The following is a 56,522-nucleotide window of genomic DNA, read 5'->3' as shown; positions in this document are numbered from 1 at the left end:
GACGCCATGGAGGCGCAGGGGCCGGCGGCCGAGCTGGTCGGCGCGTTCGCGCTGCCGGTTCCTTCCATGGTGATCTGCGCCCTGCTCGGCGTGCCCTACGCCGACCACGAGTTCTTCGAGGAGCAGTCGCGCCGGCTGCTGCGCGGCCCCCGCGCCGAGGACATGGAGCGGGCACAGGACGAACTGGACGCGTATTTCCACGCGTTGATCGACCAGAAGCGGCGTGAGCCGGGAGACGGGCTCCTCGACGAGCTGATCCACCGGCAGCTCTCCGAGGGTGCGCTCGACCGCGAGGAACTGGTCAGCCTCGCGACGATCCTGCTGGTCGCGGGGCACGAGACCACGGCGAACATGATCTCCCTGGGGACGTTCACGCTCCTTCAGCATCCCGCGCAGCTCGCCGAACTGCGCGCCGACGGGACGCTGATGCCAGCGGCCGTCGAGGAGTTGCTGCGTTTCCTGTCCATCGCGGACGGCTTGCTGCGGGTGGCGAAGGAGGACATCGACATCGCAGGAAGCACCATCCGCGCGGACGACGGCGTCATCTTCTCCACCTCCCTCATCAACCGTGACGGCACGGCCTACGAGACGCCGGAGGAACTGGACTTCCACCGTGCCGACCGCCACCATCTCGCCTTCGGGTACGGCGTTCACCAGTGCCTCGGCCAGAACCTCGCCCGCGCCGAGATCGAGATCGCCCTGCGGTCGCTCTTCGACCGGATGCCGGAGCTTCGCCTCGCGGTGCCCGCACGGGAGATTCCCTTCAAGCCGGGCGACACGATCCAGGGGATGCTCGAACTCCCCGTCACCTGGTAGGAGATGGGCGGAGGATGAGCATGAAGGTTCATGTGGACAAGGAGCGGTGTGTGGGCGCGGGGATGTGCGCGCTCACCGCCCCGAGCGTCTTCACCCAGGACGACGACGGCTTCAGCGAGGTGCTCCCCGGCCGCGAGGACGGCGGCGGCGATCCCCTGGTGCGCGAGGCCGTGCGGGCCTGCCCCGTGCGGGCGGTCACCGTCGACGACTCCTGACCGGGCGGGGCCGCCCGCGGCCGGAACGGTTCAGTGACCCCGCTGCCAGGCGGCGAGGTCCTTGCGGCGTACGGAGCGGAGCCCGGCGATGTCCGTGTCGTAGAGCTCGCCCGTCCAGCTCTTGCGCACCGAGTTCTCCGTGCTGCCGCCGAAGTTCTCCCGGAGCCAGTACCACGGCTGCAGCGGCAGCCAGCACAGACCGGCGAGCCAGCGGTGCGCGGCGCGGACCGGCCCCGGGCGGCCCGCGTCGGCGGCGCGCACCACACGGACGCCGAACAGCAGCTTCCCGACGCTGCCGCGGAACAGCGGTGTCAGGACGCACTGGTTGGTGAAGGACACCGCCGGTACGAGGGCGTACAGAGTCCACCACGGGCTGGAATCCGGGGTCAGGCCGGCGATCCCGACCGCGCCGTACAGGGCGACGACCAGGTCGACGATCACGGCGAGGAAACGGCGCGCGTCCCCGGCGAGGCGCGGCAGCCGGTCGGTAGGTGGCGTTGAGGGTATCCGCACGCCGTACGGCGCCTGTGGCTGCGCATACTGCTGGTACGGCGCCTGCGGTTGAGCGTGTTGCTGGTACTGCCCCCGTGGATCACTCATGGCGGCATCATGCCTCACACCTGCGACAACGCTCCAAGTGCCCTCAGCCAGCCCCGCAGTTGTCAGCCCCGCAGTTGTCAGCCCCGCAGTTGTCAGCCCCGCAGCGTCACCGTGAAGCTGCGTCCGTACGCGTGGTGGGTGTTCACCTCTATCCGGGTCCCGCCGTGGGCCCGGCTCACGCGCACCCCCTCGTCGGCCTTCACCTCCCGCAGGGGACGGCCGCGCAGCAGCACGCTGATCCCGGCGCGGTCCATCGTCGGGTCGGACACCGCCACGGTGGTCGTGCCGCGCCGCTCGCGCCGTACGAGCACCGAGGCGGGCCCCTCGATCCGCAGACCCGCGGTCTCATGGCGCCCCGCCGTGAAGCTGTTCGCGGCGGTCAGGCCGAGGCCCGCGTGGCTGACGGCCTGGAGCCGCACCGTGTTCGCGAGGACCTTCAGCGGCTGCCCGCCCCGGTACGACCGCAGCCCCGCCTCGGCCGCGTTCGGCACCAGCGCGTACGCCAGGGAGGCGGGCTCGGCCCCGGCCGCCCGGTCCACCGTCACGCCGAGGACCGAGCGCGTCACCGCGGTGTCCGGGTTCGCGGTGCGGACGACCCGGCGGCTTCGGGTGACCTTGTCCAGGGCGACCCGCACCTTCGGGGTGTCCAGGAAGACGTAGCCGACGGAGGTGCGCTGCGTGGCGTTGGCGTAGCGCAGCCACCGGAGGTCGCCCGTGCCCGCGCCGGTCCACGGGCGGCCGTCACGCAGCTCCCCCGTGACGGAGACCTGGTCGTCCGGGGCCGCGGTCCGGGCGTCGACCGTCGTCGTCACGGCCCGCCCCGCGTCGTCGCCCACTCCCGCCGCGAGCACCACGATCTCCTCGTCGAGCAGGAACCACGACTTCGTCGCCGTCGCGTTCCGGTAGGCCACGAAGTCGTCCGGCAGCAACCCCCGGTCGCGGAAGGCGACATCACTGGACTGCACCGCCCCGGCCGCGCCGTACGCCCCGAGGACGGCGCCCCCTGAGTACTGGTTGGTGCCGCGCGGGAAGTAGACGTACTTGTTCTGCGACTCGGACGACGAGGTGAAGTTCAGCGGGTGGCCGGGGTTGTCGTAGAACGGCTTCCCGTACAGCTCGGGGATCGTGCGGCGCCGCTCGACGGGCGCGGTGACCCCCGCGAGGCCGTACGGCGAGACCGTGGTGAAGTAGTCGACCCCGTACGCCTGCGTCTGGTCCTGGCCCGAGAGGTAGAGGTAGTACGTGCCGTCGCCCTGGAACCACGGCATGAGGTTCTCGCCGCTCATGTACTCGTACTTGCTGATCCGGTCCGAGCTGCGCGCGAGGGCGAAGGCGTAGCCCGGCCTGCGGTGGACGGTCTTGTCCATGGCGTTGAAGGCGACGCTGCGCGACGCGGGGTTCAGGTCGGCGGGCGGCACCGAGGCGTCGCCGATGATGTCGGTGTAGCGCACGATGCTGACCGGCGAGACGAAGCCGGTCGGGTTGAGCGCGGCGCGCGAGGTGGACCGGATGTGCTTCACATAGCTCTTCAGGGCGGTGGCGTCGGCGCCGGTGGAGAGCGAGGAGAGGTCCACGACCGCCTCCACGACGACCGCGACATCCACATAGCCGCCGTCCGGCCGCGACACCGCGCGTCCCTTGACGATCTCCATCATCCAGCCCTCGAAGATGAGCGGCGCGAAGCCGTCGCGCACCCATCTCTGAACGGTCGGCACCAGTTCCTGACCGTGCGCGAACCCCGTGCCGTCGAGAGTCTTGAGGGTCTGCACGATCCGGGTGAGCAGGCCCTTTCCGTACGAGCCCGTGTACGCGACGGAGGAGTGCTGGATGAAGGAGCCGTCGGCGTAATAGCCGTCCGTCACGCCGTGGTTGAGGCGGTAGGGGTCGATGGTGACGAAGACCGTCAGCTGGTCGGTGAGGGCCTTGCGGATGCGGGCCTCGCCGCCCGCGCCGAGGAGCGCACCCTGAAGGATCCGGTTGGCGGTGATATCGGCGAGGTTGGCGCCGGTGTGGAAGCGCGAGTCGAGGTTCACGTCACCGTCGGTGCCGTTACGCAGATAGGCGTCCATCGAGGCGACGTACGTGGTGATGAGGTCGGGCTTGTAGGTGCGCACCTCGTCGACGAGGAGCACGAGGGTCTTGCTGACGTGCTGGGAGATGCCGATCTCCCAGTTGAACCAGTTGCCGTAGTAGCCCTTGGTCTGATCGCCGTAGTAGCGCTCGTGGAGCCATCCGAGACCGTCGATCACGCGGCGCTGCACGGCGGTGCTGCCGTAGAGGTCGGAGGCGGTGCCCGGCGTTCGGGTGGCGAGGGCGATCTCGTACAGCCGCTTGAAGGCCGTGTTGAGGTTGGCGTCGTCGGTGCCGAGCGCCAGTCCGGCGAAGAGCTCGCCCTCGCCCGCGTCGTCCATCGCCTTCAGGTTCGTCCGCGCGGTCCTGTCGATCGCGGCGAGTTTGGCGGCCGTCTCGGGGCGCGCGTTGGACTCGGTGGTCCCCGCGAAGATCCCGACGGTGTTGGCCAGGAGGCGTTCGCTGCCCGCCGCGGCCTCGGCGGCGCTCACGGGCAGCGCGGGGACCACCGCCAGGAGACCGGCGGCCGACAGGGCGGACAACAGACGTCTGCGGGTGATCTCCATGGCGACCTCCGCCGGTGAGATGGCGTACTGGCGTATCGGCGTACTCGCGTTCTGGCGGGCGGAGTCAAGCAGATGCCCCGGGCGGCGACAAGACCGTCAGCTCCTGGCGGTCACGCGCTGTGGGCCCAGTCGCACCGGCAGCGGCCAGGCTCGGGGTGCGATGCCGGAACAGTACGCTTCTGGGCCGTATTCTGATCGCCGGCGGGGCGGACCCGGCCCTGACCTGACCCGACTCAGCCGTGCCGCGTCCCGGCGCGCCCGGCGATGTGCGGCGGGACGGCGACGTGGGGCGGGAGCAGCGGGTCGGCGACCGGGGCGCCCCAAGTCGACGTCAGGGGAAGGTTTCCGGCCCACAGCCCGAGCTGCGCGTCCGGCCCTTCGCCGTCGTCCGGAGGGCCCACGCTCGTCTTGACCGAGGCCTCCTCCAGGGAGAGGGCGAGCAGTGTCGTGGCGGCGAGTTCCTTGCGGCTCGGGCGCCTTGCGTAGTCCCACTGGCCGGGGGTCGCGTGCTCGGTGAGCAGGCGCAGGCCCGTCAGCTTCTCGTCCGGGTCGGTGACCTTGCGCGGGACGCCGTAGATCATGGCACTGCGGTAGTTGACGCCGTGCTCGAAGACCGAGCGGGCCAGGATCAGACCGTCCACGTGGGTGACGGTTACGCAGACCGTGGCGTCGGGGTCGGCGGCCAGGCTGCGGCTCGCCACCGAGCCGTGCAGATACAGCTGCGCGTCGTCGCGGCCGTAGACGGTCGGCACCACCATGGGGTGCCCGTCGACGACGACGCCCAGATGGCAGATGAACCCCGCGTCGAGGATCGCTTCGAGGTCGGCGCGGTCCAGGCTGCCCTGCTCGCGCAGGCGGCTGTGGCGGGTGCGGTCGGTCTGCGGGAGCGTGCCGGACAGGGACAGGGACGGAGACGGGGGCGGGGGCGGGGCCACGTGCTGCTCGGTCTGCTGCGGGCTCTGCTGCTTGCTGGTGGTCACGCCTCCGCAAGCTACCGATATCGCGACCGAAATGCCATGCATCAACGAAATACAGCCGATACTCGGGTAGCAAACGACGAAATCCGTACCCCGTGCGACATTCGTCCAACTAAGCCGCCGAGAATCCAACAACCCCCGCCGTGTGAGTGTTGTGACGTCCCACCTCCCCGCTGTCTGATGGAGGCCATGGAGCTTCCCTACCTTGAGGACGTATCCCCCGGCACCGGCAGCCTCCCGCCCCGCGCGTGGTATGCGCGCTCGGATGCCATCTCCCTCTCCCTGAACGGCAGTTGGCGCTTCCGGCTCTCCCCGGCCGCCGACACCGCCGACGACTCCTTCGCCTCGGACGGCTTCGACGCCGGCGCCTGGGACACCGTGACGGTGCCCGGCCACTGGGTGCTTCAGGGCCACGGCGCGCCCATCTACACCAACATGGTCTATCCCTTCCCTGTCGACCCGCCGCGCGTGCCCACCGAGAACCCCACCGGCGACCACCTGCGCACCTTCGACCTCCCTGCCGACTGGCCCGCGACCGGTAGCGGCACACTCCGCTTCGACGGCGTCGAGTCCTGTGCCCGCGTCTGGCTGAACGGCACGGAGCTCGGCGAGTTCAAGGGCTCCCGGCTGCCGCACGAGTTCGCGGTCGGCCACCTCCTGAAGCCGTCGGGCAACGTCCTCGCGGTCCGCGTCCACCAGTGGTCGTCGGGTTCCTACCTGGAGGACCAGGACCAGTGGTGGCTGCCTGGCATCTTCCGGGACGTGACCTTGCTGCACCGCCCCGAGGGGTGCGTGCTCGACTTCTTCACGCACGCCTCGTACGACCATCGCGCGGGGACGGGGACGCTGCGGGTCGACTCGGACGTCGTCGGCCGGGTGACCGTGCCGGAGCTGGGCGTCGATGTCGCCACGGGTGAGCCGGTGACGGTGGCCGTCGAGCCCTGGACCGCCGAGACGCCACGCCTTTACGACGGGGTCCTCGCCACGGCGGGCGAGCGCGTCCCGCTGCGGATCGGCTTCCGTACGGTCGCCGTCGAGGACGGGGTCATCAAGGTCAACGGCCGCCGGATCCTGTTCCGCGGCGTGAACCGGCACGAGTTCCACCCGGACACGGGCCGCGCGCTCGACCTCGGCACGATGCGCACCGACGTACTTCTGATGAAGCAGCACAACATCAACGCGGTCCGCACCAGCCACTATCCGCCGCACCCCGCCTTCCTCGACCTCTGCGACGAGCTGGGCCTGTGGGTCATCGACGAGTGCGACCTGGAGACCCACGGCTTCACCGAGCAGGGGTGGCGCGGCAACCCCGTCGACGACGACCGCTGGACGCCCGCGCTCCTGGACCGCGCGGCCCGCATGGTCGAGCGCGACAAGAACCACCCCTCGGTGCTCATCTGGTCGCTCGGCAACGAGTGCGGGACGGGCCGCGGCCTGACCGCCATGGCCCGCTGGATCCGCGCACGGGACTCCGGACGCCTCATCCACTACGAGGGCGACCGGTCCTGCGCGGATACCGACATGTACTCGCGCATGTACGCCGACCATGCCGAGGTCGAGCGCATCGGCCACCGGGCGGACACCGAAGGACCGGATTCGCGGCGCCAACTCCCCTTTATCCTCTGCGAGTACGGGCACGCGATGGGCAACGGACCCGGCGGCCTGAGTGAGTACCAGGAGCTGTTCGACGCCCATGAGCGCAATCAGGGCGGCTTCATCTGGGAGTGGATCGACCACGGCCTCAGGCACCCGGAGTTCGGCTACGCCTACGGGGGCGACTTCGGCGAGGAGCTGCACGACGGGAACTTCGTCTGTGACGGCCTGGTCTTCCCCGACCGGCTGCCGTCGCCGGGGCTCGACGTGTACAAGCGGGTCATCCAGCCGGTGCGATTCGCGTACGACGAGGACGCGGGGACGGCTCGGATCACCAATCTGCACGACTTCGCGGACCTGTCCCATCTGTCCTTCGAGTGGTCGTACATCAGCGACAACGACGAGGCCTCCGAGGCCGGGGAGCTGGCCGTCCCACCGGACCTCGGCCCCGGTGAATCCGTCGACCTGAAGCTGCCGGACGCGCCGCCCGCGAGCCGCGAGGCCGAGACCTTCCTGCATCTCACGGCGATGGTGGGCGTCGAGACGAACTGGACGAAGCTGGACCACGTCGTCGCGCGGGCCGAGTTCCCCGTCACGCCACGACCGACCGTCCCCGCCGCGACCGGTGAACGCCCTTCGCGTCGCGGCGGCTTCATCACGCTCGGCCCCGGCACCTTCGACGCACGAAGCGGTGAACTGCGCGGACTGAACGGCATCCCCTTGTCCAGTGCCCCGCGCCTGGACATCTGGCGCGCCCCCACCGACAACGACAACGGGGCGTCCTGGCAGGGCGGGCAGCGCAACGGCCTCGTCTGGCGCGAGCTCGGTCTGCACCGCATGCAACACCGCCTCGACGCCGTCGAGTTGACGGACGACACGCTCACCGTCCGCACCCGCGTGGCGCCCGCCGCACGCGACATCGGCCTGCGCACCGTCTACCGCTGGACGTCCGACGGCACCCGGTTGCGCCTCACCGTCTCCGTCACCCCCGAGGGCCAGTGGACGGTGCCGCTGCCCCGGCTCGGCATCCGGCTCGGTCTGCCCGCCGCGTACGGGTACGCGCACTGGTTCGGCGGCATCGACGAGGCCTACCCGGACACGGCAGCGGCATCCGTCACCGGCCGGCACTTCTCGCCGGTCGACCGAATGCAGACCCCATACGTCCGCCCGCAGGAGAACGGCGCCCGTGCGGACGTCCGTTGGGCCGAGTTGCGGGCGGGCTTCACCGGCGAGGGGGTACGGGTCGTCGGCGAGCCCGCATTCTGGTTCACGGCGCGCCGCTGGACCACCGAGCAGCTCGACGCGGCCACACACCGCACGGACCTCGCCCCCGGCGACACGGTGTGGGTCCACCTCGACCACGGGCAGCACGGCATCGGCTCGCAGTCGTGCGGTCCCGGGGTCCTTCCGCGGTATGAGCTGCATGCCGCCCCCGCGGAGTTCGCGTTCACCTTCTCGCACCGGGAGGCCACGGCCGACGACACCGCCCCCTGACGGCCCGCTGTCCGTTTTCTTCAAGACGAGCGGAGGCCGGCTGCCTACGCTGCGAAGCATGAACACGAACATCACACCCCGCATCACACCCCGCTTCGACCTTGTCGGCATCGTCGTCGCCGACATGTCCGCCACACTCGCCTTCTACCGCCGTCTCGGCCTGGAGTTCCCCGAGGGTTCCGAGGACCAGCCGCATGTCGAGGCCGCCCTCCCCGGCGGTCTGCGCATCGCGTTCGACACCGAGGAGACCATCCGCTCCTTCGTCGAGAACTGGGAGCCGCCGCGGAGCTCGGGCCGCATCGGACTCGCGTTCCACTGCGAGACCCCGGCGGGCGTCGACGCGGCGTACGACGAGCTGGTCGGCGCCGGATATCACGGTGAGCTCAAGCCGTGGGACGCCTTCTGGGGCCAGCGGTACGCCTCCGTCCTCGACCCGGACGGCAACGGCGTCGACCTGTTCGCGCCGCTGTCCAGTCCGGCTGTCTAGTCCGGCCGCGGGCTGAGCAGCTCGCTCAGCGGCGCGCCCGCCAGCTCCTTGACGTCACGGGCCAGATGGGCCTGGTCCGCGAAGCCCGCGACGACGGCGGTCTCCGCGTACGCCAGGCCTCCCCTGGCCAGGGCGAGCGCGCGCTGCAGCCGCAGGACACGGGCCAGCGTCTTGGGGCCGTAGCCGAACGCGGCGAGTGAACGCCGGTGCAGGAGGCGGGCGTTGACGCCCGCCTCCTCGGCGGTCGCCGCGATGCTCTGCCCCGCGTCCAGGGCCTTGACGACGTGAGCGAGCAGCGGGTCGGGCGGCTCGCTCTCGCCCGCGCGCGCCAGGGCGACGGACTCCAGGACGGCCGCCGGATCACCGGCCGCTTCCATGCGCTCGGTCAGGCGGCGCGCGTCCGCGGACGGCCACAGGTCGGCGAGGTCGACGCGCCGGTCACGGAGTTCGTGCGCGGGCACGCCGAGGAAGGCGGGGGCGGTGCCGGGGTAGAAACGGATGCCCACATACCGGGCGGCGACGTTCGCTTCGGGGCGGTACGCGCGCGTGTCGGGGCCCGCGACCAGGAGCTTGCCGCCGGTCCACAGCAGGTCCATGCAGCCGTCGGGCAGGACGGGGTACACGGGGCCCGCCTCACCACCGGAGACACGCGTCCACAGGACCGCGCCCGCGAGCCGGGACGGCCGCTCGGCGTACTCGACAGTCTCGTACGACACGTTCTCAAGGCTACGCCGCTGAAGGGGCTACGCGGCCCGTGAGCGGTGCTCCTGCGGGCTGACCCCGTACACCCGCTTGAAGGCGCTGGAGAGCGCGAAGGCGCTGCCGTATCCGACACGGCGCGCGATCGCGGCGATCGTCTGCTCGCTGTCCCGCAGCAGGTCGGCGGCGAGCGCGAGCCGCCATCCCGTCAGGTACGCCATCGGCGGCTCGCCCACGAGTTCGGTGAACCGCCGGGCGAGCGCGGCCCGCGAGACGCCCGCCTTCGCGGCGAGCGCGGCGATGGTCCAGGGGTGCGCGGGGTCGTCCTGGAGCAGCCGGACCGCCTGTCCGACGACCGGGTCGCCCATCGCCCGGTACCAGGCGGGCGCCTCCGCCTCCGGCCGCGAGAACCAAGCCCTCAGCGAGGCGATCATCAGCAGGTCGAGCAGCCGGTCGAGCACGACGTCCTGCCCCGGCTCGTCCTTGGTGATCTCATCGGCGAGCAGCGGGGTGAGCGGGCAGTCCCACACCTCGGTGGGCAGGACGAGGAGCGGGGGCAGCGCGTCGAGGAGCCGCCCGGTGATCTCGCCGCGCGCCTGATAGGTGCCGATCAGCATCTCCGCGGCGCCGTCGAGCGATTGGCCCCAGGTGCGCCGGCCGAGGTCCCGGTACTGGTCGGCCGGTGTATCGCCGAGGGGCACGCAGCGTTCGCCGGGCCTGATCTCGACGCGGGGCCGCGCCGCCTGCTCGTCGGCGACGGTGTAGTGGTCGGGGCCCCGGGCGATGGCGACGTCTCCGGAACGGATCAGCTGGGGTTCGCCGTCGTCGGGCACGATCCAGGCGGTGCCCCGCACCATGATCATGACCGAGAGGGGTGCCTCGTCCGCGATGCGGACGGACCAGGGCGGGTCGAAGCACGCGCGGATCATGAAGGCTCCTCGCGCGCGAGGGCCTTCCAGCAAGCCTGCGAGTACGTCCATGCCGGAAGCGTAGACGCACGCGTATGGGGGCGAGTCCCTGGCGGATGGCTCCTTGTGGCGCGGGCCAGTTCACTGAAGACATGACAGAGAACGCGGGGAACACGCAGAGCATGACGGTGTTGGTCACGGGGGCCACGGGCAAGACCGGGCGCCGGGTCGTGGAGGCCGCCGAGGCGGCGGGGTTCACGGTGCGGGCCGCGTCGCGGTCGGGGGCCGTGCGGTTCGACTGGTACGACCCCTCGACGTGGGAGGACGCGCTGCGGGGCGCGGACGCCGCGTACCTCTCCTACATGCCGGACGTCGGCGCGCCGGGCGCGGGCGATGCGGTGGGCGCGCTGGCACGGCAGGCGGTGGCTCTCGGTGTGCGGCGGCTCGTGCTGCTGTCCGCGCGGGGCGAGGACCAGGCGGAGCCGGCGGAGCGGGCGGTGCGGGAGTCGGGGGCGGAGTGGACTGTCGTACGGGCGAGTTGGTTCGCGCAGAACCTCAGCGAGGGGCACCTGGTGGACGGCATGCGGGCCGGGGAGCTGGTGTTCCCCGCCGGGGAGGTGCTCGAACCGTTCATCGACACGCGGGACATCGCGGACGTGGTGGTGGCGGTGCTTCGCCCCGGCTCGGGATACGCGGGGCGGGTGGTGGAGATATCGGGGCCGCGGCTGCTTTCGTTCCGCGATGCGGTGGGCGAGGTGTCCGCGGCTGCGGGGCGGGAGATCAGGTATGTCCCCGTCTCGGCGAGGGAGTACGGGGGTGCTCTCGCCGAGTACGGGGTACCCGCGAAGGAGGCGGAGTTCCTGATCGAGCTCTTCGAGACGAACCTGGACGGGCGCAACGCGCATCTCTCCGAGGGGGTGCGGGAGGTCCTTGGGCGGGCGCCTCGTGACTTCGCCGAGTTCGCTCGGGAGCAGGCGGAGGCGGGCGTCTGGAAGGCGTGAATTCTCCCCAACCCCGCCCCTTCCCGAAAACCCGCTGCGCGGGGGCGTCCTCAAACGCCGGACGGCTGAAAAATTCAGCCTCTCCGGCGTTTGAGGAGCGGGGGTCTGGGGGCGGAGGCCCCTGCGCGGCGGAGCCGCCAAGAGATGCAGCCGGGAAGGGGCGGGGTTGGGGAAAAGTCAGTCCTGGTCAGGCGGCGAATCCGCGGTGCCGCCGTTCTTCTTCACGTGCGTCCGCAGTCGTGAGGAGACGTCATCCGGGGGCAGGAAGCGGGACCACCGCTCCGGGAACTCCGACGGCATGTCGGGGTCGTCGGGGTCCGCGGAAGCCTCCCTCGCAGCAGCGGCCCGCGCAACCACCTCCACCGCCCGAGCCTCCCGCATCCGATCATTGGCCGCCCGCGCGGCCGCCGTGGCGACGGAAGGCCACACCCGGTCGATCGCGGCGTTCACCGCCGCCCCCACAAGGACCGCGAACGCCGAGACACCGATCCACAGGAGCACGGCCACCGGCGCCGCCAACGAACCGTAGATCGTGGGCCCTTCGACCGTGCTGGTCAGGTAGATCCGGAGCAGGAAGCTGCCCAGGACCCACATCCCCAGGGCGATCAGCGCGCCCGGCATGTCCTCCACCCAGGGCGAGCGCACCGGCACCGACACGTGGTACAGCGTCGTCAGGAACACCACCGACAGGAGCGTCACCACCGGCCAGTAGAGGATCTGCACCACCGTCGTGGAGCCGGGCAGCAGCTTCACCACCGCGTCAGGACCCGCCACCATCAGCGGCAGCGCCACCGAACCGATCAGGAGCGCCACGATGAACAGGCCGAAGGCCAACAGACGGGTCTTGACGATGCCGCGTGCGCCGTCCAGGCCGTACATGACCGTGATCGTGTCGATGAAGACGTTCACGGCGCGCGAGCCCGACCACAGGGCGAAGAGGAAACCGATCGAGATGACGTCGGGCCGGCCGACCCGCATGACGTCCTCCAGTATCGGCTGCGCGATCTGACTGACGCCCTTGTCGGAGAGGACCGTGCGGGAGGCCTCCAGGATGTTGTTCTCGACGCTGGCGATCGTGTTCGCGCCGGTCCACCGGTCCACGTAGGCGAGCAGACCGATGAGGCTCAGGAGCAGCGGCGGCACGGACAGCAGCGTGAAGAACGCCGCCTCGGCGGCGAGGCCCAGGATCCGGTATTCCACGCAGGAGTTGACCGTGTCTTTGAGCAGCAGCCAGGCGGTCCTGCGCTTGGAGACGTTGCTGTAGAGAGCGCGGGCCCGGTTCCAGCGGCCCGACGGCCTCCCGGGTGTTTCTTTTGCCTGGTGCACCTCCTTACCGTAGCGGCATGGCAGCCACCACCCACACAGTGACCAACCAGGCTCCGCCCCTGGTGGGATATGACGTCTTCACGTCTGACCGCGTCCTCACGGAAGGAGTCGAACGGCATCTCGATCCCGCGCTGCTCGACACCGCGCGTGAGCAACTCTCCCAACTCGGGCGCACCGCGGGATCGGCACAGGCTCGGGAATGGGGGTTCCTGGCCAATGAGAATCCGCCCGTTCTGCACACCCATGACCGCTATGGGAATCGCATCGACGAGGTCACCTTCCATCCGGCGTGGCACCGACTGCTCGGCAAGGCGGTGTCGTCGGGTCTGACCACGGCCTGGTCGCGGCCGGGCGGGCATCTGCGGCGCGCGGCAGGGTTCCTGGTGTGGTCGCAGGTCGAGGCGGGGCACGGCTGCCCGGTCTCGATGACGCACGCGGCCGTTCCGGCGCTGCGGGCCGATCCCGCGCTCGCCGCCGAGTGGGAGCCGCGGCTCACTTCTCTCGTCTACGACGAAGGTTTTCGGCCCGCGTCCCAGAAGGCCGGGGCGCTCTTCGGGATGGGCATGACGGAGAAACAGGGCGGCAGTGATGTACGCGCGAACACGACACGCGCGCGTGCTCTCGCGGAAGACGGCACCTATGAACTCACGGGGCACAAGTGGTTCTGTTCCGCCCCCATGTCCGACGGCTTTCTCGTGCTCGGTCAGACCGACGCGGGACTTACGTGTTTCCTCGTGCCGCGTGTCCTTGAGGACGGCACCCGGAACGCTTTCGCCATTCAGCGCCTGAAGGACAAACTGGGCAACAAGTCGAACGCGTCGAGCGAGGTCGAGTTCGACGGGACGTGGGCGCGCCGGGTCGGGGAAGAGGGGCGCGGGGTGCGCACCATCATCGAGATGGTGGCGGCCACGCGGCTCGACTGTGTGGTGGGCTCGGCGGCGATCATGCGGCAGGCCGTCGCGCAGGCCGTGCACCACGCCACGTACCGCGAGGCGTTCGGCGGCAAGCTCATCGACAAGCCGCTCATGCGCAACGTCCTCGCGGATCTGGCCCTGGAATCGGAGGCGGCCACGACGCTCGCGCTGCGGCTCGCCGCCGCGTACGACGACGGGAGCGAGCAGGAGCGGGCGTTCCTGCGCATCGCGGTGCCGGCCGCGAAGTACTGGGTGACCAAGCGCTGCACGCCGCTCGCGGTGGAGGCCCTTGAGGTGCTCGGCGGCAACGGCTACGTCGAGGAGTCGGGGATGCCGCGGCTCCTTCGCGAGTCGCCGCTCAACTCCATCTGGGAGGGCTCGGGGAACGTACAGGCGCTGGATGTGCTGCGTGCGCTGCAGCGGGAGCCGCTGGCGCTGAACGCCTTCCTCCAGGAGGTGGGCCTCGCCCGCGGCGCCGATCACCGCCTGGACGGCGCGATCAAGGGGCTGCTCACCGAACTGGCCGATCTGGACGCCATCGAGGCGCGGGCGCGCCGTCTCGTGGAGCGGATGGCTCTGGTGCTCCAGGGTTCGCTGCTCGTGCGGTACGCGCCCCCGGAGGTGGCCGACGCGTTCTGTGCCTCGCGGCTCGGCGGGGACTGGGGCTCGGCGTTCGGGACGCTGCCGCACAGTCTGGATCTGGCCACCGTGGTGGAGCGGGCCGCGCCGCGCGGCAACTAGCGGGAAGCGCGGGGGTGGTGCTGCGCCGACACGGCACCACCCCCGCTTTCAAGCCCCGTTGAGGAGCGTGAACGCCGCGCGAACGGCGTCGGCATCAGCTTCGACCGCCGCACGGCCGTTCGCGAGGGTTGCAGACGGTTGCAAGCCAGAAGTTCATTTCTGAACCAATACCCTTGCGGACGCCGAAGGGGCACGATGAGTAGGCGCCCCCGACGCACTGGCTCTGCTCGGGAAGGACCCGGTGATGAACGCGACTTCGACGATCAACCTCGCGAGGATCTCCGCCATGGACTGTGCGCAGGCCGCACGGCTCCTTGCGGGTGTCCGCCACGCGGCGCTCGCCGGGCAGCGGCCACGTGTGCTGCCGCGTCCGGTGATCGAGGAGTCCTGGGAGCGCATGAAGCTCGACGGGGTCGATCCCGACCGCGACTTCCGCTCCCGGCTGCTCAGCGTCGAGGAGCTGGAGGAGCGGCGGCGCGCGTCGCCGCTGACGGAGATCATGCCGGTGCTGCGGGACGCGATCGTCTCGGTGGCGGACGCGGCGCACCACATCATGGTCGTCTGTGACGCGGAGGGCCGGGTGCTGTGGCGGGAGGGCAACTCCACGGTGCTTCGCAAGGCGGACTCGCTCGGCTTCGAACTGGGCGCGGACTGGGGCGAGAGCGTCGTCGGCACGAACGGCATAGGGACACCGCTCGTCGTGCGCCGTCCCGTGCAGGTGTTCTCCGCCGAGCACTTCGTCGAGACGCATCACGCCTGGACGTGCACGGGCGCGCCCATCACCGATCCTCGCGACGGCCGTCTCCTCGGCGTGGTCGACATCAGCGGCCCGCTGAACACCATGCATCCGGCGACGCTCGCCCTGGTCGACTCGGTGGCGAAGCTCGCCGAAGCCCGGCTGCGGGAGACCCATGTGACAGCGCTCGACCGGCTGCGCTCGGTGGCGGCGCCGGTCCTCGCCCGCCTGGAGGGGCGGCGCGCCGTCGCGGTGGACTCCCACGGGTGGACGGCGGCGGTCACGGGAATGCCGCCGACGGACCGTCTCGCGCTGCCCAAGGCCATGGCCGCGGGCCACATACGGCTGCCCTCGCTCGGCACCTGCGCGGTGGAGCCGCTGCCCGGCGGCTGGCTGCTGCGCGTCGAGGAGGACCCGCAGCCGCTGACGGCGACCCGCGTCATCCTGGACGTGAGCGGGCCGCGCCGCTGGTCGGTCACCGTCGAGGGCGGCGGCGCGGGCGGCTGGACGCATGAACTGAGCCCGCGGCACGCCGAGTTGCTCTTCCTCCTGAGCACCCACCGCAAGGGCCGCAGCGCTTCGGGCCTGGCCGAGGACATGTTCGGCGACCCGGCGCGCACGGTGACGGTCCGCGCCGAGCTCTCCCGGGTCCGGCGTTACCTGGGCGGCCTCCTGGCCCACCGCCCCTACCGCTTCCCCGAGGACGTGGACCTGGACGTGATCCTGCCCGAGCATCCGGCGAACCTGCTGCCGCATTCGACGGCGCCCGCGGTGCGGGAGGCACGGAGGGTGCGGGAGGCACGGAGGGTGCCGGAGCCTTGAGTGCCCTGCGCCCTCCTCCTCTCCCCCCCCGGCCGCCGGGAGGCCTGATGACCGCCCGGCGGCGGGGCGCACGGGTCCCCCTCACACGCCGGGTATCTCCCGCGCCTCGAACGCCTTGCGCACGGCGTCCGCCGCGCTCTTGCCGTACATCTTCTGGGCGGTCGCGATCGTCGTCAGGGCCGCGTCCTCGAAGCTGGTGTCGGGCGCGAAGCCGAACTGGGCGTTGACGATGATCCGGTCGGCGGTGCGGGCACCGAGCGAGCCACGGATGTCGAAGAGCGCACGGGACCAGATCTCGCCGTCCGCGTGCACCTGCCCCACCTTGTCGGCGTACGTCTTGTCACTGTCGACCCGGCGCAGACAGTGCGGGGCGTCCGAGTACGAGACGGCGTCCCAGTCGGCGACGCAGGCGAGGTCGGTCTTGGCGGGCCAGCCGTACTTGGCGTCCGCGTACGCGCCGACCGACACCGCCAGGTAGTCGCCCCAGGCCTCACCGATCGAGCCCGCCTCCAGCGAAGTGCCGAAGCCGGGCACCTGGGCGTGGTGCACCGCGTGCCCGTACTCGTGGACGACGACCTCGGCATCCTCGGCGTCGTCGACGCCCCCCTTGCCGAACCGGATCTCGGCCTTCTTGTCGGTGAAGAACGAGTTGTCCGCGCCCCATTGATTGATGCGAACGGGCTGTGCCCGGTCATTCGCCCCCGGCAGTTCGGTCCCGAAGCCGAGGCTCTGCAGGTACTCCTGCGCCTCGTTGACCCAGAAGTACGCCATGACCTGCTCGAACTGGTCGTCGTCGCGGGCGTATCCGCCCGCGTCCGCGACCTTGGCGGAGGCGCCGGTGTCGGATCTGATGTACGCCCACTTGCCGGAGAGCCCACCGCTGGAGTCGAGATTGCGCAGGGTGGCGGTGGCGTAGGCGGACGCGGGGACCGAGGTGGCGGAATCCTTGGCGTCGGCGAGGGTCTGGTCCCCCGACGACTGGACGGGGTTGACCATGAAGACGCGGGCCTGCGGGTCGGCGGAGGCCGAAGCGGGTGCGGCAAGCGTCGCGAGGGCCACGGTGATGGTGGCCGCGGCGAGCAGACCGCGGGGTGTGCGGCGGGCCATGAGACATCCTCCAGCTCGAAGAATGCGGGGGGTGGCAGAGCGCTGCGGGATCTTCCCGCATCCCGGACCCCTTTGGCCAGGGTGCGCGGCCCATGATTCGCTGACCCGTATGAGCCTCACTGTCACCACCTGGTCCCTGGAGCAGACCGCTCCCACCGATCTGCTGCCGGCCGCCGCACCCGAGGGCGACGACTTGCGGATCGTCAGGGCCGAGATCCCCTCCCCCGAGTTCAGCCGCTTCCTCTACGCCTCCGTCGGCGGCGACATCCACTGGACGGACCGCCTCTCCCTCTCCTACGCCCAGTGGCAGGAGGAGCTCGGGAAGCCGGGCGTCGAGACGTGGGTGGCGTACGAGAAGGGGACGCCGGCCGGTTACGTCGAACTGGCGGCGCAGGAGGGCGGAGTCGTCGAGATCGTGTACTTCGGCCTCATCCCCGCCTTCCGGGGCCGCCGGATCGGCGGACATCTGCTCTCGCAGGGCGTCCGCCGCGCCTGGGACCTCGCAGAGCGCTGGCCGGACCTCACCCCGACCAAGCGGGTGTGGCTGCACACCTGCTCCAAGGACGGCGAGCACGCGATGGACAACTACCTGCGGCGCGGCTTCAAGCTGTTCGACACGAAGGTGGAGCAGGAGCCGGATGTAGCTGCCCCGGGGCCGTGGCCGGGGGCCTGAAGCTCAAACGGGGGAGGGTTCACCGCTCCGGAGCCCGGTGACGATCAGGTGGGCCACGTGACGGATGGGATCCTTAGCCCGCGCGGCCCTGGCGTCCAAGGCCATACCGCGCCACCAGGCCGCGGCACCGACGGCGGTGATCGCCCCGCACATCGCGACCGCGGCGGCCGTCCCCCACCAACCCGACCACGCGGCGAAAGCGTAGACCGCCGCGGCGGGTCCCAACACCAAGCCGCTGATCAGGAGCACCGAGTCCTCGAAGTCCAAAGGGGGCCCGTAGCCGACCAGGCCACCGCCCGGCGGAAAGCCACACCCATACCTGCGCCCACACGAGAACTCCCCCCGCCCCGTATGCCTGCACAGCAGGATAGAGGAGATGGGCGGCTTAGTGACCCACGTCACTGTGTCTCACGAAGCGGGACAAGAGTGTCCACATTACGGACAGTGGTGGACTGGGCCGAAAGTCCCGTGACACGCTTCCGTCATGGATCGCACTGGAATCGCCTTGGTGAGTCGGCGTCACGTCGATCTCTGCCGCATGTCCAGCGCCATGTGTCCGGCGAGCTGACAGCACCAGCGCCGACGACTCTCTCTGCTTGACCCCTTAACTGCGCACCGCCGCGCCTCCTGCGCGAAGTGTGCAGGTCAGAGCCGCCCACAGCCCGCCTTGAAGGACGTATCCCCATGGCTGCCACCCCTGAAAAACCCACGACTGCCGCGCCCCGGCGCAAGGCGAGCCGTCACCGTGGTGAGGGCCAGTGGGCCGTTGGCCACTTCACGCCGCTCAATGGGAACGAACAGTTCAAGAAGGACGACGACGGTCTCAATGTGCGGACACGCATTGAGACGATCTATTCGAAGCGCGGCTTCGATTCCATCGACCCGAACGATCTTCGTGGGCGTATGCGCTGGTGGGGGCTCTACACCCAGCGCCGGCAGGGCATCGACGGCGGCAAGACCGCGATCCTGGAGCCCGAAGAGCTGGACGACGAGTACTTCATGCTGCGGATCCGGATCGACGGCGGGCGGCTCACCACCGAGCAGCTGCGCGTCATCGGCGAGATCTCGCAGGAGTTCGCGCGCGGCACCGCCGACCTCACCGACCGGCAGAACGTCCAGTACCACTGGATCCGCATCGAGGACGTGCCCGCGATCTGGGAGCGGCTCGAAGCCGTGGGGCTTTCCACCACCGAGGCCTGCGGTGACACTCCCCGCGTCATCCTCGGCTCGCCCGTCGCCGGTATCGCCGAGAACGAGATCATCGACGGATCCTCCGCCATCGACGAGATCCAGCGCCGCTTCATCGGCAACCCCGACTTCTCGAACCTGCCGCGCAAGTTCAAGTCGGCGGTCTCCGGGTCGCCGCAGCTCGACGTCGCGCACGAGATCAACGACGTCGCCTTCGTCGGCGTGAACCACCCCGAGCACGGCCCCGGCTTCGACCTCTGGGTGGGCGGCGGCCTCTCCACCAACCCGAAGCTCGGCGTGCGGCTCGGCGCCTGGGTGCCGCTGGACGAGGTGCCCGACGTGTACGGCGGTGTCATCGGCATCTTCCGTGACTACGGCTACCGGCGCCTTCGCAACCGCGCCCGGTTGAAGTTCCTCGTCGCCGACTGGGGCCCGGAGAAGTTCCGGCAGATCCTTCAGGACGAGTACCTGAAGTACAAGCTCGTCGACGGGCCCGCCCCCGAGCAGCCGACCGGCACCTGGCGCGACCACCTCGGCGTGCACAAGCAGAAGGACGGCCGCTTCTACGTCGGGTTCGCCCCCCGCGTCGGCCGCGTGGACGGCGCGACGCTCACGAAGATCGCGGATGTCGCCGCCGCCCACGGCTCGGGGCGGCTTCGCACCACCGCCGAGCAGAAGATGATCGTGCTCGATGTGGAGGAGGCTCAGGTCGAGTCGCTCGTGGCGGGGCTCGAAGCCCTCGATCTGCGGGTCAATCCCTCCCCCTTCCGGCGCGGCACCATGGCCTGCACCGGCATCGAGTTCTGCAAGCTGGCGATCGTCGAGACCAAGGCGCGCGGCGCCTCGCTCATCGACGAACTGGAGCGCCGCATCCCGGAGTTCGACCAGCCGATCACCATCAACATCAACGGCTGCCCGAACGCCTGCGCCCGCATCCAGGTCGCCGACATCGGCCTGAAGGGGCAGTTGGTCCTCGACGGCGACGGCAACCAGGTCGAGGGCTTCCAGGTGCACCTGGGCGGCGCGCTCGGCCTTGAGGCCGGGTTCGGCCGCAAGGTCCGTGGCCTGAAAGTCACTTCGGCCGAGCTGCCCGACTACGTCGAGCGGGTCCTCAAGCGCTTCGAGGAGGAGCGCGCGGACGACGAGCGCTTCGCCACCTGGGTCGCCCGCGCCAGCGAGGAGGCCCTGTCGTGAGCGAGCGTGCGGCGCCCTTCTACTGCCCCTACTGCGGTGACGAGGACCTGCGTCCCAACGAGACCGGTCACGGCGCATGGGAATGCGCCGCGTGCAATCGGGCCTTCCAGTTGAAGTTCCTCGGGCTGCTCGCCCAGGGAGTCCAGCGCAACAGCGGTGGAGGGGAAGAGATATGACGACCGTTCAGGCTCAAGGACAGCGCACCGACGACGAGTTGAAGGCTCTCGCCGAGCAGGCGGGGCGGGACCTGGAGGACGCCTCGGCCCTGGAGATCCTCCAGTGGGCCGTCGACACCTTCGGCGAGCGCTTCTGCGTGACCTCCTCCATGGAGGACGCCGTCGTCGCCCATCTCGCCTCGCGCGCCCGCCCCGGTGTGGACGTCGTGTTCCTCGACACCGGCTACCACTTCCCGGAGACCATCGGCACCCGTGACGCCGTCGCCGCCGTGATGGACGTCAACGTCATCACGCTCACGCCGCGGCAGAGCGTCGCCGAGCAGGACGCCGAGTTCGGCGCGAAGCTGCACGACCGGAACCCCGACCTGTGCTGCGCCATGCGGAAGGTCAAGCCCCTTGAGGAGGGCCTGACTTCGTACGCCGCATGGGCGACGGGACTGCGCCGCGACGAGTCCCCGACCCGGGCGGGCACCCCGGTCGTCGGCTGGGACGAGAAGCGCCGCAAGGTCAAGGTCTCGCCGATCGCCCGCTGGACGCAGGACGACGTGGACGCCTACGTCACCGAGCACGGCGTCCTCACCAACCCCCTCCTCATGGACGGCTACGGCTCCGTGGGCTGCGCGCCCTGCACCCGCCGCCTCCTGGAGGGCGAGGACGCGCGCGCCGGACGCTGGGCGGGCAACGCCAAGACCGAGTGCGGGATCCATTGATGACACAGCCTCAGACGGCGCCTCAGCCTCAGCAAGCCACCGGTCCCCGGAACGTATCGGAGAAGCACGTGACCACCGGAGCCACCATCTGGCTCACGGGTCTGCCCAGCGCGGGCAAGACCACCATCGCCTACGAACTCGCGGCCAGGCTCGGCGATGACGGCCACCGGGTCGAGGTGCTCGACGGCGACGAGATCCGCGAGTTCCTCTCGGCGGGCCTCGGCTTCAGCCGCGAGGACCGGCACACGAACGTGCAGCGCATCGGCTTCGTCGCCGAACTGCTCGCGCGCAACGGCGTGAAGGTCCTGGTGCCGGTGATCGCCCCCTTCGCGGACAGCCGTGAGGCGGTGCGGGGGCGCCACCAGACGGGCGGCACGCCCTACCTGGAGGTTCACGTGGCCACGCCGGTGGAGGTCTGCTCCGTACGCGACGTGAAGGGTCTGTACGCCAAGCAGGCGGCCGGTGAGATCTCCGGGCTCACGGGCGTCGACGACCCCTACGAGGCACCCGAGTCACCCGATCTGCGCATCGAGTCGCAGGACCAGACCGTGCAGGAGTCCGCGGCGGCCTTGCGCGCGCTGCTCATCGAAAGGGGTCTGGCATGACGACCACCGTGGCCACCGTGACCGAGGGGACGGACAGTCCCTACGCCCTGTCCCACCTGGACGCCCTGGAGTCGGAGGGTGTGCACATCTTCCGCGAGGTGGCGGGTGAGTTCGAGCGGCCGGTGATCCTCTTCTCCGGCGGCAAGGACTCCATCGTCATGCTGCACCTCGCGCTGAAGGCCTTCGCCCCCGCGGCGGTCCCCTTCTCGCTGCTGCACGTCGACACCGGGCACAACTTCCCCGAGGTCATCGAGTACCGCGACCGCGTGGTCGCCGAGCACGGGCTTCGGCTGCATGTCGCCTCCGTGCAGGACTACATCGACGCGGGCAAGCTGCGCGAGCGCCCGGACGGGACGCGCAACCCGCTCCAGACCGTGCCGCTCACCGAGAAGATCCAGAGCGAGAAGTTCGACGCGGTCTTCGGCGGCGGACGACGGGACGAGGAGAAGGCCCGCGCCAAGGAGCGGGTGTTCTCCCTGCGCGACGAGTTCTCGCAGTGGGACCCGCGCCGCCAGCGCCCCGAGCTGTGGCAGCTCTACAACGGCCGCCACGCGCCCGGCGAGCACGTCCGCGTGTTCCCGCTGTCCAACTGGACCGAGCTGGACGTCTGGCAGTACATCGCCCGCGAAGGCATCGAGCTCCCCCAGATCTACTTCGCGCACGAGCGGGACGTGTTCCAGCGCTCCGGCATGTGGCTGACCGCCGGTGAGTGGGGCGGGCCCAAGGACGAGGAGACGGTGGAGAAGCGGCTCGTCCGCTACCGCACCGTCGGCGACATGTCCTGCACCGGCGCCGTCGACTCCGACGCCACCACGCTGGACGCCGTCATCGCCGAGATCGCCGCTTCGCGGCTGACCGAGCGCGGCGCGACGAGGGCCGACGACAAGCTCTCCGAGGCCGCCATGGAAGACCGCAAGCGCGAGGGGTACTTCTAAACATGACCAGCACCACCGAACCCGACAAGGCCAAGCCGCTCTCCACGGAGCAGCTTTCGGCCACCACCCTGCTGCGGTTCGCCACCGCGGGGTCCGTCGACGACGGCAAGTCCACCCTGGTGGGACGGCTCCTGCACGACTCCAAGTCGGTCCTGACCGACCAGCTGGAGGCCGTGCAGCGCGTCTCGCTCGGCCGTGGCCAGGATGCGCCCGACCTCGCGCTGCTCACCGACGGCCTGCGGGCCGAGCGCGAGCAGGGCATCACCATCGACGTCGCCTACCGCTACTTCGCCACCCCCGCGCGCCGGTTCATCCTCGCCGACACCCCGGGCCACGTGCAGTACACCCGGAACATGGTCACCGGCGCCTCGACGGCCGACCTCGCCGTGGTCCTCGTCGACGCCCGCAACGGCGTCATCGAGCAGACCCGCCGGCACGCCGCCGTCGCCGCGCTCCTGCGCGTGCCGCACGTGGTGCTCGCCGTGAACAAGATGGACCTCGTCGACTACGAGGAGACCGTCTTCGCGAAGATCGCCGAGGAATTCACCGCGTACGCGAGTGAGTTGGGCGTCCCGGAGATCACCGCGATCCCGATCTCGGCGCTCGCCGGTGACAACGTGGTGGAGCCGTCCTCCAACATGGACTGGTACGGCGGCCCCACGGTCCTTGAGCACCTGGAGACGGTCCCGGTCAGCCACGACCTGACCTCCTGCCACGCGCGCCTGCCCGTCCAGTACGTGATCCGCCCGCAGACCGCCGAGCACCCCGACTACCGGGGCTACGCGGGACAGATCGCGGCGGGTACCTTCCGGGTCGGCGAGTCCGTGACCGTGCTTCCCTCGGGGCGTACGTCGAAGATCGCGGGCATCGACCTCCTGGGCAAGCAGGTGGACGTGGCCTGGACGCCGCAGTCCGTGACGCTGCTCCTGGAGAGCGACATCGACATCTCGCGCGGCGACCTGATCGTGCCGAGCGGCGACCAGCCGCAGACCTCGCAGGACCTCACGGCGACGGTCTGCCACGTCGCGGACACCGCCCTGAACGTGGGCCAGCGGGTGCTGCTCAAGCACACCACCCGCACGGTCAAGGCGATCGTCAAGGAGATCCCCTCGCGGCTCACCCTGGACGACCTCTCCCAGCACCCGGACCCGGGGCGGCTGGTCGCCAACGACATCGGCCGCGTCGTGATCCGCACCGCCGAGCCGATCGCGGTCGACTCGTACGCGGCTTCGCGCCGCACCGGTTCGTTCCTCCTGATCGACCCGGCGGACGGCACTACGCTCGCGGCGGGCATGGCGGGCGACGCGTTCGCCACCACGGAGACGGCCGAAGAGGCCAAGCCGGCCGCGGACGACGAGGGCTGGGACTTCTGACCATGACCTCGATCGACTATTTCTCGACCTTCGCGAAGGAGGGCGGCCGCGTCGGCAGCGGCGCCCTCGGCAGCGGGCAGGGCGGAGTCGGGCGATGTGCGTAATGACGTACGCGCACCGCATGCGCGCCCACACCCCCCGCGAGTTCCACCTGCGAAGACGAAAACCTGCCGATCTCCCGGCCACGCCCTGACGGTGTGACCGCCGGGCCAACGAGAGGACCACCTCCCGTGCCTGCCAGCTTCCGCACTCCACGCACCACCGGCGGCCGCCGTGCCCTGGCCGCCGTCGCCGCCCTGCCGCTGCTCGCTGTGGTGCTGACCTCCTGCGGGTACGGATCCAAGGCCAAGGACGACACAGAGAAGGTGGCCGCCAAGGGTGCGCCCATCGGAGGCCTGAAGGAAGTCAAGGTCGGCTACTTCCCCAACCTGACGCACGGCACGGCGCTGGTGGGCCTGCAAGAGGGGCAGTTCCAGAAGGAACTGGGCGGCACGAAGATCAAAGCTCAGGACTTCAACGCGGGCCCGGACGAGATCGAGGCGCTCAACTCCGGTTCGATCGACATCGGCTGGATCGGCCCCTCCCCCTCGATCAACGGCTACGCCAAGTCCAAGGGCAAGAACCTGCGGATCATCTCCGGCTCGGCCTCCGGTGGAGTCTCCCTGGTCGTCAACCCGAAGAAGATCAAGAACCTTGACGACCTCAAGGGCAAGAAGATCGCCACTCCGCAGCTGGGCAATACCCAGGACGTCGCCCTGCTGAACTACCTGTCCGAGAAGGGGTTCAAGGTGGACGCCAGCTCGGGCAAGGGCGACGTCACCGTCACCCGCACGGACAACAAGGTGACGCCGATCGCCTTCAAGAACGGTGACATCGACGCTGCCTGGGTGCCCGAGCCGACCGCCTCCAAGCTGGTGGCCGACGGCGGGAAGGTCCTGCTCGACGAGAAGAACCTGTGGCCCGACAAGAAGTTCGTGATCACGAACATCATCGTGAAGCAGAGCTTCCTCGATGCGCACCCGAAGGTCGTCGACGCCGTTCTGCGCGGCACCGTGAAGACCAACAAGTGGATCAACGCCAATCCGGAGAAGGCGAAGGCCGCCGCCAACACCCAGTTGGAGGAGGTCGTCGGCAAGCCGCTGCCCGCCGAGGTCATCGACCCGGCATGGAAGTCCATCGACTTCACCGACGACCCGCTGGCCAGCACCCTCGAAACCGAGGCGGATCACGCGGTCAAGGCGGGCCTTCTCGACAAGCCGAATCTCAAGGGGATCTACGACCTCCGGCCCCTCAACAAGGTCCTCAAGGCCGAGGGGCAGCCGGGCGTCGACGACGCCGGTCTCGGCGTCAAGTAGATCCGGCATCCCGTCAGTTCCCAGGAGGTGACCACCATGACCAGCACACTCACCAAGAGCACCAAGGCCCCGGACGACGGCGGAACAGCCGAGTACGCCGCGCGCCTCGAGCATGTCTCCAAGTCCTTCGCCGGGCCCGCGGGCTCGCAGCTCGTCCTCGACGACATCACGCTCGATGTCGCCCCCGGCGAGTTCGTCACCCTCCTGGGAGCTTCCGGGTGCGGCAAGTCCACCCTGCTCAGCCTGGCGGCGGGTCTGGATGCGCCGTCTGCCGGAGTCATCGACGTGCCCGGTGGACGGCCCGCCCTCATGTTCCAGGAGCACGCGCTCTTCCCCTGGCTGACCGCGGGCAAGAACATCGAACTCGCCCTGAAGATGCGCGGCCTGCCGAAAGCCGACCGTCGCGACGAGGCCGAGCGCCTGCTGGAGCTCGTACGACTCAAGGGAGCGCACGGCAAGAGGGTGCACGAGCTGTCGGGCGGCATGCGACAGCGCGTGGCCATGGCGCGTGCCCTCGCCCAGGACAGTCAACTGCTGTTGATGGACGAGCCGTTCGCGGCCCTCGATGCCATCACCCGGGACGTGCTGCATGACGAGCTGACCCGCATCTGGCGGGAGACCGGTCTCTCGGTCCTCTTCGTCACCCACAACGTCCGCGAGGCGGTCCGCCTCGCTCAGCGAGTGGTGTTGCTGTCGTCCCGCCCCGGCCGTATCGCCCGCGAGTGGTCGGTCGACATCCCGCACCCCCGCCGGATCGAGGACCTCGCGGTCGCCGATCTGTCCATCGACATCACCGAACAACTGCGGGGGGAGATCCGCCGACATGGCCAGCACTGACGTCAAGCACAAGGAATCAGACAGCGAGCCGGGAACACCGGGCACCGCGTCCGACCAACTGGCCGGCCTGGAGGCCGGGCTCGACGCTCTGGACACACAGGCAACCCAGCGCACTCCCCTCGGCAGGACGCTGCTCTCGAAGGCCGTGCCACCGCTCGTGGCGGTGACCATCGTCCTCGTGCTGTGGCAGCTCGCCTACCACTTCAAGGTCAAAGAGCACTATCTGCTGCCGAGCCCCGCGGACGTGGCTCGGGTGCTACAGGACAAGTGGCTGGACGGCACCCTGCTCGATTTCGTGTGGACCAGCCTTTCCCGGGGCGCCTTCGGCTTCCTCGTCTCCCTGGCCATCGGCACGCCACTCGGGCTGATCATCGCGCGGGTCAAGGTGGTGCGTGCCGCGATCGGGCCGATCATGTCCGGGCTGCAGTCCCTGCCGTCCGTCGCCTGGGTGCCCGCGGCGATCATCTGGTTCGGACTCACCGACGCCACCATCTACGCGGTGATCCTGCTCGGCGCCGTGCCGTCCATCGCCAACGGCCTGGTGGCCGGGGTCGATCAGATCCAGCCCTTGTATCTGCGGGCAGGCCGAGTGGTCGGGGCGCGAGGCTTCAATGCCGTGCGCCACATCCTGCTTCCGGCGGCTCTGCCCGGGTACATCGCGGGCCTCAAGCAGGGCTGGGCCTTCTCCTGGCGCTCACTCATGGCCGCCGAACTCATCGTCAAGTCGGGCGACTTGGGTGTCGGGCTCGGGCAGCTCCTCGAACAAGGACGTGAACTTCAGGACATGGCCTGGGTCCTTGCCGCGATCCTGCTCATCCTGATCGTCGGCGTCGCCGTCGATCTGCTGGTCTTCAGTCCTCTGGAGCGCTGGGTCCTTCGCAACCGCGGCCTCCTCGTCAAGAACTGAGCACACGTCATGCAGCGCTCCGCCCTCCTCGTCACCGCCCACGGCAGCCGCGATCCGCGGCACGCCGCGACCGTGCACGCCCTGGTGCGCCGGGTGCGGTCGGTGCGGCCGGAGCTGCGGGTGGAGGCCGGCTTCCTGGACTTCAACACGCCGTCCGTGCCACAGGCGCTTCAGAAGCTGGCCTCGGAGGGCGTACGTGACGTGGTCGCCCTTCCGCTCCTGCTCACCCGCGCCTTCCACGCGAAGGCCGACATCCCCGCCGTACTGCACGAGGCGGGCGCCCGGCTGCCATGGATGCGCATCCGGCAGGCCGAGGTGCTCGGCCCCTCGCCGCTGCTCCTCGACGCGCTGGAGCGCAGACTGTACGAGGCCGGCCTCACGCCCGCCGACAAATCCTCGACCGGGGTCGTACTGGCCTCGGCGGGGTCCTCTGACCCGGAGGCGATCGCAGTGATCGCTGAAATCGCGCGGGAGTGGCGGCACACCGGTTGGTGCGCCGTGCGGCCTGCGTTCGCCTCCGCATCTCTGCCCCGTACCAGGGACGCCGTCCGGGAGCTGCGCGCAGCCGGCATCGACCGTGTCGCCGTGGCGCCGTACGTCATCGCGCCCGGAGTCCTGCCGGACCGGATATCGGCCGATGCGGTGTCGGCGGATGCCGACTTCTGCGGAGCTCCGCTGAGCAACTGTCCCGAAATGGCCCGGCTAATTCTCCAACGCCACGATTCGGCGTTTCCTGTATCGAGCCGCATCCATTATTCGGCGGCCTAGCCGGCTCAGATGTAGCTCAACTCCCTTGTCCTTCAATGCCATTGCTGCGAAGATCATCTTGTTGAACAAACGAGAGGGGAAGCGTGCAAACGCGTAGCAAGGCAACGGTGGCTGCTCTGGCGGCCACCGGTGTGCTGGCATTGACCATGCCGGCGAATGCAGCCGACTCATCCGACACGTCCGCGTCCGGGGTCATCAAGACCAGCCCCGTCGCGGTCTGCACGGGTGGTTGGACACCGAGCAAGCAGGCCAAGGTCAAGGTCGTCTCGAACTATTACAAGTCCTCGCGGACCACGTACGACCACATGTCGTACAAGTTCAAGACGAGCAGCCAGGGCGGCATCAGCAAGCGCAAGGACAACGACTTCCAGGCCTTCCTCTTCAGCGGGAACACGAAGAAGAAGGGCTGGGTCGAGTACAAGGAGGGCAGGAAGAACCTGAAGTCCTCCTGGATGTACTACCACACGCCTGATGTGAGGACGAAGAAGGGCAAGACGCGCCTCGGAGTGGAGGCCTGGTTCTTCATGGACAAGTGGCCGACGCACTGCGAAGCGGCCCTGACGTTCAACTTCTGACCATCGCCCGTCTGCGGTAGTGCGAGCGGTCCGGGGACAGCCACACGGGGACCCCGGACCGCTCGTCGGAAATCGGAAAGAAGCCGATGAGTACAGCCCCCCACCGCCGGTTGACCACCGGCACGGCAGCCGCCGTCTCCGTCGTCGTCCTCCTCTCGGGGTGCACGGACGCCTCTCCCGGAGCTGCCCCTTCCGCCGCCCCCGGTGAGGGCGCGTGGAAGGCCCAGAACATCACCCTCGTGGACGCCGACCGCGCCGGTTACATCACCTACGACAGCGACCGCGAGGAACTCGTGGGGCACACCCGTGCGGGGGCAACGGTGTGGAAGGAGAAGAAGACCTTCCCGGTCGAGACGCACTGCACCGAAACCTGCCCGAACGCGGTTTTCTCCACCACTCACGAGATGTCGCCCGACGTCGCGGGCTCCCGAATCGTCTGGCGGACGGGCAAGGCGACACGCAAGGTCACGTCGTTGAAGGACCCCAACGTCAACGTGTACTGGAGCCCGGCCCCGGGCCGGTGGGTGGGTTCCACCTCGAAGGGCATGGTCTCGAACCTCGAGGGAGCTTCGCGCCGGAACTCGTTCGAGAAGAATTCCGTCAATGCTCAAGGACGTCTCGCCGCGGACCGGTCCATGCTGACGGTCTCCAGTCGGCGAGAGGGAAGATCTGCGAAGTGGAGCACCCTTGTCCTCGACTTGAAGAGTCCCTCCGCAGAGCCGAGGGAAGTCCCTGAAAAGCTCCCCGGTCCTGTCGGTTGTATTTCCACGGAGCGCCGCTCCGTCATCACCCTGGGAAAGAACTCCGGTGAATACCGAATATCCGACGGCAGTTTGGTGCGCCGGATACCGGGATTCGTCAGTGACTGCTCGACCCAGGACGATGACATCGTCGTAGGTTCCTATTCCCTCGGCGCCGGCGGAACCACTCAGCGCATCCGCCTTCTGGGGGAATCGTCAAAGGATGTATCACCGGTCAGATCCGGCCGGGGTGAGGCACAGCTCGGGGTGTTCAAGAACTGCGGGATCCACGTCTCCGCCGGACGTGTTCACACATTCAAGGGAAACAGCCGAAGCCTCGTCACCAAGGTCCGGGCAGTCGATGCCCTGACCCTTCCCGACGGCACGCTCTACGCCGCGACCCCCACGGGAAAGGCCGATGTTTTCCGCGTCAAGGACGGCCCAGATTCCTGCCTGGTCGAACCGGCCTGAGAGCTTGGGCACGTTGCTCCCCTGGCGCGGGTTCCCGTGCTGGCCTAGTTTGTGGGTTCATGACGCTCTCCAGATCCCGCACGCTCTGGCTGCGGACCGAGCCCCTGCACGCAGTGATCTACTTCGAGGAGCGCTGCCGCGACCTGGGCAGGGCGCTCGGCCTCAAGGGCTTCTGGATGGGCTACTTCGCGGCCCGCACCGCTCCTATGGGCCCGGTCGAGTCGGGCGCGGCGACGGCCGCGCTCGGTGTCTTCGCCCCCGGCATGGTGGAGCGGGCCATTCCGTCCGCCTGGCAGTACGTGTCGCCCGGCCGGATCGTGGAGGAGCGCGCGGCCTGCACGGCGCGGGCCCTGCGCGCTCTGGTCCCGGACATCGACGACCAGGCCACCGCCCTGTGTCCGCCGCTCACGGCGATGGTCGAGGACGCCCCGTCGCTTGCCCGCCCGCTGTTCACGGCGAACCGCGACGTGAGCGAGCGCACCGACCCGGTGCAGCGGCTGTGGCAACTGGTCACCTGTGTCCGTGAGTTCAGGGGCGACGCGCATGTCGCCGCGCTCGCCGACCACGGCCTCGACGCCTGTGAGTCGCTGGTGCTCGCCGCCGCCACGGGCCGCGTGGACCAGGACACCATCCGGCACGACAGGGGGTGGGGCGAACAGGAGTGGGCGCACGCGGTGGACCGGCTGCGCGGACGCGGCCTGGTGGACGGGGACGGACACATCACCGAACACGGCCGTACGGAGAGGGAGTTGATCGAGGATGCCACGGACCGCCTGACGGCGCGCCTGCTGCGCCCGCTGGCCGCACGGGACGCGGACACGCTCCTGGCCGCGCTGGAACGACCGGTGCGGCAGATCCTGGCGGCTGGCGTCATCCCCTTCCCCAACCCGATCGGTCTTCCGCGGCCCGCGGATTAGTCAATCCAGTTGCCTAAGTGCCACTCCTGCCCCTACCGTCACGCCGATGACCCCCGTACTCCGTTCCGAGCGTCTGACGCTGTCCCCCTATGTCGCCGCCGACGAGGAACAGTTCGTCTCGCTCCTCCAGGACGAGGCCGTGGGCCGCTGGTTCGGGGACGGGATGCAGAGCGTGGAGCAGACCCACGCGCTGTTCCGCCGGATCTTCGGTCTCGTGTACGCCGAGAACCAGTTCCCGGTCTGGGCGGTGCGGCACGAGGGGCGCTACATAGGCCACGCGGAGATCAAGCCGTCGCCCGAGAGGTGGCTCGACGGCCACGAGATCGTCTACGGGCTCTTCCGGGGCAGCTGGGGGATGGGCCTCGGCACGGAGCTGGCCCGCCTGCTCACCGCGTACGGCCATCAGACCCTGGCCCTGACCGAGGTGCACGCGACCGTGGACGCGGAGAACACCGCCTCTCTCACCGTCCTCAAGCGCCTCGGCTTCACCCAGGGCCGCGCGGTCCCGGAGGACAACGGCCGCACCACGCTCCTGATGACCTCGGTGCTCAGCTGAACCTCTCCTGTGTCCCGGCCACCAGGCCGAGGAGTTCGGTCACCGGCATCGATCCCGCGTCGCGCCGCTCCCGCGCGAACGCGTTCGCCACGCTCTGCAAGGCGTCGTTCACCGGCGTCGGCACTCCGTGCAGGCGGCCGAGCAGCGCGATCTCGCCGTTGAGGTAGTCCGCCTCGATGGTGCCCGTGCCCCGGCTCAGGCTCTGCCAGGACGAGCCGCCGCCGCGTTCCGAGCCGTCGAAGGGCTCGAAGCTGATGCGGTCGCCACGGGCCTCCTTCTGCTCCTGTTCGCTCACCGCCTCGATGCCGGCGGCGGCGAGCACCGCCTCGCCCTCCGCGCGGGCCTGCCGGTAGAGCGCGATGGCCTCGTTGCCGGAGAGCACGCCCGTGACGGCCTCGATGGAGTTGGCCAGGTTGGCGAGCAGCTTCCCGTACTTCCAGCGCATCACGTCCGCCACGACGGGCGAGAGCAGCTTCGACTTCTCCAGGCCCGCGGAGATGAGACGGGCGGTGTCGTCCGTGCCCTTCGGGTAGCGGCCGATGTGCAGTATGCCGGTGTACGGGGCGCCCGCCGCGGAGACCGAGCCCGGCTCGACATGGGTCGCGGGCAGCCAGACGCACATCGCGTACACCCGTCGGAAGCGGCGCAGCGCGATGCGTTCGCTCTCCACGCCGTTCTGCGCGCAGACCAGCGGAAGGACCTCGCCCGCCGTCCCGCCGCCCGCCACCGGGCGCCCGCTCCAGGCGTCGACGGCGGCCTCGCAGTCCTGTGTCTTCACGGCGAGGAACAGCACGTCGTCCGCCCGCAACTCACCGAGTTCGGCGGGGCCTTGGACGACGGGAAGCCGGTGCGTCATCGTCCCCTCGGGCGTCCTGACCCGCAGGCCGCTCTCCCGCACTGCCTCGTAGTGCGCGCCCCGCGCGACGAGGACCACGTCATGTCCGCTCTCGGCGAGGCGTCCGCCCACGGTGCCGCCGATCGCCCCTGCCCCGATGATGATGTAGCGCATGGATCCGAGCCTCGCACATCGCACCGTAAAGATCAGGCCTCTGACGGCCCGTCCTCGCTGAACGGCGTTCCCTGGTGGAACCAGAGCAGCCATTCGCCCTCGCTCAGCCGCCACAGTGAACTGCGGTGCGCCAGATGGCCGTTGCTCTCGGTGTCGAAGGTGAGGTGCACGACGTCGTCGGCGAGCTGCACGCCCCGCATCCGGGAGGTCATGATCGGGCGGGCCGTCCTGTTCGTGCTCTCGGTCAGGGCCTTGATGATGGACGCGCGGTCCCAGTGGGTGCCGGAGGTGCCGAACTCGGTGAACTCCGGGTGCAGAAGCTGCCCGAGCAGCTCGGGCGACGAGCGCACCTCGGGGGCGAGCAGGCGCAGTTCGGCCTCGATGGCCGCGTCGACGGCGGGCGTGCGGTCAGTCACGGTTCTGCTCCTGTGTCAGTTCCACCAGCTTGGCGACGGTGTTCCAGTTGCGGGTGGTGGCGATGACACCCTTGAACAGGGCGGGCCGTGAAAGGACCTCGCCGAGCTTGGAGCGGCCGAGGCCGTCCGGCGCGTAGAGGTAGAGCGCCCGGTCGCCGAGCCGGAACTCCTCGGGGAGGAAGCCCGCCGGGTCGATCCGGTCGAGCCGGGAGGCGTCGACCGGCTCGGAGAAGTACGTGACGTGCAGCTGCTTTCCTTCGAGCGAGGCCGCGGGGAAGGGGCAGGCGTCGGCGACCGCCTTCAAGTAGGCGCCGTCGCGCACCAGGACGTCCACGGTGAAGCCGAAGTGCCGCTCGATGGCTTCGCCCACCCGCGCGGCCAGGGCGTTCTCGTCGGCGGCCTCGCAGGTGAAGACCGCGTTTCCGCTCTGGAGATGGGTGCGTACGTCGCCGAGTCCGAGACCGGCGAGCAGCGGGCGCAGCTCCGCCATCGGCACTTTTCTGCTGCCGCCCACGTTGATGCCGCGCAGGAGCGCCGCGTATGCCTTGACCGTCATCCGCACACCATAGGACGGCCGCCGCGCCCCGTGGGGGTGGGCGCGGCGGCCGCCGGTTCAGTGGGTGTTACTCAAGGAAGTAACGAGAGGGTGCTTACTCGACGACCTTGAGCAGCTTGTTGGGCGTGCCCTCGCTCGGGTTCGAGATCTTGTCCGGCGTCGCGCCGTCGGTCAGCGCCTTGGCGACGGCGTCCGGCTTGGCGTCCGGGTGGGCGGCGACGTAGATGGCGGCGGCGCCCACGACGTGCGGGGTCGCCATCGACGTACCGGAGATGGTGTTGGTGGCGTCGTCACCGGTGTTCCAGGCGGACGTGATGTCCGAGCCCGGGGCGTAGATGTCCACGACCGAGCCGAAGTTGGAGAAGTCCGACTGCTCGTCGTCCTTGGTGGAGGAGGCGACCGTGATGGCCTCCTTCACGCGGGACGGGGAGCCCTGACCGGCGTCCGAGGACTCGTTGCCGGCCGCGACCGCGAAGGTGACGCCGGAGGCGATCGCCTTCTGGACCGCCGCGTCGAGCGCCTCGTCGGCGCCGCCGCCCAGGCTCATGTTGGCGACCGAGGGGCCCTCGTGGTTCTTGGTGACCCAGTCGATGCCCGCGACGACCTGCTCGGTGGTGCCGGAGCCCTGGTCGTCGAGGACGCGGACCGCGACGATCTTCGCCTTCTTGGCGACACCGTGCGCCTCACCGGCGATGGTGCCGGCGACGTGCGTGCCGTGGCCGTTGCCGTCGTCCGCGTTGTCGTCGTTGTCGACGGCGTCGAAGCCGGACTTGGCGCGGCCGCCGAAGTCCTTGTGGCTGACGCGGACACCGGTGTCGATGACGTACGCCGTGGCGCCCTCACCGGCCGCGTCCGGGTACGTGAACTTCTTGTCGCCCGCGGTGTCGGCCTGGTCGACGCGGTCGAGGCCCCACGACGGCGGGTTGTCCTGGGTGGCGTCGATGCTGAACTTCTTGGACTGGACGACCTTGCCGACGGCCGGGTCGGCGGCCAGGCGCTTGGCCTCGGTCTCGCTGAGGCTCTTGGCCGAGAAGCCGTTGATCGCGGACGAGTAGTTCCGCTTCAGCTCGCCGCCGTACTCCTCGGCGAGGTCGGACTTGGCGCCCTTGTCGGCCTTCTCGTCCAGCATGACGATGTAGCTGCCGGCGACAGCGCCCTTGGCGTCCGCTCCGTACACCTTGCCCTCGGCGGGGGTTGCCGCGCCTGCGAACGAGGTGGCGAAGACGGTGACGCCTACTGCGGTGGCCGTGGCGGCTATCGCCGAGACGAGCTTCACCGAGCGTGCACGCTTGTGAGTTGCCATGAAGAGGGGTCTCCTCGTGGTGATGTGGGGGGATGTGGGGGGTTTTCAAAACTTCACTGCAACGCGCCTCGAGATCCGGAAGATCTCCGGGCGTTGGGACGAAACCATGTCTGATTGACGCGCGCAGATCAATACCTACATACACCTGTGACTTGTTCAACAAGGTTCTGTAATAACAAAACGGGCCCCCGTCGGCAGATCGGACACCGCGGGGCCGCATCCCTCAAGTCCTCATAGATGTAAGGGGCTTGTGACGCACCTCAAGCGCCGGGCGGGCTGGAAGTTCCAGCCCGCCCGGCGCTTGAGGGCGGAAGTCGGCCAAGCCGGCGATCCTTACGCCGCGGCCAGGACCTTGCGCTCCTCGAAGGAGTCGATCGTCCGCGTGAAGTCCCGCGTCGAAAGGAGCAGCTTGTAGATGATCGCCAGCTCGAAGACGAGGAGCAGCGCGCCGGAGACGATCGTCGCGGGCAGCACCACGTCGAACAGCGGGCCGATCATGAAGACGCCCATCTGGAACTCGATGCCGCTCACCAGGTGCGTACGGATGCGGTGGCGCAGCAGGAAGGAACGCGCCCGCAGGTACGCGGGGAACTTGTGCCGGAACTCCTGGTGCAGGTCGATGACCTGGCGCTTGGGCGCGGGCTCCGGTGCCTCCGGGGTCTCGGGGACTCCCTGCTCCGACTGCGTCTTCTGGAGGTCCTGCTCGATGTCGGCCTCGGGGTTCTCCCGCAGCAGGTCCTCCATGAACGCCAGCTCGGCCTGGTTCTCGGCCCGGCGGGCGGCCCTCATGCGGACCTTGATCTGCTTGCGCATGGTGTGCCGGATCTTGAAGATCTCAAGCCCGTTGATGTAACGCAGCGTGTCGAGGGCGACCACGGCGACCGCGGCCCAGATGTAGAAGGCGTCCCCGGTGCGGTGGAACTGGCCGCCCATCAGGGCCACCGCGCACGCCATCACGCGGATGCGGTCGAAGACGAAGTCGAGCCAGGCGCCGAACACCGAACCGGTGCCGGTGAGCCGGGCGACCTTGCCGTCCATGCAGTCGAGGATGAAGCTGAAGTGGTAGACGACGGCGCCGACGACGAGCCACTGCCAGTCACCAAGCGCGAAGAACCCCGCGGATACGAGCCCCAGCAAGAACGCGCCCCAGGTGATCTGGTTGGGCGTGATCCGGGTCCACTTCGCCGTCCACCGCACGAGCGGCGTGGCGACCGGATCGACCAGGATCACGGTCCACCACGCGTCGCGCTTCTTCTGTGTGATGCGGCGCACCTCGTCGAGGGGCGGTATGTCTCGTCGCATGGGGGTCAACTTCCTGGCGTTCGCGGAACGTTCACCTCACGCTAAGAAGGTATTGGTTCAAGGAACAAGAACCTGAGTGTGCAACCTTTGGCCGGGGGTAACGGTCAACCTTTCAGGACGAGTCAATACCCATGCCAGAACCACCCTGCGTTACCTGAGCGTTATCGAGCGACAGGTATGTAACAGAAACGCCCCGGGGCGCAACGGAAATCCCTCACGGAGCGTCACACCCCGCCGCCTTGGCGAGCTCCTCCTCGATCAGGTCCGCGGCCATCTTCGTGCCGCCCTCCCCGGCCATCCCGGCCCGCACCTCGGCGAGTCGGCGCGCCACCTCCGGGTCGCCTGTCAGAGCGAGCACCGCCTCCCGCAGCGTCCGCGCGGTGGCCTCCTCCATCGGCAGGTGCCGGGCCACCCCGAGCCCCTGGAGCATGTCCGCGTTGCCGAACTGGTCGACGGCCTGCGGCACCGCGACCATCGGCGTCCCGGTGGCGAGCCCTTCCTGGCTGCCGCCCGCACCGGCGTGCGTGATGAAGGCGTCGGCCTGCTTGAGCACCGCGAGCTGCGGCACCCACTGATGAACTTCTACGTTCCCGGGGATGTCCCCCAGTTCGCCCGGCTCGACGTGCTTGCCGACCTGGAGCACCACATGCCACCCGGGCAGGTCCCCGAACGCCTCGATGCATGCGCGGTAGAAGCCGGGCTGCTTGGTGAAGGACGAGCCGAGCGAGACGAGCAGCACCTTCTCCGCGCCGGCGGGGCGCTGCCAGTCGCCCTGCGCCGAGCGGTCGCCCTGGCAGGCGCCGACGAACGTGTGCACCGTCTCGTCGACCCGGTCGGCGTTCGGCTGGAGCGCCTTGGGGATCAGGACGAGCGAGCGCGGCGGGCGGCCGACGAAGGAATCGGGGTCCTGGGTGATCCCGTTCTCCTCCAGCCAGGCGTGGAAGCGCGCGTAGTAGGCCTGCCCGCGCTCGGTCTCCTTCAGCCCGGCGTACATCGGCTCGGCAACCTCTTCCTCGTACCCGTCCCAGGCGACCAGGTTCGGCGAGAGCGAGATCTCGGGCACGCCCCAGCGGCGGGCGAGCACGCGTGCGGGAAAGGAGGTGATGTCGTGCAGGACGAGGTCCGGTTCGTCACCCTCGTACGCGGCCGCCAGCTGCGGCAGCGTCTCGATCGCCTCGGTGAGGAACGGCTCGATGTTGTCGATCAGTTCGGTCCCCCAGGCCTCGGGGTCGTCGTCGGGGCCCGGCAGCGTCGTATCGAACAGGACGGGCTCGGCGCCGGTCTCGGCGACCTTGTCGGCGAAGAGGTGCGGGATCGCGTACGTGACGCGGTGGCCGCGGGCGACGAGCTCGCGGATCACTTCGAGGCTCGGGTTGACGTGCCCGTGCGCGGCGATGGAGAACATGGCGATATGGGCACGCTGGCGTGAGGTCATGCCCCGGACCATAAACGAGACGAGACGTCTCGTGCAACTACTTACGCCGCAGATGCTCCACTCGACCTACTCGACCTACTCGACGGCCAGGCTGCTCCGCGACGCGGCGTCGTTGTAGCGCAGCAGACACTCGGCGAACTTCTCCAGATCCGGCTCGCTCCACTCCGCGAGGCGCTCCTGGAACGCGACCCGGCGCGCGTCGGTGACCTGTGCGAGCACCTCGTTCCCCCGGTCGGTCAGGTGCAGCACGTGCACCCGGTGATCGGTCGGATCGAGCCGCCGCTCCACGAGGCCGGACTTCTCCAGCGCGCCCACCTGCCTGCTGATCGTCGACTTGTCCAGCGTGTAGTGCGTCGCGAGGTCCGTGGCCCGGCATCCGCCCTGGTACTCGAGGTGACTCAAGAGTGTGTACGACACGAGCGAGAGCTCGGGGTGCATCCGCGCGGCGGTGGCGCGGGCCCGCCGGGCGAACGCCGTCATCTCCCGCTGAATGATCTCGATGGACCCGTCTCGTTCGGACCCGCCTTGGTCGGACCCTTCTCGGTCGAACCCGTCTCGGTCGGCCACGATTTCTCCCTCTCCGCGAATGGTTGTACAGTACAACACCGAGATTGAGTGTATAAGCCAACTATCGCGAGAGGTCTTCCGATGACCGCCACATCGGCGCCCGCCCACAAGGCATCCGCCGGCCCGGCAACCCCCTCCGGACCACTGCGCCATGTCCTCCTCCACCTCCTGACACCCCTGCTGATGTGCCTCGGCATGGGCCTCGCCTACATGGGCGCGTTCGTCACGCCGGAGCCGCACGACATGCCGATCGCCGTCGTCGGAACGGGCGAGCAGACGCAAGCCCTCGCGCAGACCGTCAAGGACAAGGCGGGCGACGCCCTCGACGTACGGACCGTCGGCTCCCGCGCGCAGGCGGTCGACGAGCTCAGGTCGATGGACATATCGGGGGCCTACATCCCCGACGCCAAGACCCCCGAAGTGATCGTGGCCACCGCGGGCTCCGACATGAGCGCCATGGCGGTCGAGAAGATCTTCACGCCCGTCGCGGCGGAGCGCGGCGTCCCGCTGAAGGTCACCGACGTCGCGGCGACCGTCGATGACGACCCCACGGGGCAGGGCCTGTTCTTCCTGCTCGTCGCGGTGAGCATCGGCTCGTACGCGTCGGTGGCGGCGCTGGGCGCCGCGGGAGCCGGGCTGCGGATGCGGGCCCGGGCGGGGCTCGTCGTCGGCGTCTCGTTCGCCGTGAGCCTGATCGGCGCGGCGCTCGCCGGGCCCGTCTTCCACCTGGTGCACCAGGGCCTGTGGGGCGTGTGGGGCATGGCGTGGCTGTACGCGGCCGGGATCCTCTTCATCGGCGTCGGACTGCACACGTTCCTCAAGCGCTGGACGACGCTGACGATGATGGTCCTCTTCGTGATGCTCAACTTCACGTCCTCCGGCGGTCTCTTCAGGCCGGAACTCCAGAACGGCTTCTTCGGCTCGCTGCACGCCTTCTGGAACGGCGCCGGATTCGTCGAGGGCATCCGCAGCCACCTCTACTTCGGCGGCCATGAACTGGGCGGACACGTCTGGACGTTGGCGGCGTGGCTGCTCGTCGGCCTGGCGATCACCGGCATCGCGGCCCTATGGGAGCGTCGGCGGCGGCCGGCGGTGACACCGGCCGCCGCCGACGACGGGACCAAGCAGGAGCAGCAGGAGCAGCAGGAGGAGGAGATGGAGGAGTCGGTGGCGGTGTGACGGGGGTCGACCGGCCCCGACTCCGTGACGGTTATGCCTACTGGTCTGGCTACTGGTCTGCCTACTGGCGTTCCGAGTACGCCGGTTCCGCCCCGTACGGCCGGTACTGCTCGGGAGCGGACGGCCCGCCCGGCCTGTGGTGGCCGCCCCGGGTCCGGCTCGGCCTGCGGGGCCACCACAGGCCGCGGCCGAGGAGCGCGGCGAGCGCGGGCACCAGGACGAGGGAGAGCACGAGCGAGGACAGGAGGATCCCAAGGCCTGTGGCGAAGCCGATCTCCTGGGTGGAGGGGCTCGCGGCCAGACTGGCGAAGGAACCGGCGAGCACGATTCCGGCCGTGGCGACAGCGGGCGCGGTGTGCCGGACCGCCTCGGCCACCGCGTGCCGCGCCGGGACCGGCTTCTCCATCTCCTCCCTGATCCGGTCGGTGATCAGGATGTTGTAGTCGGTGCCGAGGGCGACCACGAACAGGAAGAGCACCAGGGGCAGCGTGAACGAGACCCCGGGCCGGTCGAGTCCGTGCTGGAAGAGCAGCGTGCTCGCGCCGAGTGTGGCCACGAACCCGAGGCCCACGGCGATCATCAGCACGACCGGTGCGAGCAGGGAGCGCAGCAGCAGGAAGAGGATCACCGCGATCAGCAGGGCCGCCACCGGGAACACCAGGCGCAGGTCCTTCTCCACGGCCGTCGAGATGTCGGCGAAGACTGCGGCCGTTCCCGTGACGTACGCCTTGGTGCCCTCGGGGGCGGTCCGCGCCGCCGTGTCCCTGACGGGGCCCGAGACCAGGTCGCGTGCCTTCTGCGTATCGGACTTGACGCTCAGGAACAGATCGACCCGCGCGGCCGTCCTGTCCTTGTTGAGCACCGGTTTGCCCACCTCGCCGACACCGTCCGCCTCGGCGAGGGCCCGGGTCATGCCGGTGAGTGAACTCCCCTTGATGTCACCGCCGTCGGTGCTCCGTACGTACACGCTGTGCGGGTCGGACACGCCCGCGGGCAGGCTTCGGGAGATCTGCTCGGCGGTCCTGACCGCGGCGGTCTCGTGCAGGCCCTGCTGGTCGTAGCTCATCTTCATGCCGATCGCGCCGGCGCCGAGGGCGCCGAGAAGCACCAGGCTGCCGAGCGCGTACCGCACGGGGCGGGCGCTCACCGCGTGCCCCAGGCGTGCGCTGATGCCGCCGGTGCGCTCCTTCTTCCAGGCGCGGGCGGGCCAGAACATGCCGCGGCCGAGCAGGGCCAGGAGGGCGGGCATGAGCGTGAGGCTCGCGAGGAGCATCACGAGTACGGAGATCGCGATCGCGGGGCCGAGGACCCGGAACTGCCCGAAGCTCGCCAGGCCGAGGGTCGCGAAGGCCGCCACGATCGTCAGGGCCGCGGAGGTGATCGCGCCGCCCACGCGCCCTGTCGTCTCGGCCGCGGCCGTCCGGGCGTTCTGCTCGGGGTGGCTTTGCAGCTGCTCCCTGAATCGGAACATCAGGAAGAGGAAGTAGTCGATGCCGATTCCCAGGAGTACGACACCGATCAGCGAGGGGGTGGACGGGTCGAGGCTGATGCCGAGGAGTTTCGCCGCGCCGACCACCGCTCCCGAGGCGACGCCACCGATCAGCGCCACCGCGATCAGCGGTACGAAAGCGGCCGCCAGGCTGCGGAACACCAGCACGTTCAGGAGGACGATGAGGCCCATCGTCAGATTGCCGACGACTTTCCCGATTGGCTCCTCGGCCTCCGTATTGTCCACCGTGGAGGCTATGCCGCCGGTGAATCCCACACGCAGGTCGGCGGCCGCGAATTCGTCCTTCGCGCCGTCACGGAATTTCTTGTAGACGTCCTGCAGACCGGGGTCGTCTGGATTTCCGTCGAGGGACACCGTGAGAAGCCGGAAACTCTTGTCAGGGGCCACTGCCCCCGCCGAAACGCGAGGCGTCTGGGAATGGTCCTTCATGAGCGGTTCGGGCTTCGGCGCGACGATCCGCCGCTGGCCGAGGCCGTCCGCCGTGGCGGCGATCCGCCGCTGGTCGCCCGGCGTGAGCTTCTTGCCGTCGTCCCTGCCGACGAGCACGGTCAGGGCGTTGGGGTCGGGCTTGGCACCGAATTCGTCCTCGGCTATGCGCAGTGCCACCGCCGAGTCGTACTTCTTGGGCAGGAAGTCCCCGGCCTGGGAATCGGTGACGTCGTACATCATCGCTTTCCCCACGAACGACAGTGCCGCTCCGAGGATGGTCCAGACGACGATCGTCATCCATCGATGCCGGGTGGAGAAAGAGGTCAGCTTGCGGATCATGCCAACAGGTCATCACGCGGGGCCTCTTGAAAGCGTCGGCCGCCGGAAGGGGACGCACCCGTGACCCTGGTCCGGTACTTCGTCGCGGGCAGTACTCCAGTACTGGGTGGAAGAACGGCCCCTGCGCCGATTCCCGGCCGGTCGTGCCGGGATGTAATGGTGCGGAAAGACGGGAACATCAGGGCCGCCTGGGCCCGACGCACCTGCTCGACTAGGAGGCGCCCGAATGGGCCGCGACTTCTTCCCTCACGCACCGCCCACGGGCGGGGCGCGGCCGACGCCGGGCGACGTGGTGGTCGCCGTCGTCGCGGTGGGGCTCGACGTACTGGCCTACCTCGCCCCGGGCGAGGAGGGCCCGGGGGCGCCCGTCACCGTGCTCGGTGTCCTGCTGGTCGCCGTCTCCGTGCTCCCGCTGCTCTTCAGGCGCCACCATCCCGTGCCGGTGCTCGGCGCGGTCCTCGCCGTGCAGATGGCCGTCAATCTCGGCCTCGTCGTCGATCCGGGCGAGCCGATGTCGAACAGCTACGGCGGCGCCGTCGCGGTGGCGCTCTACACCGTGGCGAGGTACAGCGGGCGGCGCGCCGTGGCGCTGGGTGTGGTGGCCACCGCACCCGTGCAGCTCGCGCGGTACTGGCACAACGACGTGGCCTTCGTAGGGATGGGCCTCACCGACGTGCTGGTCACGCCCTGCCTCATCGTCGCCGTGGGTCTGGCCGTGCGGCAGTGGAAGCGGCAGCTGGACATCAACCGCACGCTCCTCGCCGACCGCGCGGTGACCGAGGAACGGCGCCGCATCGCGCGGGAGCTCCACGACATCGTGGCCCACCACATCACCACCATGTACCTGATGTCCGGCGGGGCCAGAGCGACCCTGGACCGCGACCCCGACACGGCCCGCGAGGCCCTGGTGACCCTGGAGGAGTCCGGCCGCACGGCGCTGGCCGAGATGCGGCAGCTCCTCGGGGTCCTGCGCAGCACCGAGACCCCGGAGGAGACGCCGTCGGAACCCCAGCCGGGGGTGGACGGCATCGAGCGGCTCGTCGCCGATTCGACCGCCGCGGGCCTGCCGGCCGAACTCCACGTCACCGGGCGGCCGGTGGAGCTGCCGATGCCGGTCGGCCTCACCCTCTACCGGATCGCCCAGGAGGCGCTGACCAACGCCCGCAAACACGCGGGCCCCGCCCGTGCCACGGTGCGGCTCGCCTATCTCCCGGGCCGCGTCACCGTCGAAGTGGCCGACGACGGCGCCGGTGACGGCAGGGCACCCGGCGGGAAGGGCGGAGGCGGTGGGTACGGTCTTCTGGGCATGCGGGAGCGCGTCGCCCTGCACGACGGCACCTTGCGGGCCGGCAGCCGCGAGGAAGGCGGATTCATGGTGAGCGCGAGCGTGCCGCTGTCCACCGACACGTACGAGAAGGACAGGCCCCGATGACATCCCCCACTCCCGCTGAACCCGGGTCCAAGTCCCATCCCGGGTCCAAGTCCCAGCCCGAGCCCGGGTCCCAGCCCGTGCCCGGGTCTAAGTCCCAGCCCGAGCCCGAGTCCCAGCCCGTGCCCGGCTCCGATGCCGGGACCGGGTCCGGGCCCAAGCATGGGTCCGATGCCGGAACCAGGCCCGGTGCCGGGCCCGCCCCCGAAGCCGAGCCCGCCCCCGAGGCCGGGTCCGAGACCGGTGGCATCACCGTTCTCATCGCGGACGACCAGCCGCTGGTGCGTCGTGGCCTGTCGCTGATCCTGCTCTCGGACCCCGCCATCCGCGTCGTCGGCGAAGTGGGTGACGGCGAGCATGCCGTCGCGGCGGCCCACGAACTCCGCCCCGATGTAGTCCTGATGGACATCCGCATGCCCGTGCTCGACGGCGTCAGGGCCACCGAGCGCCTGACCGCCGAGCTGCCCGGGTGCCGGGTCCTCGCGCTCAGCACCTTCGACATGGACGAGCACGTGGTCGGTGCCCTGCGGGCGGGGGCCTCGGGTTTCCTGCCCAAGGACGTCTCCCCCGAGGAGCTGGTGGCCGCCCTTCGCACCGTCCACCGCGGCGAAGCGGTCGTCGCCCCGCGGCTCCTGACCCGGCTGCTCGCCACCTTCGTGACCCCGGCCCCGGCCTCGCACCCGCCGACGGCGGAACTCGCCGGACTCACCCCGCGCGAGGTCGACGTGCTCCGTCTGATCGCCGCGGGCCTCGACAACGCCGAGATCGCGCAGCGGATGGAGATCGGCGTCCAGACGGTGAAGAACCACGCCACCGGCATCTTCGCCAAGCTGGGCGTCCGCGACCGTGCGCAGGCGGTCATCGCCGCGTACGAATCGGGGCTCGTGCGGGCGGGTCAGGGGAACGGATTCCCCCGCTGACCCGTGCCCGTGCCTGTGTCCGTGCCCGTGCCCGTGCCCTGGTGACGGCCTAGCGCTGGTACCTCTTGAGGACCAGGTTCCCGTCCTTCACAAGGCGTTCGCGCAGCTCCTCCAGGCCGATCGCCCCGCTGTAATACTCCTGGAGCGCCGGCGTCGCCACCTTGTCCTTCCACTCCGCGTAGCCGCGCACCGACTGCGCGGGCGCCGAGCGGAGGTCCTTCGCCAGGGCCGTGCCCGTCGCCCAGTCGTTCTTCTCGGTGCGCAGGGCCGGGTCCTTCAAGGCCTCCGTGCCCGTAGGAAGCATCCAGTCGCCCTGCGCGAGGCGCACCATGTTCTTCGGCTGGAGGAGGAAGTCGATGAACTCGACCGCCTCCTTCTTGTGCTCGGTGTCCTCGGAGACCGAGAGCGTCTGCGGGCTGACGCCCTGCGCGAGCCCCTCGGCCCCGGCCGGGGCGGGAAGCACCTGCCAGTCGAAGCCCTTGGGCGCCTGCTGGACGATCTGCTGGCGGTAGGAGAAGCCGAGCGGGACCATCGCGTACTTGCCGCCGAAGAACCCCGGCAGCGTGTCGGAGCCGCCCATGCCCAGGGTGGTGCTCGACGCGCTCTTGTCGTTGCTGACCTGGTCGTGGACGGTGCGCGGCATGATCTCGTCGGCCTTGTCGAAGCGGATGTCGACCTTGCCGTCGTCGCCGCGGTGGAACATCCGGCCGCCGGTGGAGAGCGAGAGGTTGAGCGTCGCGGAGACCGGCTCCTTGAGCGGCCAGGCCACGCCGTACTTGCCCTTGCCGTCGCTCAGTTCCTTGGTGACCCCCCTGAACTCCTCCCAGGACCAGGGCTTTTCGGGAGTCGGGATCCGGACGCCCGACTCCTTCAGCCATTTCGCGTTGGCGATCAGGACGCGGGGTTCCTGGAGGAACGGCACTCCGTAGACACCGTCACCGAATGTCGTCGTGTCCCAACTCCGCTCGGGGATGTCGGACTTGAGCCGGTCGGGGAGCAGCTCGTCGAGGTCCGCGAGATATCCGCCGTACGCGAAGTCGGCGAGGTCGTCCGACGCGTCATGGATGATGTCCGGCGCCTCGCCGCCCTCGAAGGAGGTGAGCAGCTGGTCGTGGACGCTGTCCCAACTGCCCTGGACGTACTCGACCTTGACGTCCGGATGGCTCGCGTTCCACTCCTTGACGAGTTCCTTGTTGGCGTCGACCGACTCCTTCTGCCAGGCGAGCGACTGGAAGCGGAGGGTGATCCTGCCGTCGTCGGACCCGTCGGAGTCAGCGCTGCATCCGGCGAGCAGCAGCGCGAGGGCCGCGGTCACCGCGGTGGCGATCCGTGCGCGCATCAGCTCTTCACCGCCCCGGTCAGCATGCCGCCCGTGATCCGCTTCTGGATGATCGCGAAGATGACGAGCGAGGGGAGGGTGGCGAGGAACGCGGCGGCGGCGAGCGGGCCGAGGTCGGCGGCGCCCTCCGCGCCGATGAAGTGCGTGAGGACGACCGGCAACGTCTGTTTCTCCGGGGTCTTGAGCAGGACGAGCGCGAAGAAGAATTCGTTCCACGCGGTGATGAAGGCGAACAGGATCGTGGCCACGATGCCGGGCGCGAGCAGCGGTGCGGTGATCGAGACGAGCGTACGCAGCTTGCCCGCGCCGTCGACCGCCGCCGCCTCCTCCAACTCGGTGGGTACGGCGCGCACATAGCCCACCAGCATCCACAGCGCGAAGGGCAGCGCCCACACCACGTACACCATGATCAGGCCCGGCAGGGAGTTGATCTGGCCGAGGTTCTTCAGGACGAGGAAGAGCGGGATGATCACCAGGACGAAGGGGAACGCCTGGCTGACCACGACCCAGCCGGTGGCCGCCCGCGCGAGGAGCGTGCGGTGCCGTGCCATGACGTACGCCATCGGTGTCGCGATGGCGACGGCGATGAGTGCGGCGCAGACCGCGGCGATCAGGGAGTTGCCTGCGGCGCGCAGAAGCGGCTGTTCGTCGAAGGCCTGGCGGAAGTTGGCGAAGGTCGGGTCCTTGGGAATCCAGGTGGGGTGCAGGCTGGCCAGTTCGCGCGGCGGTTTGAATGCCGTGGAGATCAGCCAGAGGAAGGGGAAGGCGAGGAAGACGAGGTAGCCGAGGAGCGCGAGGTACTGTCCGGCGCGCGCGGGTTTGCTGGTGCGTGTGGTGCTCACTTCTCGTCGCCTCCCTTCAGTCGGCCCACGAGGTAGAACGCGAGGATCACCGAGATCACCGCGACCATCACGCAGCCCATCGCCGCCGCGTAACCGAACTGGCCGTAACGGAACGCCTCTTCGTAGGCGAAGAGCATGGGGAGGCGGGTGCGGCCGCCGGGGCCGCCGTTCGTCAGGACGTAGACGAGGGCGAAGCTGTTGAAGTTCCAGATGAAGTTGAGCGCCGTGATGGCGAGGGCGACCGGCTTCAGCGCGGGCCAGGTGACCGTGCGGAAGCGGCGCCAGGCTCCCGCGCCGTCCATCTCTGCCGCCTCGTGCAGTTCGCGCGGGGTGTTCTGCAGTCCGGCGAGCAGCGCCACGGTGGTCTGCGGCATGCCCGCCCAGATGCCCACGACGATCACGGCGGGCAGGGCGGTGCCGAGACCCGTGAGCCAGTCACGGCCGTCGCCGAAGCCGAGGTTGCCCAGGGTCTCGTTCAGGACACCGGCGTCCGGGTTGTAGACCAGGCGCCACATGATGCCGACGACCACTTCGGGCATCGCCCAGGGAATGATCGCGAGCGACCGCGCCAGCCAGCGGAAGCGCAGGTTCTGGTTGAGCAGGAGGGCAAGTCCGAGCGCGAGGAGGAACTGCGGCACGGTCACGCCGACCGCCCACAGCAGGCCGATGCGGAACGAGTCCCAGAACAGGGTGTCGTGCAGCAGGTCCTGGAAGTTGAGGAGGCCGATCCACTCGGTGGGCTCGGTGCGGCCCGACTGGGAGTCGGTGAACGCGAGCGTGATGCCGTAGAGGAGCGGGCCCACGCTGAGGATCAGGATCGGGATCAGCGCGGGCAGCACCAGGAACCAGGCGCCGTGGTCCGCGCCTCTGCGGGCGGACGCGCCTTTCGCTGACCGCTTCTTCGCGGTCGCCAATGTCACGGAATCGGCTCCTTTGGGCGGCTCATCGGGGTTTGGCCGCCCACGCGGCCCCCGTCATCGTGCTGATGGGATCTTGATACGTCAAGCAGCTACGCAGGCCTCGCAGCCGCTTGGCCAGTACGAATGGGAGACTGTGCCGGCGGACGTGGCGAACGGAGCGAACGGTGCGGGAGGCAACGGATGGACGAGGCGCGGGCACGGGACGTACTGGACGCCGCGGGTCTGGAGCGGGATGCGGCGCTGCTCGCGCTGGGCGAGAACGCGGTGTTCGGCGGTGGCGGGACGGTGGTCAAGGTCGGGCGTGCGGCGCCCGAGCTTCTGGACCGTGCGCGGCGGGAGTTGCGGGTCGCGCGATGGCTTGAGGAGTCAGGGGTGCCCGCGGTGCGGGCTGCCGAGGGTGAACCCCGCCTCGTGGACGGGCATCCGGTGACGGTGTGGCACCGCCTTCCGGAGGCCGTACGGCCCGCTGAGCCGCGTGACCTCGCCGCACTGCTGCGGCTCGTGCACGCGCTGCCCGCGCCCGGGTTCGAGCTGCCCAGGCGTGAGCTCCTCGGCGGGGTCGAGCGCTGGCTGCGCCTTGCCGGTGACGCGATCGACGTCGAGGACGCGGACTATCTGCGGGAGCGCAGGGACGGGTTCGAGGCGGCGGCGTCGGCGCTTTCGCCACGGCTCGCTCCGGGGCCGATCCACGGCGACGCTCTGCCCCGGAACGTCCTCGTGGGCGTGGACGGTCCGGTCCTGGTGGACCTGGAGACCTTCTCCTCCGATCTGCGGGAGCACGACCTTGTGGTGATGGCGCTTTCGCGGGATCGGTACGGGCTGCCGACCGACGCGTACGACGGGTTCGTCGATGAGTACGGCTGGGACGTGCGGGAGTGGGAAGGGTGCGCGGTGCTCCGGGGCGCCCGGGAGACGGCCAGCTGCGCGTGGGTCGCGCAGCATGCGCCCACCAACCCCAAGGCCCTGGCCGAGTTCCGCCGTCGGGTGGCGTCGCTGCGGAACGGCGACCCGAGTGTGCGGTGGTACCCCTTCTGAGATCTGAGCGAGGTCAGACGCCGGACGCGCTGAACTCCTCCCGCAGGGGCCACGTGCCGTCCACCACGGCGTCCGTCTCGCCCTTCTTCCGCAGGAACTTCTGGAAGTCCGCCGCCCACTCCGCATACCAGTCGATCTGGCGCCGGTGCAGCTCCGCCTGGCCGAACGCGGCCAGCTTGGGGTGGCGGTCGGCTATGGCGGTGGCCAGGCGGGCCGCGGCCAGGGCGTCCGACGTGGCGTCGTGCGCCGACTCCAGGAGCACGCCGTACTCGGTGCAGACCGCTTCGAGGTTCCGCTTGCCCTTGCGGTAGCGCTCGACGGAGCGGTCGATCACGTACGGATCGATGACCGGGGCCGGTTCAGCGCCGCCCAGGCGCTCGCGCAGGGACGGCAGGCCGTGCCTGTGCAGCTCCGCGGAGAGCAGCGTCAGGTCGAAGGTGGCGTTGTAGGCGACGACCGGGACACCTGTCTGCCAGTACGAGACGAGCACGGCGGCTATCGCGTCGGCGACCTCCGCGGCCGGTCTGCCGTCCGCCGCCGCCCGTTCGTTCGAGATGCCGTGCACCGCCACGGCCTCCGCCGGGATCTCGACCCCCGGGTCGGCGAGCCACTCCTTGCGGCCCAGCGTCTCGCCGGCCCTGACCTCGATCACGGCGCCCGTGACGATGCGCGCCTCGCGCGGGTCCGTCCCGGTCGTCTCCAGGTCGAAACCGATCAGCAGCTCCCGGTGCCAGCCCATGGCCGCCCCCCTTCTCTGTGGTGCTTTCCCCCATTGACCACCACGATCCCACGCGCCACTGACAATCCGAGGCGCGCGTTCCGCTTGCCGCCCAGGACTGGACTCGCTCAGACGACCCGGCTCAGGCGACCCCGGCTCAGGAGACCGGCCGCGAGTCCGCCCAGGCCAGTTCGAACTCCTCCCGGTACGTCTCGAAGAGTCCGCCCTCGTCCGGCTCGTCCGCCTTCACCACCCGGCGGCCGCCGCGCAGCACGAGCACCGGGGCCTCCATCCCGCGCGTCCTGCGCAGGTACGACTGGACGACGGCGATGCCGTCGGCGCCGTCCCCGTCGACCAGATACGCGGTGAAGCGCGGCGTCTCGTCGAAGACCTGGATCTCGAAGGCGCCCGGGTCACGGAGGCGGGCCCGCACCCGGCGCATGTGCAGGATGTTCATCTCTACGCTGCGGCTCAGCTCGCCCCGCTTCAGGCCCAGTTCACGCTCCCTGCGCTTGACCGCACTGCTCGCCGGGTTGAGGAAGAGCAGCCGCACCCGGCAGCCGGACTCGGCGAGGCGGACGAGGCGGCGTCCGGAGAAGTTCTGGACCAGGAGGTTCAGGCCTATCCCGATCGCGTCGAGGCGGCGGGCGCCGCCGAAGATGTCCTCGGCGGGGAACTGCCGAAGCAGCCTCACCCGGTCCGAGTGGACGCCCACCACGTCGGCGTACCGGTCGCCGACCAGGGACTCGACGGCGTCGACGGGCAACCGGCGCGCGGACGGTGTGTCGGTGCCCGTGCCGAGTATGTCCAGGAGCTTCGCCGACGCGCGCTCGGCCTGGGCGAGCACGGCGGTGGACAGGGCACGGTTGCGCGATACGACGTTCCGGGTGACCTCCAGCTCGTCCAGGGCGAGTTCGACGTCCCTGCGGTCGTCGAAGTACGGCTCGAAGCACGGCCAGTGCTGCACCATCAGCTCGCGCAGCTGGGGCAGCGTGAGGAAGCTCAGGACGTTGTCGTCGGCCGGGTCGAGCAAGTACCCCTTGCGGCGGCTCACTTCGCGTACGGCGACGGCCCGCTGCACCCACTCCTGCCCGGCCGGCCCGGCGGCTGCGACCACCCAGTCGTCGGCGTGGACCGGTTCGTAGATGGGGCGCAGAACAGCGGCCACGACCGCGCGCAGCCGCTGCTCCACGAGATTCAGCCAGATGTAGGCCCGCCCGGCGCGCTGGGCGCGCGTGCGCACCTCGCGCCAGGCTTCGGCGCCCCAGTCCAGTTCGGGTCCGATCTGAGATCCCATCTCCATCGGCCGCGCCAGGGACACCGCTCCGGGCGGGCCGTCCGCGGAACTCCCCTCGTGACCCTCGTCACCAGGGGGCAGTTCCCGCCCTCCCGAGCTCACCCAGCGCACCCCTTCCGCTCCCCCGAGCACTCCCCCGTTCAACGATCAAGGAAGGGTACTCCGGGAGCGGCGGGCGGTGCAGCCGGATGGCAAGGGTCAATTATCAACGACCCAGCGGCGGCTGGCCGTTCTGGCCGGCGAGGTCCTGCGGAGTGAGCGGGCTCATAGCGGTGACGTCGCGCGCGGCCAGCGAGAAGCCCTGCCAGTGGACCGGCATCGGCTGCTGGTCCTCGTCACGGGCGATGTGGTGGTAGCCGATGTTGACCCAGGCGATCGGGTGCTTGAGGGTCTGGCCGTTGGCCCACTTGTCGACGCTGGTCGGTGCGCCGTCGGGGCACCCTATGTTGTTGCTCGCGTACTGCTCGCACTTCTTGTACTCGGTGAAGTACACGTCGTGCTTGGTGAAGGGGCGTCCGGCGTGCTTGGTGCTGGCCCCGGGCACGAACTCGTACGAACGGGGGTGGCCGTCCTTGTTCTTGCCGGCCCCGCTGACCATGCGCCACCAGCGCATGTCCTTGCGGTCGCCGGCGAGCTCCTTGGTGACCTTGGTGCGGGTGGTCTTCGTGGTGGGGCTGCCCTGGCCGGCGGGCGCGGTGACCTTGGAGTCGTACTGCTCGACCTTGGCCTTCGGGGAGCCGTCGAGGCCGAAGTTGAGCCGCCAGAAGACGTTGTGGGCGTGGCTCTCGGCCTTGGCCTGGTCACCCTTGCCGATGGGCCAGCCGCGGCTGTCGCCGCCGTCGTAGTCGTACGGCGAGAGGCTGCCGGTCGCGCCGACCTGGGAGGTGATGGTGCCGTCCGACGAGAACCGCCACTCGGTGATGTACTCGTACCAGGAGGCCTTGTTCACGGTGTAGACGAGCAGGTCCTTGCCCTGGCCGGTGTAGACCTTGCCGTTGCCGCCGGTGCTCGCGTCGTCGTTGAGGCGGTACGCGTGCCCACGCGCGCGCGTGGTGGTGCACAGGCCCTTCACGTTGCCCCGCTGCGGGACCTTCACCGTCTTGATGGTGCCGCCGGGGCACTCGCCGGGGTTCAGGTTCTGCAGGGCCTGGCCGAAGTCGGTGCCGGTGACGTCGTCGTACTCGGCCTCGCCGTCGTCGTAGGGGACGTGGACCTGCGCGAGCCGGGCGCTGGTCAGGACGGGTATCGGCTTCGCCTCGTCCTTGGGCTGGTAGCTGATCTTGTCGAGGATCAGGCCGGAAAGGCTGTTGTAGTGCCAGCACATGCGCCAGGTCGTGCCGCCGTCGACGGTCTGCTCGATCTTGTAGGCGTCACTGCAGTCGGCCGCCGCCGCGGGGGCGCTCGGCGCCTGGGGTGCGGCCGATGCGGGCGAGGCGACGGTGACGGCGCCGCCGATCAGCGCGGAGACCGCGAGGGCCATGGTGGCCCGTTTGCGGGCGCGCGAAAGTCTGTTGACGTGCATTGCGGTGTGAACTCCCTCGTACGAGGAGAAGCAGAAGTGTGGTGTCGTGCGCGAGCGGCCGAAATCAGCCGAGGCGGCCCACGGAACGGGTGCTCAGGTCGACGACGAGGGACCGGGTGTCGATCCACGGGCCGTTCTTGACCTTGGTGACGACCTGGAGGCACCGGTGCTTGCCGCACTCGGTGAGGTCGGACGGCACGCGCTCGACGGTCTCCTTGCGGAAGACCATGCCGCTCAGCTGCAACTGCCCCGGGCCGGTGAGCGCCTTGCCCGTGGCGTGCTTGAAGTCCTGCTTCAGGCCCTTGCCGAGCGGGTCGGCGATCAGCAGCTTCGCGCCCTCGGCGAGCTCTTCCTGGCTGGGCGGCGGCTGGACGTTCTGTGCGGTGTTCGTGTCCTCCACCTTGCCGGTCTCCACGTTGACCGTCTTGGTGATGACCGCGTCCTTCTTGTAGTCGTAGTAGACGACTTCCGCGCTGCGCGGGGCCGTGGCACCGGCGTCGCTCGGATCCGGCTCACTGAGGTTCGTCGAAAGGAGCTGCGGTCCGCGGTCTCCTTCGACGTCCCTGGCGCTGGAGCGCAGACCGTTCGTCACCGAGGCCTTCTCGGCGCGCTCCATCTCGGCGTCGGTCAGCGGGTCGCTGCCTATGCCCTTCTCGCCCTCGTCGGGCGCGGCCTCGACGACGCCGTCCTTCGCGATCGCGTTCTGCTCCGCGGCCGCCGCGTTGGCCTGGCTGTCCCCCGACTCGCCCGCCCCCGGCAGTGTGACGCCCACCAGCACGGCGGTGGCAGCCGTCGCGACCGCCGCGCCCGCCATCACCTTCCCCAGGTGACGTCTGACTAGCTCTCTCACTTACTCCCCTTTTCCCCCACGAGCCCCAAGAAGGGGCATACCGAGTATGTGGTCGGTCGGTTAGACGGGTTCAACTCCCGCGTGGTTGCCCCACTTTCGGGGAGACTCTGACCAAAGTGACCCCGGGCCGAGGGGGCGGTAGTGGAAGAGTCGTATGCATGCAGGTGTGGCCAGGGCAGGCGTATCCACTCGGTGCCACGTACGACGGCGCCGGCACGAACTTCGCGGTCTTCTCCGAGGCCGCCGACCGCATAGAGCTCTGCTTGTTGCACGACGACGGCTCGGAGACAGCCGTCGAGCTGCGTGAGTCCGACGCGTTCGTGCTCCACGCGTATCTGCCCGGCGTGATGCCCGGCCAGCGGTACGGCTTCCGTGTGCACGGCCCGTACGAACCCGCGCGCGGGCACCGCTGCAACTCGGCGAAGCTGCTGCTCGATCCGTACGCCCGCGCGGTCAGCGGCCGGATCGACTGGGGCGAGGAGGTGTACGGCTACCGCTTCGGCGCCCCGGACAAGCGCAACGACATGGACTCGGCGCCGCACATGATGACGTCCGTGGTGGTCAATCCGTACTTCGACTGGGGCGACGACCGGCCGCCGCGCACCCCGTACAACGAAACCGTGCTCTACGAGGCCCATGTGAAGGGCCTGACCATGCGGCACCCGGATCTTCCCGAGGAGTTGCGCGGGTCGTACGCGGCGCTCGCGCATCCCGCGGTCATCGATCACCTGGTGCGGCTGGGGGTGACGGCCCTGGAGCTGATGCCGGTGCACCAGTTCGTGAACGATCACCGCCTGGTCGACATGGGCCTGAACAACTACTGGGGCTACAACACGATCGGCTTCTTCGCGCCCCACAACGCTTACGCGTCCTGGGGCGACCGGGGCGAGCAGGTCCTGGAGTTCAAACAGGCGGTGAAGGCGCTGCACGAGGCGGGCATCGAGGTGATCCTCGACGTCGTCTACAACCACACGGCCGAGGGCAACCACCTGGGCCCGACGCTCTCCTACAAGGGCCTGGACAACGCCTCGTACTACCGCCTGACGAACGATCCCCGCTATTACATGGACACCACGGGGACCGGCAACTCGCTCCTGATGCGGTCGCCGCACGTACTCCAAATGATCATGGACTCGCTGCGGCACTGGGTCACCGACATGCACGTGGACGGTTTCCGCTTCGATCTCGCGGCGACGCTCGCCCGGCAGTTCCACGAGGTGGACCGCCTGTCGTCCTTTTTCGACCTCGTGCAGCAGGACCCCGTGGTGAGCCAGGTGAAACTGATCGCCGAGCCGTGGGACGTCGGCGAGGGCGGCTATCAGGTCGGCAACTTCCCGCCGCTGTGGACCGAGTGGAACGGCATGTACCGCGACACGGTGCGCGACATGTGGCGCGGCGAACCGCGCACCCTCGCGGAGTTCGCGTCCCGGCTCACCGGCTCGTCCGACCTCTACCAGGACGACGGGCGGCGACCCTTGGCGTCGATCAACTTCACCACCTGCCACGACGGTTTCACGCTGCACGACCTCGTCTCGTACAACGAGAAGCACAACGAGGACAACGGCGAGGACAACCAGGACGGCGAGAGCCACAACCGCTCCTGGAACTGCGGCGCCGAGGGCGAGACGGACGACCCGGACGTCCTGGAGCTGCGCGAGCGGCAGATGCGCAACTTCATCGCGACGCTGATGCTCTCGCAGGGCGTCCCGATGCTCAGCCACGGCGACGAGTTCGCCCGGACGCAGGGCGGCAACAACAACGCCTACTGCCAGGACAACGAGATCGCCTGGGTGCGCTGGCCGCAGGGCGGGAGCACCCAGCTGGAGTTCACGCGCGCGATGGCGTGGCTGCGGCGCGACCATCCCGTCTTCCGCAGGAGGCGGTTCTTCCACGGCCGCCCGGTCGAGGGCACGCACGACGAGCTGTCCGACATCGCGTGGTTCACGCCGGAGGGCGATGAGATGACGCAGGAGGACTGGGACGCGTCGCAGGCACGGGCGCTGACGGTGTTCCTGAACGGCAACGCGATCTCCGAGCCGGGTACGCGCGGCGAGCGGATCTCCGACGACTCGTTCCTGATGATGTTCAACGCGTCGGCCCGGCCACTGGAGTTCGTCGTCCCGGTCAATCACGGCCGCCAGTGGCAGGTGGTCGTGGACACCTCGCGGCCGGAGGGGGTGCCGCCGGACACGGGACCGAAGGCGCGGGCCGGTGAGCGCCTGACGCTCGCCGACCGGAGCCTTACTGTCCTGCAGCGCCCCGCGTGACCTGAGGCCCGCCCTCGGCCGGGGGGCGCGCCACCAGCGCCACGAGGAACGCCACGGCTGCGGCCGCGCTGCCGAGCGCGAACGCCGCTCCGGGGCCATAGGACTCCGCCAGGCGGCCCGCCACGGCGAGCGTGACCGCCTGGCCGCCGACGAAGGCACTCGCCGCCCACGTCATCCCCTCGGCGAGGCGCCGCGGCGGGCAGGAGCGCTCGGTGAGCGCGAAGCCGGTGATCAGGTTCGGGGCGAAGATCGCGCCGAAGACGGTCACCACGAGGTACAGCCCCGTCATGCTGTCCGTCCACACCAGCGGCAGGGAGAGCAGCGCCGCGGCGGCAGTCGCCAGGCGCCAGCGTGCGTACAGACCGAAGCGCTCGGGCAGCGCGGCCATGGAGAGCCCCACGACGGCGCTCATGACGCCCATGGCGGCGTAGACCAGACCCGCCTGGCCCGGCCGGCCCAACTCCTCGGTGAGGGCCGTGATGCCCGCTCCACAGGCGCCGAGCAGCACACCGACGAAGACGAGCCCGACGCGTACGACGACGACCTGGCGCGGGAGGCGTTGCCGGTCGCCACGCGCGCGTGGTGCCTGCCCCGTCACCTGGGCCGTCCGGCCCGTGGGGTGCAGCGCGAAGCCGGAGCCGCAGACGGCGACCAGAAGGGCGGCGGCGCCGAAGGCGTACGCAGGGTGGCCCGCTACGGCGGCAAGGCCGACCAGGGCGGGGCCGAGCACGAAGGACAGTTCGTCCATGGTGCTCTCCAGGGACAGCACGGTGTTGACCAGACGGTCGTCACCACCTGCCCGGCGGACCAGCGGGACGGCGCGTGCGCGGGCCAGCGGGCCGATCCCCGGGATGCTCGCGCCGGCGAGCACGGCGAGGGCGACGAGCACGGGTGTGGGCAGCTCCAGGAGGGCGCCGATCGTGTAGACCGTGATCGCCACGGCGTTGAGCAGCGAGAAGCCGAGGACGACGGCGCGCTGGCCCCGCCGGTCGGCGAGGCGGCCGACGAGCGGGCCCATGGCCACCTGGCCGAGCGCGAGCGCGCAGGCGACCACGCCGCCCGTGGCGAGCGATCCGCTGGTCTCGGTGACCAGCAGGACACTGCCGAACTGGATCATGGCCACGGGGAGCCTGCCGAGGAACGAGATCACCGGGAGGAGCGCCCCGGTGTGCCCGATCACTTCCCGGTAGGTGTCCAGGAGGCCGGGCGCGCCCCGGCCCTCCCGGTTCTCCCGGTCGTCCCGTGGCCCGTCCTGGGCGACCTGTACTTTTGCAGCCATCGTCCGAAGCTAGCGACACCCTGACGGCCAGAAGCATGAGTCGATGGCACGAAAGCCCGCCAGGCGGGTACGTACGTTCGCATGACGCCTGAGCGCTCAGAGCCCGCGGTTCCGCCGCCGCCCACCGCCACGTACCGGCTGCAGCTCCAGCCGGAGTTCCCCTTCGAGGCCGCCGAAGCGGCCGTCCCGTACCTGGCATCGCTGGGGGTCTCGCATCTGCATCTGTCGCCCGTGCTTGAGGCCGTTCCGGGGTCCACGCACGGATACGACGTCGTGGACCACGCGCGCGTGCGTGACGAACTCGGCGGCGAGGAGGGGCTGCGGTCCCTCTCCCGCACCGCGCGGGCGCACGGGCTCGGCCTCGTCGTGGACATCGTGCCGAACCACATGGCTGCCGTGCCGCGCCACAACCACGCTCTCTGGGAGGTCCTGCGGGAGGGACCCACATCGCCGTATGCGCGCTGGTTCGACATCGACTGGGACGCGGGCGACGGGCGTGTGCTGCTTCCGGTGCTCGGGCGCGGGGTCGGGGACGAGCTGGAGCGGCTGCGGGTGGACGGCGACGTGCTGCGCTACCACGAACACGAGTTCCCCTTGCGCGAAGGCACCGGTGAGCTGCCGTTGCCGCGTCTCCTGGACGCCCAGTGGTACCGGCTCGCATGGTGGCGTCTTGCCCGTACAGAGCTCAACTACCGGCGCTTCTTCACCATTTCGGACCTCATCGGGGTGCGCGTCGAGGACCCCGAGGTGTTCGACGCGACCCACGCGAAGATCCTCGAACTGCTGCGGGACGGCGTCGTGGAGGGGCTGCGGATCGACCATCCCGACGGCCTCGCGGATCCGGGGGCGTACCTCCAGCGGCTCCAGGAGGCCACGCGCGGGCGCTGGACGGTCGTCGAGAAGATCCTCGCCGACGGGGAGCAGCTGCCCGCCGCGTGGCCCGTAGCGGGCACCACCGGATACGACGCGCTGCGCCATCTCGACGGCCTCTTCACGGACCCGGCGGG

At 69.8% G+C, this 56,522-nt stretch carries 52 protein-coding genes and 1 pseudogene (2 of these 53 only partly in view); 30 read left to right on the top strand and 23 right to left on the bottom strand.

Annotated features, from left to right (window positions below):
• Positions 1–816, top strand: the 3' portion of a protein-coding gene (locus tag E5671_RS35125; RefSeq protein ID WP_160507876.1) for a cytochrome P450. Its footprint begins 432 nt before the window's first position; the window shows 816 of its 1,248 coding nt (coding positions 433–1,248); the start codon falls outside the window, past its left edge; its stop codon occupies positions 814–816.
• A 20-nt stretch (positions 817–836) separates the two neighbouring features.
• Complete coding sequence (locus tag E5671_RS35120) at positions 837–1,031, top strand: ferredoxin (RefSeq protein WP_160510604.1); 195 nt, start codon at positions 837–839, stop codon at positions 1,029–1,031.
• Positions 1,032–1,061: 30 nt separating this feature from the next.
• On the opposite strand, the gene E5671_RS35115 is transcribed toward E5671_RS35120, so the two are convergent.
• The 3 genes from E5671_RS35115 to E5671_RS35105 all read right to left on the bottom strand — a co-directional run bounded on the left by E5671_RS35115 (position 1,062) and on the right by E5671_RS35105 (position 5,166).
• Entirely contained in the window at positions 1,062–1,631 is a 570-nt protein-coding gene (locus E5671_RS35115; protein WP_160507875.1) for an RDD family protein, read from the bottom strand.
• A gap of 92 nt (positions 1,632–1,723) precedes the next feature.
• Entirely contained in the window at positions 1,724–4,267 is a 2,544-nt protein-coding gene (locus E5671_RS35110) for a polysaccharide lyase family 8 super-sandwich domain-containing protein (RefSeq protein ID WP_160507874.1), read from the bottom strand.
• A gap of 233 nt (positions 4,268–4,500) precedes the next feature.
• Complete coding sequence (locus tag E5671_RS35105; protein ID WP_237330837.1) at positions 4,501–5,166, bottom strand: pyridoxamine 5'-phosphate oxidase family protein; 666 nt, start codon at positions 5,164–5,166, stop codon at positions 4,501–4,503.
• 267 nt (positions 5,167–5,433) lie between these two features.
• On the opposite strand from E5671_RS35105, the gene E5671_RS35100 reads away from it, so the two are divergent.
• Positions 5,434–8,331, top strand: a complete 2,898-nt coding sequence (locus E5671_RS35100; protein ID WP_160507872.1) for a glycoside hydrolase family 2 TIM barrel-domain containing protein — start codon at positions 5,434–5,436, stop codon at positions 8,329–8,331.
• A gap of 58 nt (positions 8,332–8,389) precedes the next feature.
• Positions 8,390–8,818, top strand: a complete 429-nt coding sequence (locus E5671_RS35095) for a VOC family protein (RefSeq protein ID WP_202121383.1) — start codon at positions 8,390–8,392, stop codon at positions 8,816–8,818.
• On the opposite strand, the gene E5671_RS35090 is transcribed toward E5671_RS35095, so the two are convergent.
• Together E5671_RS35090 and E5671_RS35085 are read right to left on the bottom strand one after the other, a co-directional pair.
• Positions 8,815–9,534, bottom strand: coding sequence for a DUF6597 domain-containing transcriptional factor (locus E5671_RS35090; RefSeq protein WP_160507871.1), 720 nt, complete (start codon positions 9,532–9,534; stop codon positions 8,815–8,817). The genes E5671_RS35095 and E5671_RS35090 overlap by 4 nt on opposite strands.
• A 27-nt stretch (positions 9,535–9,561) precedes the next feature.
• The gene (locus E5671_RS35085; RefSeq protein WP_160507870.1) at positions 9,562–10,497 is read right to left on the bottom strand and encodes an AraC family transcriptional regulator; all 936 of its coding nucleotides are present in this window, start codon (positions 10,495–10,497) and stop codon (positions 9,562–9,564) included.
• An 80-nt stretch (positions 10,498–10,577) separates the two neighbouring features.
• Here E5671_RS35085 and E5671_RS35080 point away from each other — a divergent pair, with 80 nt between their 5' ends.
• Positions 10,578–11,426, top strand: a complete 849-nt coding sequence (locus E5671_RS35080) for an NAD(P)H-binding protein (RefSeq protein WP_160507869.1) — start codon at positions 10,578–10,580, stop codon at positions 11,424–11,426.
• A 177-nt stretch (positions 11,427–11,603) separates the two neighbouring features.
• Here the strand turns inward: E5671_RS35080 and E5671_RS35075 are convergent, their stop codons facing one another.
• Entirely contained in the window at positions 11,604–12,752 is a 1,149-nt protein-coding gene (locus E5671_RS35075; RefSeq protein WP_160507868.1) for a YhjD/YihY/BrkB family envelope integrity protein, read from the bottom strand.
• Between the two features lie 17 nt (positions 12,753–12,769).
• Here E5671_RS35075 and E5671_RS35070 point away from each other — a divergent pair, with 17 nt between their 5' ends.
• Complete coding sequence (locus E5671_RS35070; protein WP_160507867.1) at positions 12,770–14,407, top strand: acyl-CoA dehydrogenase family protein; 1,638 nt, start codon at positions 12,770–12,772, stop codon at positions 14,405–14,407.
• A 244-nt stretch (positions 14,408–14,651) separates the two neighbouring features.
• The gene (locus E5671_RS35065; protein ID WP_160507866.1) at positions 14,652–15,965 is read left to right on the top strand and encodes a GAF domain-containing protein; all 1,314 of its coding nucleotides are present in this window, start codon (positions 14,652–14,654) and stop codon (positions 15,963–15,965) included.
• Positions 15,966–16,046: 81 nt separating this feature from the next.
• On the opposite strand, the gene E5671_RS35060 is transcribed toward E5671_RS35065, so the two are convergent.
• Positions 16,047–17,072, bottom strand: coding sequence for a M4 family metallopeptidase (locus tag E5671_RS35060; RefSeq protein ID WP_160507865.1), 1,026 nt, complete (start codon positions 17,070–17,072; stop codon positions 16,047–16,049).
• Between the two features lie 109 nt (positions 17,073–17,181).
• Here E5671_RS35060 and E5671_RS35055 point away from each other — a divergent pair, with 109 nt between their 5' ends.
• The 17 genes from E5671_RS35055 (at position 17,182) to E5671_RS34980 (ending at position 31,052) form a co-directional block, all read left to right on the top strand.
• Complete coding sequence (locus E5671_RS35055) at positions 17,182–17,745, top strand: GNAT family N-acetyltransferase (protein ID WP_160507864.1); 564 nt, start codon at positions 17,182–17,184, stop codon at positions 17,743–17,745.
• A gap of 64 nt (positions 17,746–17,809) precedes the next feature.
• A complete protein-coding gene (locus E5671_RS35050) occupies positions 17,810–17,950 on the top strand; it encodes a hypothetical protein (RefSeq protein WP_160507863.1) in 141 nt (46 codons plus the stop codon).
• A 279-nt stretch (positions 17,951–18,229) separates the two neighbouring features.
• A complete protein-coding gene (locus tag E5671_RS47485) occupies positions 18,230–18,313 on the top strand; it encodes a putative leader peptide (RefSeq protein ID WP_323178717.1) in 84 nt (27 codons plus the stop codon).
• A 116-nt stretch (positions 18,314–18,429) separates the two neighbouring features.
• Positions 18,430–20,127: a nitrite/sulfite reductase gene (locus E5671_RS35045; RefSeq protein WP_160507862.1), complete on the top strand. Its 1,698-nt coding sequence runs from the start codon at positions 18,430–18,432 to the stop codon at positions 20,125–20,127.
• Positions 20,124–20,303 carry a hypothetical protein gene (locus E5671_RS35040; protein WP_160507861.1) on the top strand — a complete coding sequence of 60 codons (180 nt, stop codon included), beginning with the start codon at positions 20,124–20,126 and terminating at the stop codon, positions 20,301–20,303. Before E5671_RS35045 ends, E5671_RS35040 begins: the two co-directional genes overlap by 4 nt.
• Positions 20,300–21,013 (top strand): phosphoadenylyl-sulfate reductase, encoded by a 714-nt coding sequence (locus tag E5671_RS35035; RefSeq protein WP_160507860.1) that lies wholly within the window; start codon positions 20,300–20,302, stop codon positions 21,011–21,013. The genes E5671_RS35040 and E5671_RS35035 overlap by 4 nt, the downstream gene beginning before the upstream one ends.
• Positions 21,013–21,618 (top strand): adenylyl-sulfate kinase, encoded by a 606-nt coding sequence (gene cysC / locus E5671_RS35030; protein ID WP_202121382.1) that lies wholly within the window; start codon positions 21,013–21,015, stop codon positions 21,616–21,618. The genes E5671_RS35035 and cysC overlap by 1 nt, the downstream gene beginning before the upstream one ends.
• Positions 21,615–22,553 (top strand): sulfate adenylyltransferase subunit CysD, encoded by a 939-nt coding sequence (cysD, locus tag E5671_RS35025; protein WP_160507858.1) that lies wholly within the window; start codon positions 21,615–21,617, stop codon positions 22,551–22,553. The genes cysC and cysD overlap by 4 nt, the downstream gene beginning before the upstream one ends.
• A 2-nt stretch (positions 22,554–22,555) precedes the next feature.
• The gene (locus tag E5671_RS35020) at positions 22,556–23,926 is read left to right on the top strand and encodes a sulfate adenylyltransferase subunit 1 (RefSeq protein ID WP_160507857.1); all 1,371 of its coding nucleotides are present in this window, start codon (positions 22,556–22,558) and stop codon (positions 23,924–23,926) included.
• A gap of 230 nt (positions 23,927–24,156) precedes the next feature.
• Positions 24,157–25,281, top strand: coding sequence for an aliphatic sulfonate ABC transporter substrate-binding protein (locus E5671_RS35015; protein WP_160507856.1), 1,125 nt, complete (start codon positions 24,157–24,159; stop codon positions 25,279–25,281).
• 36 nt (positions 25,282–25,317) lie between these two features.
• Positions 25,318–26,118, top strand: a complete 801-nt coding sequence (locus E5671_RS35010) for an ABC transporter ATP-binding protein (RefSeq protein ID WP_160507855.1) — start codon at positions 25,318–25,320, stop codon at positions 26,116–26,118.
• On the top strand, positions 26,105–27,025 hold the full coding sequence (locus E5671_RS35005) for an ABC transporter permease (protein WP_160507854.1): 921 nt from the start codon (positions 26,105–26,107) through the stop codon (positions 27,023–27,025). The genes E5671_RS35010 and E5671_RS35005 overlap by 14 nt, the downstream gene beginning before the upstream one ends.
• Positions 27,026–27,034: 9 nt before the next feature.
• Positions 27,035–27,793: a sirohydrochlorin chelatase gene (locus E5671_RS35000; protein WP_160507853.1), complete on the top strand. Its 759-nt coding sequence runs from the start codon at positions 27,035–27,037 to the stop codon at positions 27,791–27,793.
• 107 nt (positions 27,794–27,900) lie between these two features.
• Positions 27,901–28,368, top strand: a complete 468-nt coding sequence (locus tag E5671_RS34995) for a hypothetical protein (protein WP_160507852.1) — start codon at positions 27,901–27,903, stop codon at positions 28,366–28,368.
• A 239-nt stretch (positions 28,369–28,607) separates the two neighbouring features.
• Positions 28,608–29,579, top strand: a complete 972-nt coding sequence (locus E5671_RS34990) for a hypothetical protein (RefSeq protein ID WP_160507851.1) — start codon at positions 28,608–28,610, stop codon at positions 29,577–29,579.
• Between the two features lie 59 nt (positions 29,580–29,638).
• The gene (locus E5671_RS34985) at positions 29,639–30,496 is read left to right on the top strand and encodes an SCO6745 family protein (RefSeq protein ID WP_160507850.1); all 858 of its coding nucleotides are present in this window, start codon (positions 29,639–29,641) and stop codon (positions 30,494–30,496) included.
• A gap of 46 nt (positions 30,497–30,542) precedes the next feature.
• Positions 30,543–31,052, top strand: a complete 510-nt coding sequence (locus E5671_RS34980; protein WP_160507849.1) for a GNAT family N-acetyltransferase — start codon at positions 30,543–30,545, stop codon at positions 31,050–31,052.
• On the opposite strand, the gene E5671_RS34975 is transcribed toward E5671_RS34980, so the two are convergent.
• From E5671_RS34975 to E5671_RS34945, 7 genes and pseudogenes are all read right to left on the bottom strand, one after another.
• Positions 31,045–32,061, bottom strand: coding sequence for a ketopantoate reductase family protein (locus E5671_RS34975; protein WP_160507848.1), 1,017 nt, complete (start codon positions 32,059–32,061; stop codon positions 31,045–31,047). The two genes, E5671_RS34980 and E5671_RS34975, sit on opposite strands and share 8 nt — an antisense overlap.
• A 32-nt stretch (positions 32,062–32,093) precedes the next feature.
• The gene (locus tag E5671_RS34970; RefSeq protein ID WP_160507847.1) at positions 32,094–32,477 is read right to left on the bottom strand and encodes a DUF4440 domain-containing protein; all 384 of its coding nucleotides are present in this window, start codon (positions 32,475–32,477) and stop codon (positions 32,094–32,096) included.
• Positions 32,470–33,033, bottom strand: a complete 564-nt coding sequence (locus E5671_RS34965) for a DUF1697 domain-containing protein (protein ID WP_160507846.1) — start codon at positions 33,031–33,033, stop codon at positions 32,470–32,472. Before E5671_RS34965 ends, E5671_RS34970 begins: the two co-directional genes overlap by 8 nt.
• A 94-nt stretch (positions 33,034–33,127) precedes the next feature.
• Positions 33,128–34,336 (bottom strand): S8 family peptidase, encoded by a 1,209-nt coding sequence (locus E5671_RS34960; RefSeq protein ID WP_160507845.1) that lies wholly within the window; start codon positions 34,334–34,336, stop codon positions 33,128–33,130.
• A gap of 333 nt (positions 34,337–34,669) precedes the next feature.
• Positions 34,670–35,638, bottom strand: a complete 969-nt coding sequence (locus tag E5671_RS34955; protein WP_160507844.1) for a CDP-alcohol phosphatidyltransferase family protein — start codon at positions 35,636–35,638, stop codon at positions 34,670–34,672.
• Positions 35,639–35,852: 214 nt separating this feature from the next.
• Positions 35,853–37,110 (bottom strand): annotated as a pseudogene (mgt, locus tag E5671_RS34950) (macrolide-inactivating glycosyltransferase).
• A 38-nt stretch (positions 37,111–37,148) separates the two neighbouring features.
• On the bottom strand, positions 37,149–37,553 hold the full coding sequence (locus E5671_RS34945; RefSeq protein WP_160510602.1) for a MarR family winged helix-turn-helix transcriptional regulator: 405 nt from the start codon (positions 37,551–37,553) through the stop codon (positions 37,149–37,151).
• Between the two features lie 168 nt (positions 37,554–37,721).
• Between E5671_RS34945 and E5671_RS34940 the strand changes: the two genes are divergently transcribed.
• A complete protein-coding gene (locus tag E5671_RS34940; protein WP_160507842.1) occupies positions 37,722–38,819 on the top strand; it encodes a hypothetical protein in 1,098 nt (365 codons plus the stop codon).
• A 61-nt stretch (positions 38,820–38,880) separates the two neighbouring features.
• On the opposite strand, the gene E5671_RS34935 is transcribed toward E5671_RS34940, so the two are convergent.
• Positions 38,881–41,097, bottom strand: a complete 2,217-nt coding sequence (locus E5671_RS34935) for an MMPL family transporter (protein ID WP_160507841.1) — start codon at positions 41,095–41,097, stop codon at positions 38,881–38,883.
• Positions 41,098–41,323: 226 nt separating this feature from the next.
• Here E5671_RS34935 and E5671_RS47130 point away from each other — a divergent pair, with 226 nt between their 5' ends.
• Positions 41,324–42,529, top strand: a complete 1,206-nt coding sequence (locus E5671_RS47130) for a sensor histidine kinase (protein ID WP_160507840.1) — start codon at positions 41,324–41,326, stop codon at positions 42,527–42,529.
• A 245-nt stretch (positions 42,530–42,774) separates the two neighbouring features.
• Positions 42,775–43,446: a response regulator transcription factor gene (locus tag E5671_RS34925; protein WP_336606074.1), complete on the top strand. Its 672-nt coding sequence runs from the start codon at positions 42,775–42,777 to the stop codon at positions 43,444–43,446.
• Positions 43,447–43,495: 49 nt separating this feature from the next.
• Here E5671_RS34925 and E5671_RS34920 read toward each other — a convergent pair whose 3' ends face one another.
• The 3 genes from E5671_RS34920 to E5671_RS34910 are packed head-to-tail and all read right to left on the bottom strand — an operon-like array spanning position 43,496 to position 46,547.
• Positions 43,496–44,785, bottom strand: coding sequence for an ABC transporter substrate-binding protein (locus E5671_RS34920; protein ID WP_160507838.1), 1,290 nt, complete (start codon positions 44,783–44,785; stop codon positions 43,496–43,498).
• A complete protein-coding gene (locus tag E5671_RS34915) occupies positions 44,785–45,627 on the bottom strand; it encodes an ABC transporter permease subunit (protein WP_160507837.1) in 843 nt (280 codons plus the stop codon). Before E5671_RS34915 ends, E5671_RS34920 begins: the two co-directional genes overlap by 1 nt.
• Positions 45,624–46,547 carry an ABC transporter permease subunit gene (locus tag E5671_RS34910; protein ID WP_160507836.1) on the bottom strand — a complete coding sequence of 308 codons (924 nt, stop codon included), beginning with the start codon at positions 46,545–46,547 and terminating at the stop codon, positions 45,624–45,626. The genes E5671_RS34915 and E5671_RS34910 overlap by 4 nt, the downstream gene beginning before the upstream one ends.
• 180 nt (positions 46,548–46,727) lie before the next feature.
• Between E5671_RS34910 and E5671_RS34905 the strand changes: the two genes are divergently transcribed.
• Positions 46,728–47,582: a phosphotransferase gene (locus E5671_RS34905; protein WP_160507835.1), complete on the top strand. Its 855-nt coding sequence runs from the start codon at positions 46,728–46,730 to the stop codon at positions 47,580–47,582.
• A 13-nt stretch (positions 47,583–47,595) separates the two neighbouring features.
• Here the strand turns inward: E5671_RS34905 and E5671_RS34900 are convergent, their stop codons facing one another.
• The 4 genes from E5671_RS34900 to E5671_RS34885 form a co-directional block, all read right to left on the bottom strand.
• Complete coding sequence (locus E5671_RS34900; protein ID WP_160507834.1) at positions 47,596–48,321, bottom strand: 3'-5' exonuclease; 726 nt, start codon at positions 48,319–48,321, stop codon at positions 47,596–47,598.
• A gap of 136 nt (positions 48,322–48,457) precedes the next feature.
• Positions 48,458–49,699 carry an SAV2148 family HEPN domain-containing protein gene (locus E5671_RS34895; protein ID WP_160507833.1) on the bottom strand — a complete coding sequence of 414 codons (1,242 nt, stop codon included), beginning with the start codon at positions 49,697–49,699 and terminating at the stop codon, positions 48,458–48,460.
• Positions 49,700–49,802: 103 nt separating this feature from the next.
• Positions 49,803–51,119 (bottom strand): copper amine oxidase, encoded by a 1,317-nt coding sequence (locus E5671_RS34890; RefSeq protein WP_160507832.1) that lies wholly within the window; start codon positions 51,117–51,119, stop codon positions 49,803–49,805.
• Between the two features lie 64 nt (positions 51,120–51,183).
• Positions 51,184–51,969 (bottom strand): Tat pathway signal sequence domain protein, encoded by a 786-nt coding sequence (locus tag E5671_RS34885; protein WP_336605930.1) that lies wholly within the window; start codon positions 51,967–51,969, stop codon positions 51,184–51,186.
• A 158-nt stretch (positions 51,970–52,127) separates the two neighbouring features.
• Between E5671_RS34885 and glgX the strand changes: the two genes are divergently transcribed.
• Positions 52,128–54,236, top strand: coding sequence for a glycogen debranching protein GlgX (glgX, locus tag E5671_RS34880; RefSeq protein WP_160507831.1), 2,109 nt, complete (start codon positions 52,128–52,130; stop codon positions 54,234–54,236).
• Here the strand turns inward: glgX and E5671_RS34875 are convergent.
• On the bottom strand, positions 54,211–55,515 hold the full coding sequence (locus E5671_RS34875) for an MFS transporter (protein ID WP_160507830.1): 1,305 nt from the start codon (positions 55,513–55,515) through the stop codon (positions 54,211–54,213). The two genes, glgX and E5671_RS34875, sit on opposite strands and share 26 nt — an antisense overlap.
• 81 nt (positions 55,516–55,596) lie before the next feature.
• Here E5671_RS34875 and treY point away from each other — a divergent pair, with 81 nt between their 5' ends.
• A protein-coding gene (gene treY / locus E5671_RS34870) for a malto-oligosyltrehalose synthase (protein WP_160507829.1) crosses the window boundary here: on the top strand, positions 55,597–56,522 show its start. 1,522 nt of this gene lie beyond the right edge of the window; 926 of the gene's 2,448 nt are visible here — the first part of the coding sequence; the start codon lies at positions 55,597–55,599; its stop codon lies off the right edge, out of view.

It is taken from the genome of Streptomyces sp. BA2 (assembly GCF_009769735.1).
Lineage (GTDB): Bacteria > Actinomycetota > Actinomycetes > Streptomycetales > Streptomycetaceae > Streptomyces.
Note: the sequence above shows the minus strand (reverse complement) of the source record. Positions and strands in the feature narration are given on the sequence as shown.

Bases quoted from the DNA above. Each gene is read 5' to 3' on its own strand.
- E5671_RS35095 (WP_202121383.1), top strand. From the start codon at position 8,390: ATGAACACGAACATCACACCCCGCATCACACCCCGCTTCGACCTTGTC.
- E5671_RS35050 (WP_160507863.1), top strand. From the start codon at position 17,810: ATGGGATCCTTAGCCCGCGCGGCCCTGGCGTCCAAGGCCATACCGCGC.
- E5671_RS34975 (WP_160507848.1), bottom strand. From the start codon at position 32,061: ATGCGCTACATCATCATCGGGGCAGGGGCGATCGGCGGCACCGTGGGC.
- E5671_RS35065 (WP_160507866.1), top strand. From the start codon at position 14,652: ATGAACGCGACTTCGACGATCAACCTCGCGAGGATCTCCGCCATGGAC.
- E5671_RS35100 (WP_160507872.1), top strand. From the start codon at position 5,434: ATGGAGCTTCCCTACCTTGAGGACGTATCCCCCGGCACCGGCAGCCTC.
- E5671_RS35010 (WP_160507855.1), top strand. From the start codon at position 25,318: ATGACCAGCACACTCACCAAGAGCACCAAGGCCCCGGACGACGGCGGA.
- E5671_RS35110 (WP_160507874.1), bottom strand. From the start codon at position 4,267: ATGGAGATCACCCGCAGACGTCTGTTGTCCGCCCTGTCGGCCGCCGGT.
- E5671_RS35060 (WP_160507865.1), bottom strand. From the start codon at position 17,072: ATGGCCCGCCGCACACCCCGCGGTCTGCTCGCCGCGGCCACCATCACC.
- E5671_RS47130 (WP_160507840.1), top strand. From the start codon at position 41,324: ATGGGCCGCGACTTCTTCCCTCACGCACCGCCCACGGGCGGGGCGCGG.
- E5671_RS34955 (WP_160507844.1), bottom strand. From the start codon at position 35,638: ATGCGACGAGACATACCGCCCCTCGACGAGGTGCGCCGCATCACACAG.
- E5671_RS34900 (WP_160507834.1), bottom strand. From the start codon at position 48,321: ATGGGCTGGCACCGGGAGCTGCTGATCGGTTTCGACCTGGAGACGACC.
- E5671_RS34960 (WP_160507845.1), bottom strand. From the start codon at position 34,336: ATGGCAACTCACAAGCGTGCACGCTCGGTGAAGCTCGTCTCGGCGATA.
- E5671_RS34985 (WP_160507850.1), top strand. From the start codon at position 29,639: ATGACGCTCTCCAGATCCCGCACGCTCTGGCTGCGGACCGAGCCCCTG.
- cysD (WP_160507858.1), top strand. From the start codon at position 21,615: ATGACGACCACCGTGGCCACCGTGACCGAGGGGACGGACAGTCCCTAC.
- E5671_RS35020 (WP_160507857.1), top strand. From the start codon at position 22,556: ATGACCAGCACCACCGAACCCGACAAGGCCAAGCCGCTCTCCACGGAG.
- cysC (WP_202121382.1), top strand. From the start codon at position 21,013: ATGACACAGCCTCAGACGGCGCCTCAGCCTCAGCAAGCCACCGGTCCC.
- E5671_RS35055 (WP_160507864.1), top strand. From the start codon at position 17,182: ATGAGCCTCACTGTCACCACCTGGTCCCTGGAGCAGACCGCTCCCACC.
- E5671_RS35115 (WP_160507875.1), bottom strand. From the start codon at position 1,631: ATGAGTGATCCACGGGGGCAGTACCAGCAACACGCTCAACCGCAGGCG.
- E5671_RS35120 (WP_160510604.1), top strand. From the start codon at position 837: ATGAAGGTTCATGTGGACAAGGAGCGGTGTGTGGGCGCGGGGATGTGC.
- E5671_RS34875 (WP_160507830.1), bottom strand. From the start codon at position 55,515: ATGGCTGCAAAAGTACAGGTCGCCCAGGACGGGCCACGGGACGACCGG.
- E5671_RS34890 (WP_160507832.1), bottom strand. From the start codon at position 51,119: ATGCACGTCAACAGACTTTCGCGCGCCCGCAAACGGGCCACCATGGCC.
- E5671_RS34940 (WP_160507842.1), top strand. From the start codon at position 37,722: ATGACCGCCACATCGGCGCCCGCCCACAAGGCATCCGCCGGCCCGGCA.
- E5671_RS47485 (WP_323178717.1), top strand. From the start codon at position 18,230: ATGGATCGCACTGGAATCGCCTTGGTGAGTCGGCGTCACGTCGATCTC.
- E5671_RS34945 (WP_160510602.1), bottom strand. From the start codon at position 37,553: ATGACGGCGTTCGCCCGGCGGGCCCGCGCCACCGCCGCGCGGATGCAC.
- E5671_RS34980 (WP_160507849.1), top strand. From the start codon at position 30,543: ATGACCCCCGTACTCCGTTCCGAGCGTCTGACGCTGTCCCCCTATGTC.
- E5671_RS35070 (WP_160507867.1), top strand. From the start codon at position 12,770: ATGGCAGCCACCACCCACACAGTGACCAACCAGGCTCCGCCCCTGGTG.
- E5671_RS35000 (WP_160507853.1), top strand. From the start codon at position 27,035: ATGCAGCGCTCCGCCCTCCTCGTCACCGCCCACGGCAGCCGCGATCCG.
- E5671_RS34965 (WP_160507846.1), bottom strand. From the start codon at position 33,033: ATGACGGTCAAGGCATACGCGGCGCTCCTGCGCGGCATCAACGTGGGC.
- E5671_RS34905 (WP_160507835.1), top strand. From the start codon at position 46,728: ATGGACGAGGCGCGGGCACGGGACGTACTGGACGCCGCGGGTCTGGAG.
- E5671_RS34920 (WP_160507838.1), bottom strand. From the start codon at position 44,785: ATGCGCGCACGGATCGCCACCGCGGTGACCGCGGCCCTCGCGCTGCTG.
- E5671_RS35045 (WP_160507862.1), top strand. From the start codon at position 18,430: ATGGCTGCCACCCCTGAAAAACCCACGACTGCCGCGCCCCGGCGCAAG.
- E5671_RS35080 (WP_160507869.1), top strand. From the start codon at position 10,578: ATGACAGAGAACGCGGGGAACACGCAGAGCATGACGGTGTTGGTCACG.
- glgX (WP_160507831.1), top strand. From the start codon at position 52,128: ATGCAGGTGTGGCCAGGGCAGGCGTATCCACTCGGTGCCACGTACGAC.
- E5671_RS34935 (WP_160507841.1), bottom strand. From the start codon at position 41,097: ATGATCCGCAAGCTGACCTCTTTCTCCACCCGGCATCGATGGATGACG.
- E5671_RS35035 (WP_160507860.1), top strand. From the start codon at position 20,300: ATGACGACCGTTCAGGCTCAAGGACAGCGCACCGACGACGAGTTGAAG.
- E5671_RS35005 (WP_160507854.1), top strand. From the start codon at position 26,105: ATGGCCAGCACTGACGTCAAGCACAAGGAATCAGACAGCGAGCCGGGA.
- E5671_RS35085 (WP_160507870.1), bottom strand. From the start codon at position 10,497: ATGGACGTACTCGCAGGCTTGCTGGAAGGCCCTCGCGCGCGAGGAGCC.